At 28.7% G+C, this 57,671-nt stretch carries 52 protein-coding genes, 1 pseudogene and 2 other annotated features (1 of these 55 only partly in view); of the genes and pseudogenes, 43 read left to right on the top strand and 10 right to left on the bottom strand.

The window, feature by feature from the left end:
• From NQ543_RS07940 to NQ543_RS07925, 4 genes and pseudogenes are all read left to right on the top strand, one after another.
• Positions 1 to 1,006, top strand: the final stretch of a protein-coding gene (locus NQ543_RS07940; protein WP_004608741.1) for a glycoside hydrolase family 3 N-terminal domain-containing protein. The gene continues 2,057 nt to the left of window position 1, outside the view; 1,006 of the gene's 3,063 nt are visible here — the last part of the coding sequence; the start codon falls outside the window, past its left edge; its stop codon occupies positions 1,004 to 1,006.
• Positions 1,007 to 1,259: 253 nt separating this feature from the next.
• Complete coding sequence (locus NQ543_RS07935; protein WP_004608740.1) at positions 1,260 to 1,634, top strand: YybH family protein; 375 nt, start codon at positions 1,260 to 1,262, stop codon at positions 1,632 to 1,634.
• 190 nt (positions 1,635 to 1,824) lie between these two features.
• Positions 1,825 to 3,022 (top strand): annotated as a pseudogene (locus NQ543_RS07930) (IS256 family transposase).
• Positions 3,023 to 3,838: 816 nt separating this feature from the next.
• On the top strand, positions 3,839 to 3,979 hold the full coding sequence (locus tag NQ543_RS07925) for a hypothetical protein (RefSeq protein WP_154645955.1): 141 nt from the start codon (positions 3,839 to 3,841) through the stop codon (positions 3,977 to 3,979).
• Between the two features lie 267 nt (positions 3,980 to 4,246).
• On the opposite strand, the gene NQ543_RS07920 is transcribed toward NQ543_RS07925, so the two are convergent.
• Positions 4,247 to 5,245 carry a GGGtGRT protein gene (locus tag NQ543_RS07920; protein ID WP_004608734.1) on the bottom strand — a complete coding sequence of 333 codons (999 nt, stop codon included), beginning with the start codon at positions 5,243 to 5,245 and terminating at the stop codon, positions 4,247 to 4,249.
• Positions 5,246 to 5,260: 15 nt separating this feature from the next.
• On the bottom strand, positions 5,261 to 5,953 hold the full coding sequence (locus NQ543_RS07915) for an iron-sulfur cluster assembly scaffold protein (protein WP_004608733.1): 693 nt from the start codon (positions 5,951 to 5,953) through the stop codon (positions 5,261 to 5,263).
• 316 nt (positions 5,954 to 6,269) lie between these two features.
• Here NQ543_RS07915 and eno point away from each other — a divergent pair, with 316 nt between their 5' ends.
• Positions 6,270 to 7,559: a phosphopyruvate hydratase gene (eno, locus tag NQ543_RS07910; protein ID WP_004608732.1), complete on the top strand. Its 1,290-nt coding sequence runs from the start codon at positions 6,270 to 6,272 to the stop codon at positions 7,557 to 7,559.
• A gap of 278 nt (positions 7,560 to 7,837) precedes the next feature.
• Positions 7,838 to 8,200 (top strand): metal-dependent transcriptional regulator, encoded by a 363-nt coding sequence (locus NQ543_RS07905; RefSeq protein ID WP_004608731.1) that lies wholly within the window; start codon positions 7,838 to 7,840, stop codon positions 8,198 to 8,200.
• Positions 8,201 to 8,208: 8 nt separating this feature from the next.
• Here NQ543_RS07905 and NQ543_RS07900 read toward each other — a convergent pair whose 3' ends face one another.
• Positions 8,209 to 9,516 carry an oligosaccharide flippase family protein gene (locus tag NQ543_RS07900; protein ID WP_004608730.1) on the bottom strand — a complete coding sequence of 436 codons (1,308 nt, stop codon included), beginning with the start codon at positions 9,514 to 9,516 and terminating at the stop codon, positions 8,209 to 8,211.
• Between the two features lie 66 nt (positions 9,517 to 9,582).
• Here NQ543_RS07900 and NQ543_RS07895 point away from each other — a divergent pair, with 66 nt between their 5' ends.
• The 13 genes from NQ543_RS07895 to NQ543_RS07835 all read left to right on the top strand — a co-directional run bounded on the left by NQ543_RS07895 (position 9,583) and on the right by NQ543_RS07835 (position 23,275).
• Positions 9,583 to 9,873 (top strand): post-transcriptional regulator, encoded by a 291-nt coding sequence (locus NQ543_RS07895; RefSeq protein WP_039903435.1) that lies wholly within the window; start codon positions 9,583 to 9,585, stop codon positions 9,871 to 9,873.
• A 42-nt stretch (positions 9,874 to 9,915) separates the two neighbouring features.
• A complete protein-coding gene (gene recJ / locus NQ543_RS07890; RefSeq protein ID WP_039903434.1) occupies positions 9,916 to 11,553 on the top strand; it encodes a single-stranded-DNA-specific exonuclease RecJ in 1,638 nt (545 codons plus the stop codon).
• Between the two features lie 61 nt (positions 11,554 to 11,614).
• Positions 11,615 to 12,133, top strand: coding sequence for an adenine phosphoribosyltransferase (locus NQ543_RS07885; RefSeq protein WP_004608727.1), 519 nt, complete (start codon positions 11,615 to 11,617; stop codon positions 12,131 to 12,133).
• Between the two features lie 34 nt (positions 12,134 to 12,167).
• The gene (locus NQ543_RS07880) at positions 12,168 to 14,390 is read left to right on the top strand and encodes a RelA/SpoT family protein (protein WP_004608726.1); all 2,223 of its coding nucleotides are present in this window, start codon (positions 12,168 to 12,170) and stop codon (positions 14,388 to 14,390) included.
• 46 nt (positions 14,391 to 14,436) lie between these two features.
• Positions 14,437 to 14,636: a binding site (T-box leader), on the top strand.
• Between the two features lie 34 nt (positions 14,637 to 14,670).
• Positions 14,671 to 15,948, top strand: a complete 1,278-nt coding sequence (gene hisS, locus NQ543_RS07875) for a histidine--tRNA ligase (RefSeq protein ID WP_004608725.1) — start codon at positions 14,671 to 14,673, stop codon at positions 15,946 to 15,948.
• The gene (aspS, locus tag NQ543_RS07870) at positions 15,941 to 17,692 is read left to right on the top strand and encodes an aspartate--tRNA ligase (protein WP_004608724.1); all 1,752 of its coding nucleotides are present in this window, start codon (positions 15,941 to 15,943) and stop codon (positions 17,690 to 17,692) included. Before hisS ends, aspS begins: the two co-directional genes overlap by 8 nt.
• Positions 17,685 to 18,758, top strand: coding sequence for a M24 family metallopeptidase (locus NQ543_RS07865; protein ID WP_004608723.1), 1,074 nt, complete (start codon positions 17,685 to 17,687; stop codon positions 18,756 to 18,758). The genes aspS and NQ543_RS07865 overlap by 8 nt, the downstream gene beginning before the upstream one ends.
• A 33-nt stretch (positions 18,759 to 18,791) precedes the next feature.
• The gene (locus tag NQ543_RS07860; RefSeq protein ID WP_004608722.1) at positions 18,792 to 20,102 is read left to right on the top strand and encodes a UDP-N-acetylmuramate--L-alanine ligase; all 1,311 of its coding nucleotides are present in this window, start codon (positions 18,792 to 18,794) and stop codon (positions 20,100 to 20,102) included.
• Positions 20,103 to 20,150: 48 nt separating this feature from the next.
• On the top strand, positions 20,151 to 20,441 hold the full coding sequence (locus NQ543_RS07855) for a DUF948 domain-containing protein (protein ID WP_004608721.1): 291 nt from the start codon (positions 20,151 to 20,153) through the stop codon (positions 20,439 to 20,441).
• A 15-nt stretch (positions 20,442 to 20,456) separates the two neighbouring features.
• A complete protein-coding gene (locus NQ543_RS07850; RefSeq protein WP_004608720.1) occupies positions 20,457 to 20,933 on the top strand; it encodes a YtxH domain-containing protein in 477 nt (158 codons plus the stop codon).
• Positions 20,933 to 21,937 carry a LacI family DNA-binding transcriptional regulator gene (locus NQ543_RS07845; RefSeq protein ID WP_004608719.1) on the top strand — a complete coding sequence of 335 codons (1,005 nt, stop codon included), beginning with the start codon at positions 20,933 to 20,935 and terminating at the stop codon, positions 21,935 to 21,937. The genes NQ543_RS07850 and NQ543_RS07845 overlap by 1 nt, the downstream gene beginning before the upstream one ends.
• A 118-nt stretch (positions 21,938 to 22,055) precedes the next feature.
• On the top strand, positions 22,056 to 22,727 hold the full coding sequence (locus NQ543_RS12075; protein ID WP_418080401.1) for a CatB-related O-acetyltransferase: 672 nt from the start codon (positions 22,056 to 22,058) through the stop codon (positions 22,725 to 22,727).
• Positions 22,728 to 22,819: 92 nt separating this feature from the next.
• Positions 22,820 to 23,275 (top strand): GNAT family N-acetyltransferase, encoded by a 456-nt coding sequence (locus tag NQ543_RS07835; protein ID WP_004608717.1) that lies wholly within the window; start codon positions 22,820 to 22,822, stop codon positions 23,273 to 23,275.
• Between the two features lie 153 nt (positions 23,276 to 23,428).
• On the opposite strand, the gene NQ543_RS07830 is transcribed toward NQ543_RS07835, so the two are convergent.
• Entirely contained in the window at positions 23,429 to 25,162 is a 1,734-nt protein-coding gene (locus tag NQ543_RS07830; RefSeq protein ID WP_004608716.1) for an IS1634 family transposase, read from the bottom strand.
• A 125-nt stretch (positions 25,163 to 25,287) separates the two neighbouring features.
• On the opposite strand from NQ543_RS07830, the gene NQ543_RS07825 reads away from it, so the two are divergent.
• Together NQ543_RS07825 and tyrS are read left to right on the top strand one after the other, a co-directional pair.
• On the top strand, positions 25,288 to 25,581 hold the full coding sequence (locus NQ543_RS07825) for a GNAT family N-acetyltransferase (RefSeq protein ID WP_259935748.1): 294 nt from the start codon (positions 25,288 to 25,290) through the stop codon (positions 25,579 to 25,581).
• Positions 25,582 to 25,641: 60 nt separating this feature from the next.
• Positions 25,642 to 25,839 (top strand) — a binding site (T-box leader).
• A gap of 35 nt (positions 25,840 to 25,874) precedes the next feature.
• A complete protein-coding gene (gene tyrS / locus NQ543_RS07820; RefSeq protein ID WP_004608714.1) occupies positions 25,875 to 27,101 on the top strand; it encodes a tyrosine--tRNA ligase in 1,227 nt (408 codons plus the stop codon).
• A gap of 625 nt (positions 27,102 to 27,726) precedes the next feature.
• On the opposite strand, the gene NQ543_RS07815 is transcribed toward tyrS, so the two are convergent.
• Complete coding sequence (locus tag NQ543_RS07815; protein ID WP_039903430.1) at positions 27,727 to 28,467, bottom strand: PP-loop family protein; 741 nt, start codon at positions 28,465 to 28,467, stop codon at positions 27,727 to 27,729.
• A 95-nt stretch (positions 28,468 to 28,562) separates the two neighbouring features.
• On the opposite strand from NQ543_RS07815, the gene truB reads away from it, so the two are divergent.
• From truB to NQ543_RS07800, 3 genes are read left to right on the top strand one after another with little or no spacing between them, the layout of a single operon-like run.
• Positions 28,563 to 29,405 (top strand): tRNA pseudouridine(55) synthase TruB, encoded by an 843-nt coding sequence (truB, locus tag NQ543_RS07810; protein ID WP_039903428.1) that lies wholly within the window; start codon positions 28,563 to 28,565, stop codon positions 29,403 to 29,405.
• A complete protein-coding gene (gene ribF, locus NQ543_RS07805; protein ID WP_039903427.1) occupies positions 29,405 to 30,331 on the top strand; it encodes a riboflavin biosynthesis protein RibF in 927 nt (308 codons plus the stop codon). The genes truB and ribF overlap by 1 nt, the downstream gene beginning before the upstream one ends.
• A 29-nt stretch (positions 30,332 to 30,360) precedes the next feature.
• The gene (locus NQ543_RS07800) at positions 30,361 to 31,212 is read left to right on the top strand and encodes a DMT family transporter (RefSeq protein ID WP_004608710.1); all 852 of its coding nucleotides are present in this window, start codon (positions 30,361 to 30,363) and stop codon (positions 31,210 to 31,212) included.
• Here NQ543_RS07800 and NQ543_RS07795 read toward each other — a convergent pair.
• Together NQ543_RS07795 and NQ543_RS07790 are read right to left on the bottom strand one after the other, a co-directional pair.
• Complete coding sequence (locus tag NQ543_RS07795; RefSeq protein ID WP_004608709.1) at positions 31,209 to 32,072, bottom strand: NAD(P)-dependent oxidoreductase; 864 nt, start codon at positions 32,070 to 32,072, stop codon at positions 31,209 to 31,211. The two genes, NQ543_RS07800 and NQ543_RS07795, sit on opposite strands and share 4 nt — an antisense overlap.
• Positions 32,069 to 32,728 (bottom strand): gamma-glutamyl-gamma-aminobutyrate hydrolase family protein, encoded by a 660-nt coding sequence (locus NQ543_RS07790; RefSeq protein WP_004608708.1) that lies wholly within the window; start codon positions 32,726 to 32,728, stop codon positions 32,069 to 32,071. Before NQ543_RS07790 ends, NQ543_RS07795 begins: the two co-directional genes overlap by 4 nt.
• A 132-nt stretch (positions 32,729 to 32,860) precedes the next feature.
• On the opposite strand from NQ543_RS07790, the gene NQ543_RS07785 reads away from it, so the two are divergent.
• From NQ543_RS07785 to NQ543_RS07765, 5 genes are all read left to right on the top strand, one after another.
• Entirely contained in the window at positions 32,861 to 34,600 is a 1,740-nt protein-coding gene (locus NQ543_RS07785) for a septation ring formation regulator EzrA (RefSeq protein WP_004608707.1), read from the top strand.
• A gap of 42 nt (positions 34,601 to 34,642) precedes the next feature.
• On the top strand, positions 34,643 to 35,779 hold the full coding sequence (locus NQ543_RS07780; RefSeq protein WP_004608706.1) for a cysteine desulfurase family protein: 1,137 nt from the start codon (positions 34,643 to 34,645) through the stop codon (positions 35,777 to 35,779).
• 3 nt (positions 35,780 to 35,782) lie between these two features.
• The gene (thiI, locus tag NQ543_RS07775; protein ID WP_004608705.1) at positions 35,783 to 36,979 is read left to right on the top strand and encodes a tRNA uracil 4-sulfurtransferase ThiI; all 1,197 of its coding nucleotides are present in this window, start codon (positions 35,783 to 35,785) and stop codon (positions 36,977 to 36,979) included.
• A 60-nt stretch (positions 36,980 to 37,039) separates the two neighbouring features.
• Complete coding sequence (locus NQ543_RS07770; protein ID WP_004608704.1) at positions 37,040 to 37,258, top strand: alpha/beta-type small acid-soluble spore protein; 219 nt, start codon at positions 37,040 to 37,042, stop codon at positions 37,256 to 37,258.
• A 119-nt stretch (positions 37,259 to 37,377) separates the two neighbouring features.
• Positions 37,378 to 37,593, top strand: a complete 216-nt coding sequence (locus NQ543_RS07765; protein ID WP_004608703.1) for an alpha/beta-type small acid-soluble spore protein — start codon at positions 37,378 to 37,380, stop codon at positions 37,591 to 37,593.
• Between the two features lie 55 nt (positions 37,594 to 37,648).
• On the opposite strand, the gene NQ543_RS07760 is transcribed toward NQ543_RS07765, so the two are convergent.
• Positions 37,649 to 38,158 (bottom strand): GNAT family N-acetyltransferase, encoded by a 510-nt coding sequence (locus NQ543_RS07760; protein WP_004608702.1) that lies wholly within the window; start codon positions 38,156 to 38,158, stop codon positions 37,649 to 37,651.
• A 200-nt stretch (positions 38,159 to 38,358) separates the two neighbouring features.
• Between NQ543_RS07760 and NQ543_RS07755 the strand changes: the two genes are divergently transcribed.
• The 11 genes from NQ543_RS07755 (at position 38,359) to NQ543_RS07705 (ending at position 52,013) form a co-directional block, all read left to right on the top strand.
• A complete protein-coding gene (locus NQ543_RS07755) occupies positions 38,359 to 39,552 on the top strand; it encodes an acetate/propionate family kinase (protein WP_004608701.1) in 1,194 nt (397 codons plus the stop codon).
• A gap of 102 nt (positions 39,553 to 39,654) precedes the next feature.
• Positions 39,655 to 40,602, top strand: a complete 948-nt coding sequence (locus tag NQ543_RS07750) for a DHH family phosphoesterase (RefSeq protein WP_004608700.1) — start codon at positions 39,655 to 39,657, stop codon at positions 40,600 to 40,602.
• Positions 40,586 to 42,244 (top strand): hypothetical protein, encoded by a 1,659-nt coding sequence (locus NQ543_RS07745; RefSeq protein WP_004608699.1) that lies wholly within the window; start codon positions 40,586 to 40,588, stop codon positions 42,242 to 42,244. Before NQ543_RS07750 ends, NQ543_RS07745 begins: the two co-directional genes overlap by 17 nt.
• A 95-nt stretch (positions 42,245 to 42,339) precedes the next feature.
• Entirely contained in the window at positions 42,340 to 43,011 is a 672-nt protein-coding gene (locus tag NQ543_RS07740) for a response regulator transcription factor (protein WP_004608698.1), read from the top strand.
• Positions 43,008 to 44,402 carry a HAMP domain-containing sensor histidine kinase gene (locus NQ543_RS07735; protein ID WP_004608697.1) on the top strand — a complete coding sequence of 465 codons (1,395 nt, stop codon included), beginning with the start codon at positions 43,008 to 43,010 and terminating at the stop codon, positions 44,400 to 44,402. Before NQ543_RS07740 ends, NQ543_RS07735 begins: the two co-directional genes overlap by 4 nt.
• A gap of 3 nt (positions 44,403 to 44,405) precedes the next feature.
• Positions 44,406 to 44,978: a xanthine phosphoribosyltransferase gene (locus tag NQ543_RS07730; protein ID WP_004608696.1), complete on the top strand. Its 573-nt coding sequence runs from the start codon at positions 44,406 to 44,408 to the stop codon at positions 44,976 to 44,978.
• Positions 44,979 to 44,994: 16 nt separating this feature from the next.
• Positions 44,995 to 47,940, top strand: coding sequence for a chromosome segregation protein SMC (locus NQ543_RS07725; RefSeq protein ID WP_004608695.1), 2,946 nt, complete (start codon positions 44,995 to 44,997; stop codon positions 47,938 to 47,940).
• A gap of 11 nt (positions 47,941 to 47,951) precedes the next feature.
• Positions 47,952 to 48,935: a signal recognition particle-docking protein FtsY gene (ftsY, locus tag NQ543_RS07720; protein ID WP_004608694.1), complete on the top strand. Its 984-nt coding sequence runs from the start codon at positions 47,952 to 47,954 to the stop codon at positions 48,933 to 48,935.
• Between the two features lies 1 nt (position 48,936).
• On the top strand, positions 48,937 to 49,266 hold the full coding sequence (gene ylxM / locus NQ543_RS07715; RefSeq protein ID WP_004608693.1) for a YlxM family DNA-binding protein: 330 nt from the start codon (positions 48,937 to 48,939) through the stop codon (positions 49,264 to 49,266).
• Between the two features lie 12 nt (positions 49,267 to 49,278).
• Entirely contained in the window at positions 49,279 to 50,676 is a 1,398-nt protein-coding gene (gene ffh, locus NQ543_RS07710; RefSeq protein ID WP_004608692.1) for a signal recognition particle protein, read from the top strand.
• A 278-nt stretch (positions 50,677 to 50,954) separates the two neighbouring features.
• Positions 50,955 to 52,013: a competence/damage-inducible protein A gene (locus NQ543_RS07705; RefSeq protein WP_004608691.1), complete on the top strand. Its 1,059-nt coding sequence runs from the start codon at positions 50,955 to 50,957 to the stop codon at positions 52,011 to 52,013.
• A gap of 197 nt (positions 52,014 to 52,210) precedes the next feature.
• On the opposite strand, the gene NQ543_RS07700 is transcribed toward NQ543_RS07705, so the two are convergent.
• Positions 52,211 to 52,783, bottom strand: coding sequence for a GNAT family N-acetyltransferase (locus NQ543_RS07700; RefSeq protein WP_004608690.1), 573 nt, complete (start codon positions 52,781 to 52,783; stop codon positions 52,211 to 52,213).
• 74 nt (positions 52,784 to 52,857) lie between these two features.
• Positions 52,858 to 53,733 carry a LysR family transcriptional regulator gene (locus NQ543_RS07695; protein ID WP_004608689.1) on the bottom strand — a complete coding sequence of 292 codons (876 nt, stop codon included), beginning with the start codon at positions 53,731 to 53,733 and terminating at the stop codon, positions 52,858 to 52,860.
• Positions 53,734 to 54,027: 294 nt separating this feature from the next.
• On the opposite strand from NQ543_RS07695, the gene NQ543_RS07690 reads away from it, so the two are divergent.
• The 3 genes from NQ543_RS07690 (at position 54,028) to NQ543_RS07680 (ending at position 57,627) form a co-directional block, all read left to right on the top strand.
• A complete protein-coding gene (locus NQ543_RS07690) occupies positions 54,028 to 56,628 on the top strand; it encodes a cation-translocating P-type ATPase (protein ID WP_004608688.1) in 2,601 nt (866 codons plus the stop codon).
• A gap of 94 nt (positions 56,629 to 56,722) precedes the next feature.
• Entirely contained in the window at positions 56,723 to 57,199 is a 477-nt protein-coding gene (locus tag NQ543_RS07685; protein WP_039903422.1) for an RNA polymerase sigma factor, read from the top strand.
• A 2-nt stretch (positions 57,200 to 57,201) separates the two neighbouring features.
• Positions 57,202 to 57,627, top strand: coding sequence for a hypothetical protein (locus NQ543_RS07680; RefSeq protein WP_004608686.1), 426 nt, complete (start codon positions 57,202 to 57,204; stop codon positions 57,625 to 57,627).
• Positions 57,628 to 57,671: the final 44 nt, after the last annotated feature.

The raw sequence follows: 57,671 nt of genomic DNA, 5'->3' as shown, positions 1-57,671 counted from the left end.
TCCTGATAGAACTGCTTTAGTAGAAGCAATTAATAAAGTTGAGACATTAAATAAAAATAATTATACTGAAGAATCATGGCAAAGTGCCAAAAATGAATTAGAAACATTAAATGATATTTTAAAAGTTGCTAAAAACGTTAATTTAACTCATAAATTAGCACAAGCAAAAGTTGATGAAAATACACAAGAGTTAAAAAATCAATATGATAAAGTTTTAGAATTATTAGTACCTATTAGTATTGATAAAACAGCATTAAAGATTGCGCTAGATTTAGCTAATGTAATTACTGATGAAGATTTAGCTAATGTTGTACCAGTAGTAGTAGAAGAATTTAAAGTGGCAAGAGATAAGGCTAATGAAGTATATAATGATGCAAGTGCTAGTCAAGATAAAGTAGATGCAGTATTTGATCGACTTGCTAGTATCATGCAAAAATTAGAATTCTTCAAAGGAGATAAAACTGCTTTAAAAGCATTTATTGATAAAGTGAGTGGTTTAGAAGCTGCTAAATACACAGAAGCTACATGGACACCATTCAATGATGCCTTAACAGCAGCAGCTAGTGTATATGAAGATGAAAATGCAATGCAAGAAGAAGTAAATAATGCATACAATGAATTAGTCACAGCGTTCTTGAAGTTAAGATTAATTCCAGATAAGAGTTTATTAGAAGACTTAATTAATCAGGCTAATGAATTAAATAGTGCAAATTATACCAAAGCAACATTTGATGGATTAACAAAAGCCTTAAATGAAGCCAAAGCAGTATTTAATAATCCAAATGCAACGCAAGTTGAAGTAGATAATGCAAAAGATGTTCTTACAAAAGCAATCGCAAACTTACAAACAGTAACTGTAGATAATACAATAAAAGCACCAGTAAATAATGGTGATACAACTGTAAGTGTAAAAACAGGTGATGAAAGCTTAGTAGGAATGTTTGCAGGAATTGCTTTATTAAGTGTCGCTGGATATGCATTATTAAGAAGAAAAGAAAATGATTAAAAATAGTTAATTTAAAGTAATTTGAAGTTTTAAGTTATAACGGGGAAAATATTCCCCGTTTTTATGTGAAGATTAGAGGATTGTTAAATATGTAAATAATTAAATAATAGAAGACATGATAAGAATTAGATACAATGAAATTTAATTTAATTTTCTTTTTTACTTAATGAATTATATTGTTTTTATATAGTATTAAATGGTTATTTATGCTATAAATAGGAATTTATGAAATTATGGAGGGAATTTAATATGAATGAAGAAATTAATAGATGCTGCTGACAGGGCAATCAAAGAAGAAAGATTTGACGATTTAATGGAGTTTTATACTGAAGATGCAGTATTAGTTGTAAAACCTGGGCTGGAGGCAAAAGGAAAGGAAGAAATTAAGAATGCATTTATAAAAATAGCAGCTTATTTTAATAACAGTGTTGTTCCAACACAAGGGAAAATGTTGATGATTGAAGCAGGAGATACTGTACTTGTTTTATCACAAACTTTATTAGATGCAAATAAAAAAGAAGATTCAGAATATAGTATGGATCGTAGAGCTACTTATGTTTATAGAAATGTTAATGGAAAATGGTTATGTGCTATAGATAACTCATATGGTACAACATTGCTCGACTAGAAGTAATAACAAAACAAAAGCGGGGTTATCTATATTAAATGATATTTTTAAAATGTTAGATTGTTAATCCAGTGATATATTGATAACGAATTATTAGATAAAAAAGTTCTGATCGAGAGTGTAAATAATTTTGTGTAAACTAATCCACCAATGGTAGAATTAAATCAACTGCCAAAGGAGGATTTTTATTATGAGTAAAAAAGATATAGTTAAATATATAATTGATGAGTATGGTGTTACATCACCTACTGACATAACTAATGCATTAAAAGACTTATTAGGTGAAACATTACAAGATATGTTGAACTCTGAATTTGATGAATATATGGGATATGACAAGTATGATCAAAAAACAGATAAAACTAATTATCGTAATGGAGTTTACAAAAAAAACAGTTAAAACATCTCAAGGGAATATGGATTTAAATATTCCAAGAGATAGAAACTCATCATTTGATCCAGTTATTATAGAAAAACACAATCGTGATATTAGTGATGTTGATAACAAAGTTATCAACTTATATGCCCGTGGTATGTCTGCAAGAGATATCAGTGATACTATTAAAGATATTTATGGTGTAGAAGTTAGTGCAGCTATGATAAGTAAAATAACAGATAAAATTATACCTAAAGCTTTAGAATGGCAAAATAGACCATTAGATACTGTATATCCAATAGTCTTTATTGACTGTGTTCATTTTAATGTTAAAACAGATAATATGGTTACCAAAAAAGCTGCATATGTTGTCTTAGGGGTTAATGAGAATGGATATAAGGAAATACTTGGTATTTGGATTGGCGAAAACGAAACAGCTAAATTCTGGCTATCAGTACTAACTGATTTAAAGAATAGAGGAGTTAAGGATATATTAATTATTTGTAGTGATGGTCTTCCAGGCATTAAACAGGCAATTGAATCAGCATTCCCAAATACAGTACAACAAAGATGTATAGTTCATCTAATTAGAAATTCATGTAAATACTTGAGTTATAAAGATAGAAAAGAATTCTGTAAAGATCTAAGAACAGTATATACAGCATCTACAGGTGATAAAGCATTAGAAGCACTAGATAAGTGTAAAGGTAAATGGGGAGATAAATATCCGTATGCATTTAAGCCATGGGAAGATAATTGGAATGAAGTTTGTAATATGTTTAATTATGTTCCAGAACTAAGAAAAATCATGTACACAACGAATGCAATTGAAAGTCTAAATAGTGCATTTAGAAAGTTTACTAAAATAAGAACAGTATTCCCAACAGATGAAAGTTTATTTAAATCTTTGTACTTAGCTCAGGATAAAATAACAAGTAAATGGAATGTCCCATATGGTAATTGGGGGATTATATATTCTAGTCTTCAAATCATCTTTGAAGGGAGGCTTTAACGAGAACGTTTACAATTAAATATATTATGATATGATATAAAAAAGTAACTGTATGATTACTCAATACAGTTACCCATCAAATTCTATCATTGGAAATAGACTTTACACAAAATAATTTACAGGCTCTTCTGATCAAATAAAATTGGAACTTTTTTAAATCATATTTATGCTTATTTATCAGCTTTTTTGAATGATATGGTTTATTTGTTTTCTAGATGAATTTATAAGTTTTTTAAGACTATTTAAGATTTGTGAAATCTGATAAATTTTCTAATATTTTAATTATTTATGCTACATAATAAGTGTGTAACCACGGACCTCAAATGATTAGTAGATATTTCAAAAAATTTTAAAAACAAGATAATTGATATAGAAAAAATGATAAAATGTTATTGGAAGATAGATGTGTATATATTATTTATCCGGACATATCATATAAATGAGCAAAGATGTTCAAATATTATTTGCTATGTATTAAAATATGATATTACTGATAAAAATTAGATAGTATTAAGGTTGAAAAACTACGCCATAAGACATCATTTATATAGGAAGAAATAAAAAAATTATGGCAGTTAGAAGAAGAAAATTTTCCTTTTACAGATATGATACTATTTACAATATATTCAGGTTTTAGATCGATTGAAATAACAATGATTAAAACTAAAGATGTGTATTTAGATAAAGGATATATTATTGGTGGAACAAAAACAGCAGCTGGAAAAATAGGATGGTTTCCATTCATTTTAAAATTAAAAAAATGTTGAAAATAGATATGATATAAATAATGAATTTTTATTTATGGATTATAATATGATGGAAAGAAAAGTAAGTAAATTAACATATGATAAATATCGAGGAAGATTTGAAGAGGTTATGCTAATGTTAAAAACAAATCATACTCCTCATGAAACAAGACATAGTTTTATTATATATACGAAAAAAATCAGATATTAATGAGTATATGTCAAAGCTAATAATTGGTCATGAAATAAGGAATATTACAGGGAAAGTTTATATCCATCAAATTATCGAAGAACTTTGTTTAGAAATGGAATTAATTATTAGACAAGTATAATTTATTGTTTGTTAGCAATTTATCACCCATTGTAAAATTCTGTGAAAATTTTAAGAAGTTTCTTTAGAAAATTACGAAAAAACAAATAGTAATAAAAAAAGCCTTGATAAAATCAAGACTTTTTTAGTTTTTTAGAAAAATTCAAATTATTTGCAAGCTTCTTCAATAGCTACAGCAACAGCAACAGTTGCACCAACCATAGGGTTGTTACCCATACCGATTAATCCCATCATTTCTACGTGAGCAGGAACTGATGAAGAACCAGCAAATTGAGCATCACTGTGCATACGTCCCATAGTATCAGTCATACCATAAGAAGCAGGACCAGCAGCCATATTATCAGGATGTAATGTACGTCCAGTTCCTCCACCAGAAGCAACTGAGAAGTATTTCTTACCTTGTTCAATACATTCTTTTTTATATGTTCCAGCAACAGGATGTTGGAAACGAGTTGGGTTAGTAGAGTTACCAGTGATTGATACATCTACACCTTCTTTATGCATGATTGCAACACCTTCTCTAACGTCATCAGCACCATAGCAGTTAACTTTAGCACGAGGACCGTTTGAGTAAGCTGTTTTTGATAATTCTTTTACTTCACCTGTAAAATAATCGAATTGAGTTTCCACGTAAGTGAATCCGTTAATTCTTGAGATGATTTTTGCAGCATCTTTACCTAAACCGTTTAAGATAACTCTTAATGGTTTTGTTCTAACTTTGTTAGCTTTTTCAGCAATTTTGATTGCTCCTTCAGCAGCAGCAAAAGATTCATGTCCTGCTAAGAAAGCAAAACATTCAGTTCCTTCATCTAATAACATAGAACCTAAGTTACCATGTCCTAAACCAACTTTACGATCATCAGCAACTGATCCTGGAATACAGAATGATTGTAAACCAACACCAATTGTTTTAGCAGCATCTACAGCTTTAGTATCTCCGTTTTTGATTGCCATTGCAGCACCTACAGTGTAAGCCCAGCAAGCATTTTCAAAACAGATTGGTTGAGTTGATTTTACGATGTTATATACATCAATTCCTTTTTCATCGCAAATAGCTTTTGCTTCTTCGATTGATTTAATATCAAATTTAGCTAATGCAGCGTTAATTTGATCAATTCTTCTTTCATAACTTTCAAATAATGCCATTTTCGTACCCTCCTATTATTCCTTTCTTGGATCGATGTACTTAGCAGCATCATCGAATCTACCATAAGTTCCTGTAGCTTCTTTGATTGCTTCATTAGCATCTTTTCCAGCTTTAACCATGTCCATCATTCTACCTAAGTTAGTGAATTCATAACCAATAATTTCATTATTTTCATCTAATGCGATTCTGTTGATATATCCTTCAGTTAATTCTAAGTAACGAGGACCTTTAGCTTTAGTAGAATAAGCAGTACCAGTCATACTTCTTAATCCTTTACCTAAATCTTCTAATCCAGCACCGATAGGTAAACCACCTTCAGAGAATGCAGATTGAGTACGTCCATAAACAATTTGTAAGAATAATTCTCTCATTGCAGTATTGATAGCATCACATACTAAGTCAGTATTTAAACCTTCTAATAAAGTTTTACCAACTAATGCTTCTGAAGCCATAGCTGCAGAGTGAGTCATTCCTGAACATCCAATAGTTTCGATTAATGCTTCTTCAATGATACCTTCTTTAACATTTAATGTTAATTTACAAGCACCTTGTTGAGGAGCACACCAACCAATACCGTGTGTTAAACCAGAGATATCTTTAATTTCTCTAGAATATACCCATTTTCCTTCTTCAGGAATTGGAGCACAACCATGTGAAGCACCTTGTTTGACACAACACATTTCTTCTACTTCGTGTGAATAAATCATTTTTTCTAACTCCCTTCGTGTTTTTCGATTATAAATAGCTAGTCACACTATTATAAGGCGAACTAAAATCACCTGAGTAAAGTATAGAATAAAGATGCTTCAAAGTCAATGAAACTTCAACTAGAAAACTAAGAAAATCGACAATTTTTTTATTATAAAAATCAAAAAATAAAAATATTTTTGTAAATTGCTTGAAACGTAAGTTAGATTATGCTAACCTGTAATTAGTTAGAAACAACTAACTTTGTGTGAATAAATGATTTTTTTTAAATCAGCTTAGTCACCTGATTTAAAAAATCAAAAGGAGGAAAAATTAATGAGTAAAATTAAAAGTATATATGCTCGAGAAGTATTAGATTCAAGAGGAAATCCTACTGTTGAAGTAGAGGTAAGTAGTGAATGTGGTGCATTTGCAAGAGCGATTGTTCCTAGCGGGGCATCAACAGGAATTTATGAAGCAGTAGAGCTTCGTGATGGTGATAAAAATCGTTATTTAGGTCTAGGAGTTAGTAAAGCTGTAAATAACGTAAATGAAATTATTGCACCAGCATTATTAGATATGGAAGTAACTGCTCAAAGACAAATCGATACTAAAATGATTGAACTAGATGGCACAAAAAATAAAGGTAAATTAGGTGCTAATGCTATTTTAGGAGTATCTTTGGCAGTAGCTAAGTGTGCTGCTAAAAGTTTAAATATGCCACTATATCGTTATATTGGTGGTGTTAATAGTCATGTTTTACCAACTCCAATGATGAATATTATTAATGGTGGAGCCCATGCTGATAACAATGTTGATTTTCAAGAATTTATGATTATGCCTGTTAGTGCACCAACATTTAAAGAAGCAATTAGAATGGGAGCAGAAGTATTCCATGCATTAAAAGCAGTTTTAAAAACAAAAGGATTGAATACTGCTGTTGGTGATGAAGGTGGTTTTGCACCTAATCTTGCTTCAAATGAAGATGCTATTAAAACAATTTTAGAAGCAATTAAAAAAGCCGGATACAAACCTGGTAAAGATATAAAACTAGCAATGGATGTTGCAAGTAGTGAATTTTATCATGATGGTAAATATGTTTTACCAGGAGAAGGTAATAGGGAATTTACATCTAAAGAATTAGTTGATTTTTATGATGAATTATGTAGTAAGTATCCAATTATTTCAATTGAAGATGGTCTAGATCAAGATGATTGGGATGGTTGGGATTATTTAACTAAAAAATTAGGAAATAAAGTTCAATTAGTTGGTGATGATTTCTTTGTAACTAACACATCACGTTTAAAACAAGGAATTGAAAAAGGTGTTGCTAATTCTATCTTGATCAAAGTTAATCAAATTGGAACACTAACAGAAACATTAGAAGCTATCGAAATGGCACAAAAAGCTAATTACACAGCAGTTATTTCTCATCGCTCAGGAGAAAGCGAAGACACAACTATTGCAGATATTGCAGTAGCAACAAACTCCGGTCAAATCAAAACAGGTTCAGCTTCAAGAACAGATCGTATCGCTAAATACAATCAATTACTTAGAATTGAAGATGAATTAAACATACAAGCTGTTTATTTAGGTGATAAAAGTTTTTATCAATTGTTAAAATAGTCTTGATTAAAATGTTATAATGTGCTAACATATACTTGGTTAGCAAATGATAACTATATAAAATCAAAATATCCTTTCAAACATACCCAAAACTTTTGGTTTTATATCCAACAAAATAAATCAAAAAAACCTTCAAATTATCGATTTATTAAAAAAATGGGAATATTTAATCATACTAATTAGCCATTATAATTATTATTCCTAGTGCTTAAAAACCAGAGTATTCTGGTTTTCTTTTTTTTAAATTATTGTTATACTAATAGTGGAGGTTTTTTATTATGCAAGAATCTGGAGAAATGTATTTAGAAACAATTTTAGTCTTAAAAAATAATAATGAATTCGTTCGTTCGATTGATGTTGCTAAACATTTAGGATTTAGTAAACCTAGTGTTAGTCGCGGAGTTGGGATTTTAAAAGCAGAAGGTTATATTGTAATCGATGATAATGGACAGATAAATTTAACTGACAAAGGAAATCAAAAAGCTAAATATATTTATGAAAAACATCGTATTTTAACTGAGTTTTTAATAAAAATTACTAATGTATCTAAAGAAATTGCCGAAGCAGATGCCTGTAAAATTGAACATGTTATTAGTGATGAGGTATTTGCAGGAATTAAAAATTATTTAAATGAAGCGTAAGATTTTTCTTACGTTTTTAGTTTGTTTAAAAATAAATAACGATAACATGAAGCTGCACTAATTAATAAGGTAGATAATAAACCAGCAAGTAAACTAATTGCAATACTAAATACCCCAATATAATGACTTAATCCATAAATAAGTACGATTTCTAAACTACATTCAATAATGCTAATGATAAACATCAGCTTATTTTTATTTAATGCCTGTAATAAGGCGCTAAGAGGAGTTTGTAAATAAAATAAAGTAAAAGGAATAGCCATGTAACGAAGATAATTAGCACCGTCAGTTGTATTATATAAAAACTTTAAACAAAACTCAGGGAAAAAATAAAAGATCAAAGTAAAGGGAACGCTAATCAATAAACAAATAAACAATGCAAATAACATATGTTTTCTAGCGCTTTTTATTTTACAATAAACAACATCATCAGTAATTATCGGTAAAAATAGGCGATAAACAACATTATTAAAAAAAGTCGGGGTTACTAATAAGGAAATAACATAACCGCTAATAATTGCATATTGTTGATGAATCATACTTTCACTATAATTAAACTTTACTAAAACATAAACTAAAATAATTGGTTCAAGAAACGATACTAAACAATGATATAACCTTGAACCAGTTAAGGGCATCGCAATATTTAAAACATCTTTTAATACTAAATTATCAAAAATCTTAGAACGCTTAAAATTATCAATCTGATGATTACCTAAACGAAATAACATATATATAATAGAACAAAGTTCACCTACTGACATTGCTAATGTTGCAAAACTAACTAAATATTGATCTGTTAAAAATGAAAACTGTCTAATCATCAAATAACTAAAACCCAAGCGTGCAACTTCTTCAATAAAACCTGCTTTAGCTACTAAAAAAACATTTTGTTTGGCTAAAAAATAATTTTTGATGATTCCACTAATACCTACTAAAGGAATAAATAAGACTAATGATAATAAAGGATAAAATGCATTTTCATTCCTTAATAAATTATGACTAATAAATTTAGAAGCAAATAAAAGAGAACTAGAAACAATTACACAAGTAAAAAAACAAATTGCAAAAGCTGAAATAATAATCTTTTTATTATTATATTTAGGATTGGCAACTAATCTAAATACAGCTGAAGGAATTCCTAATTGTCCTAATGTAATACATAAAGATACTGTAGGCATAACTAATATATATAAAGCCATTGCTTCGCTGCTTAACTGACGAGATAAAATAATTCTATTTAAAATACTGAATATTTTAGCTAGAGTTGAACTAATTGAAAGAATAATAAAAGAATTTATTAGTTTTCTTTTCATAAAGCACTTCCTTTCTGATGAAATTTGTCATATAATGTTTAGGTGATTTTGAAATGGAGGGCTAATATGGAATCGATAAATGATTTTAAATTTAATAAACGTGATCTTAATTTTTTAATTAAATTAAAAGCCCGTGATTTTAAACAACAAAATATTCATAATATTTCTGAACAACAAATAAAGAATTATTTATTTGAACGTAAATGGAAACAAAGAGATGCTATTCCGATGTGTGAAATTATTGATGATATCATGAATCTTGATTTTTCAGAAATATTTGATTATTTAAGTTTACAAGTTATTAAAGAAGCATCTCGATTGAGTATCAATGATTTTTCTGATTTAATTTCAAAGTAGTTGCTTAAGCAACTATTTTTATTTGAAAACAAAGGAGTATTTATGAGGTGGCAAATTTTAAATGATTTAGACTACAAACACTATATGCAAGAATATAAGATAAATTCACTATTAGCTAAAATTTTTGCATATAAAAATTATAGTAAACCCCAAGTAGATTCATTACTTTCAAATCGTTTGATCTATCATGATTTTTCATTATTTTCAGAAGCTCAAATGACATTAGAAAGAATTCATGAAGCAATTGAAAACAATGAAAAAATCTGTATTTATGGTGACTATGATTGTGATGGAATATTAGCAACATCCATCTTAGTTGAAGCTTTTAGACAATTAGGGATAGAAGTAGGTTATCATATCCCTAGTCGCTTGCAAGATGGTTATGGCTTAAATGTTACGCGTGTTGAACAAATGGCAGCTAAGGGATATAGTTTGATTATTACAGTTGATAATGGAATTAAAGCTAATGAAGCAATTGATCTAGCTAATGAACTAGGAATTGATGTTATTGTAACGGATCATCATAGCCATGATGATAATTTACCAAATGCTTTTTCAATCATTCATACAGCAATTTCTCCTGATTATCCATATAAACCAATTTCAGGGGGTTTTGTCGCTTATAAATTAGCTAGTGCCCTATTAAATAGACACGATAAATATTTATTTTGTTTAGCGGCGATTACTACAATATCGGATATGATGCCATTACTTGATGAAAATCGTTCATTAGTTAAAAGGGCTCTTGAATTTATGAAAGAAAATAAATTTCCCCAATTAGAATTATTGTTAGGAAATAATCAAAAATATAATGTGACAAGTATCGGCTTTATCATTGCTCCTAAAATCAATTCATTTGGACGTCTTGGTGAAATAGTTAATCCTAATCATCTTGTTAAATATTTTCTACAAAATGCCTCAATAGGCATTTTACAAGCAGTAAGTAGCAAAGCAATTGAAATCAATAGTAAAAGACAAACGATGACTAACCAACAATATCAAACAGTGTTAGCTTCATTAGATGCTAATGATAAGTTTTTATATTGTTATGAAAATGAGGTTCATGAAGGATTAATTGGTTTAGTAGCAGGAAAGTATACACGTCAATATAACCGACCAAGTTTTGTTATGAGTTTTGATCAAGATAAAAAGATATATAAGGGAAGTGCTAGGGCAATTGAAGGATTATCTTTAAATAATATTTTTAAAGAAGTAGAAGATGTGCTTGATAGTTATGGTGGTCATGAATTAGCTGGAGGTTTTAGTGTCAGTAAAGAAAATGTTGAGAATTTAAAATCGCGTTTAAAGGTATATTTAGATGAAAAATTAGAAAATTATCAACCGCCTTTGATTGATGCAATTGAAGTCTTTGGTGATGAAATAAGTAAAAATAGTGTAAAACAATTGGAGCTGCTTGAACCGTTAGGTAATGGCAATGAAGAAACATATTTTTATGTTAAAGATTTAGTAGTAAATAAAGTTATTCAATTATCTAACGGTAAACATTTACGTTTTGATCTTGATTTGGCTAAAGCAAAAGTACAAGCATTGTATTTTAATCAAGGAAAACTATATGAACAATATAAAGATGCAAAAACTATAAGTTTAGTTGGTAAATTTAATATTAATGTATTTAATAATGTTGAAACGATTAATATTATTATTGAAGAAATTAAATAGTTTTATTTAAAAAATAAAAATGATATAATTATATATCATAATAAAGGAGAAAAAATTAAACATGGATTTAACTAAATATGTAGCTGATATAAAGGATTTTCCTGAAGAAGGAATTATTTTTAGAGATGTAACACCATTAATGCAAGATAAAGAAGCATTTAAAGAAACAATTGATCAATTTGTTTTATGGGCAAATAACTTAGAGGCAAAGGTTGATATTGTAGCAGGTCCGGAAGCACGAGGTTTTTTATTTGGTTGTCCAGTTGCCTACAATATTAATGCTGGATTTGTTCCCGTTAGAAAACCTGGCAAATTACCACGTGAGACGATTAATGAATCATATGATTTAGAATATGGAAAAAATGAGGTACATATTCATAAAGATAGTATTAAATCAGGAGAAAATGTAATTATTGTTGATGATTTACTAGCAACTGGAGGAACAGTTGAGGCCACAGTTAAATTAGTTGAAAGATTAGGTGGCAAAGTAATTGGAATTGCTTTTTTAATTGAACTTGAGGCTTTAAAAGGAAGAGATAGATTACAAGGATATAATGTTTATTCATTGTTAAAGTATTAAAAGTAGTGATAAAAATGATTAGGGGGTGTTGTTTATGGCAGAGTATAAAGGTGCTAATGATGTTGTTTCAATTGATGATATTTTAGATGTGTGTGGTAAGTATATTACTAATAAAGATAGTCTAACTTTAATTAAACAAGCATATGATTTTATTATGGATAAACATAAAGATCAAAAAAGAAAAAGCGGCGAACCGTATACTAATCATTTAATTTGGGTAGCTTATATTTTAGCAACATTACAAACTGGTCCAGCAACAATTACAGCCGGATTGCTTCATGATGTTATGGAAGATTGTAATGTTAGTCATGACGAAATGGTTGAGCGTTTTGGTTTAGAAATTACGACATTAGTAGAAGGGGTTACTAAAATCGGTAAAATGCCTTTTAAAGATGAAGCTGATGTTTATGCAGAAAATCATCGTAAGATCTATATCGCTATGGCTAAAGATATTCGTGTTATCTTGATTAAATTTGCTGATCGTTTGCATAATATGCGAACTTTACAATACATGCCTCCTCATAAACAAAAAAGAATAGCAAGAGAAACATTAGAAGTTTATACACCGATTGCTCATCGTTTAGGGATCAATGATATTAAAACAGAACTTGAAGATTTGAGTTTATATTATCTAGATCCCGTAGCATTTAAAGAAATTTCGAATCTTTTAGCAGTTAAGCAAGAAGAAAGAAAAGAATCAGTAGCTAAGATGATGGCAAAGGTAAAGAAAATGCTTGATGAAAATAATTATGAATATCGAATTTTAGGAAGGGCAAAATCAATTTATAGTATTTATAAAAAGATGTTTGTTAAAAAGAAAAGATTTGATGAGTTATATGATTTATATGCACTAAGAATCATTACTAAAGATAAGATGGATTGTTATAGTATTTTAGGAGTAATTCATGATCATTATCGACCAATTCCAGGACGATTTAAAGATTATATCGCAATGCCTAAACCAAATATGTATCAATCATTGCATACTTCAGTAATTGGTGAAGATGGTAATACTTTTGAAATTCAAATTAGAACTGAAGAAATGGATGAACTTGCTGAACTAGGGGTTGCGGCTCATTGGCGTTATAAAGAAAATAAAGGCTATTCATCTAAAAAAGAACAACAAGAAATTGGTGAAAAATTACAATGGTTAAGAGAATTTATTTCTTTAAGTGATGATATTAAAGATGGCGATGCTAAAGAATATTATGATTCATTAAAAAGAGATATTTTTGAAGCTAATGTATATGTTTTAACTCCACAAGGTAAGATAGTGGAATTGCCTAATGGTTCAACACCAATTGATTTTGCTTATCGAATTCATACTGAAGTTGGACATAAAGCCGTTGGAGCAATTGTTAATAATGTTATGGTTCCAATTGATACTAAGTTAAAGACGGGTGATGTAGTTGAAATAAAAACTAATAAACAATCACAAGGACCAAGTGAAGATTGGTTAAAATTTGTTCGTACGGCTGGGGCTCGTAATAAAATTAGACAATTTATTGCGTCAAAAGAAGCTGAAACTAAAAAAGACTTAATCGAAGATGGTCGTAAAATTTTAAGAGAAGAGCTTAGAAAACGTCAATTAGATGAAAAGAAATATATGGATCCTGATACTTATAAAAGTTTTTTAGGATCATTTGGAGCTCGTAGTTTTGATGATATTTTGTATTTTATTGGTAAAAAGAGTTTACCAATCATGACTTTGATTGATCGTGTTGTTCCTAAAAAAAGAGGTTTCTTTGATAATCTTTCAAAGATGTTACAAAGAAATAATCAAATTAATGAAAAACAAAGTAGTAGGGGTAATTCTGGTGTTGTTGTAAAGGGAATTGATGGTTTGAAAATACAATTATCTAAGTGTTGTAACCCGATTCCTGGTGATGAAATACTAGGTTTTGTTTCTCAAGGACAAGGAATCAAAGTTCATCGTAAAGATTGTCCAAATATTAAAGTGCCAGAAATTCAAGCTCGATTAATTGACGTGTATTGGGATTTTGCTTCAATTTCAACGATGAAGTTTCAAGCTGATTTAGAAATTACTGGTTTGGATCGAACTAATTTATTGAATGATGTAATTACGGTATTAGGTCAATTAAAAATAAATATCTTAAATATTCGAGCTGATGTTGTTGATATGAAAGCAATTATTAAATTAAAGATATCAGTTGAAGATGCTTATCGTTTGCAACAGGCAATGGATAATGTTGTTAAAATCCAAGGAATTTTTGAAGTTAAAAGAGTTATTCATTAAAACATTAAATAAACTTGCATTTTTAAAAAATATTATATATAATCAACTTAATCCAATGAACAGGATTAAACAGCTAAGTCTTTTTCTAGAGAAAATACGGTTGGTGAAAGTATTTAAAAGAGGGCTGTGGGACACTTGGGAGGAGTTACTTTGAAATTAGTAGGAGTAAACGTATGTCGCGTTAAGACAAAAGAGCATGTTTGATAACATGAATTAAGGTGGTACCGCGTGAATAACGTCCTTATTTAAGGACGTTTTTATATTTAAAAGGAGGAAAACGATGATGTATAAAGCACCACGAGGAACAGTAGATATTTTGCCTGATAAAACAATAAAATGGCAGATGTTAGAACAATTAATTAGAACAATTTGTGCTAATTATAATGTTAAAGAAATAAGAACACCAATTTTTGAACATACTGAATTATTTAATCGTGCAGTTGGTGATACAACTGATGTTGTTAGTAAAGAAATGTATACTTTCAATGATAAAAAGGGACGCTCAATCACTTTAAGACCTGAAGGAACAGCAGGCGTAGCTAGAGCATATGTAGAAAACAAAATGTTTTCTAACCCAGATAAAATAACAAAATTATATTATATTGGACCAATGTTTAGATATGAACGTCCTCAAAATGGTAGACAACGTCAATTTCATCAATTTGGAGTAGAGATGATCGGTTATGAATCACCGTATTTAGATGTAGAATGTATGACTATGGCAGTTACTCTAGTTGAAGCATTAGGATTAAAAGGAGTAAAATTACATATTAATACATTAGGTGATGAACAAAGTAGAGAAGCTTATCGTAATGCATTAAAAGAACATTTTGCACCATATTTAGATGAATTATGCAGTGATTGTAAAAATCGTTTTGAAACAAACCCTTTACGTATTTTAGACTGTAAAGTAGACTGTGATCATCCATCAATGAAAAATGCACCAAAGACAATTGATTATTTAAGTGAAACAGCTAAAGAACATTTTAATAAAGTATGCGAATTATTGGATGATTTAGAAATTGAATATGAATTAGATACAAATTTAGTAAGAGGATTAGATTATTATTGTCACACTGTCTTTGAAGTTATTTCTGATGATCCTCGTTTAGGAGCTGGTTCAACAGTTGGTGGCGGTGGTCGCTATAATGGTTTAATTAGTGAATTAAATGGTCCAGAAGCTCCAGGGGTTGGTTTTGCTTTTGGAATGGAACGTTTATTAATTGCAATGGATGAAGAATTGAGTGAAGATGAAGGATTAGATGTTTATGTAATGCCTCTAGGAAGTAAGGCTAAAGATCTTGCTATGCAAATTACAACAATGCTAAGAGCAAATGGTTTTAGTGTTGATATGGATTATCAAGACCGTTCGTTAAAAGCCCAATTTAAAACAGTAGATCGTATGCATAGTCACTTTGCTTTGATTATCGGTGATCAAGAAGTCGAAGATGAAGTAGTAAATATTAAATGCACACATTCAAAAACACAAGATGTAGTACCGATTGAAAATATTGTAGCATATATTGAAAATCATATGGAGGGACATGATCATGAATAGAACACATAATAACGGGGAACTAAGAATAAGTGATGTAAATAAAATTGTAGAATTAAAAGGATGGGTAGCTAAGAAAAGAAATCTTGGTTCGTTAGTATTTATTGATTTACGTGATCGTCATGGCATTACGCAAATCGTTTTAAATGAAGAAATGGAAGCTTTAGCTAAAGATATTAAAAATGAATATGTAATTCATGTAGTTGGTAAAGTAATCGAACGTAGTTCAAAAAATCCAAATATGCCTACTGGTGATATTGAAATTGAAGCTAGTCAAATTGATATCATTAATACTGCAAAAGTAACGCCAATTTATACAAGTGATGATACTGATGCAAGCGAAGATGCAAGAATGCAATATCGTTATTTAGATCTTAGAAGACCAGTAATGCAAAATAAAATTATTACACGTCATAAAATAACTCGTAGTATTCGTGATTTTTTAGATAATCATGATTTTATTGATATTGAAACACCATATTTAAATCGTTCTACTCCTGAAGGTGCTAGAGACTTTTTAGTTCCTTCAAGGGTACATAATGGTTCATTTTATGCTTTACCACAATCACCTCAATTATTTAAACAATTGTTAATGGTTTCTGGATTTGAGCGTTATTATCAAATTGCACGTTGTTTTAGAGATGAAGATTTACGTTTAGATCGTCAGCCAGAATTTACTCAAGTAGACGTGGAAATGAGTTTCATGACAACAGATGAAATTATTACTCTTGGCGAACAATTAATTGCTAAAGTGATGAATGATGTAAAAGGAATTGATTTAAAATTACCACTTCCTCGAATGACATGGCATGAAGCAATGGAAAAATATGGGATTGATAAACCAGATATTCGTTTTGGTTTAGAACTAGTTAATTTAAACGAAGTTGTCAAAGATGTAGATTTCATGGTATTTAAAAGTGCTTTGGAAGCAAATGGACATGTTAAAGGAATAAATGTTAAAGGAGAAGCCAATAATTTTTCTCGTAAAGCAATTGATAAATTAACAGATATTGTTAAAACATATAAAGCTAAAGGATTAGCATGGTTAAAAGTTAAAGATGGAAAAGCTGAAGGACCAATTGCTAAATTCTTTAGTGATGAACAAATGATACGTTTACTAACAGCAATGGATGCTAGTGATGGTGATTTATTATTATTTGTAAGTGATGCTAAATATAATGTTGTTTGTGATGCTTTAGCAGCACTTAGAAATCATTTAGGTAAAGAATTAAAATTATATCGTCAAGATGAATATGCATTTTTATGGGTCGTTGATTTCCCAATGTTTGAATATGATGAAGAAACAAAACGCTATTATGCAGTTCATCACCCATTTACTCGTCCAAAAGATAGCGATCTTGATAAAATTGAAAATGATCCTGCTAACTGTTTAGCAGATGCCTATGACATTGTTTTAAACGGATTTGAGTTAGGTGGCGGTTCACAACGTATTTATGAACAAGAATTACAAGAAAGGGCTTTTAGAGCATTAGGTTTCACACAAGAAAGAATCAATAGTCAATTTGGTTGGTTTGTTGAAGCATTCCAATATGGAACACCACCACATGGAGGATTTGCTTTAGGATTAGATCGTCTGGCAATGATTTTAACTAATAGTGAAAATATTCGTGAAGTAATTGCATTTCCTAAAAATGCTAGTGCTGTATGTCCAATGTCTAAAGCTCCAGGTAAAGTTGATAAAGAACAATTAGATGAACTTAAAATTGCGGTGATTGAAGATGAATAAAGAAAGAATTGATGGTGTTATAGCTAATATGAAGGAAGCTGGTCTTGATTATTTATTGATCAGCGAACCTTCATCAATTGATTATTTAATTGATTATATTAATAATCCTGGTGAAAGAATGTATGTTTTAATGCTAGGAACTAAAGGTGATCATAAGTTATTTTTTAATAAATTGTTTTTTGTCGATAAAGATTTAGGGATAGATATTGTTTGGCATAGTGATGTAGATGATGCTACACAAACAATTGTTGATAATTTAAAAGATGCTAAAAAAATAGGTGTAGATAAGCATTGGAGTGCTAACTTCTTACTTGATTTAATGGAAAAATTGCCAGATGTTAAATTTATTAATGGTTCAAAATGTGTTGATTATAAAAGAATGGTCAAAGATGATCATGAGCAACAATTAATGATTGAAGCTAGTCGTATTAATGATCAAGCCATTCATGAAGTGATTCATCAAGTATCTTTGGGACTTTCAGAACTTGAAGTAGCTGCAAAATTAGGCGATATTTATAGTAAATTTGGTGGAGAAGGTAATAGTTTTGATGCTATTATTGCCTACGGTGCCAATGGTGCTAATCCCCATCATGAAAATGATGCTAGTCGCTTAAAACCTGGAGATAGTATCATTATTGATATGGGATGTAAGTATCAAGGATATTGTTCAGATATGACAAGAACAGTATTTTATAAAGAAGTCAGTCAAGAAGCTAAAGAAGTTTATGAATTAGTTAAAGCTGCTAATGAAGCAGCTGAAGCTATGATTAAACCAGGTGTAAGACTTTGTGATATTGATAAAACTGCTCGTGATTTGATTACTAAAGCTGGTTATGGAAAAGAATTTAATCATCGTTTAGGACATTTTATTGGGAAAGATGTTCATGAATATGGCGATGTTTCTGTAAACTTTGATTTAGAAGTTCAAGAGGGAATGGTTTTTTCAATTGAACCAGGGGTATATTTACCAGGTAAATTCGGTGTAAGAATTGAGGATTTAGTTTTAGTTACTAAAGATGGATGTAAGGTTTTAAATAGTTATACTAAAGATTTGATTGTAATTTAGTTTTTGTGATAAAATGATGGCGAGGTGACATAAATGTATTATTTTATAGGAATAAAAGGTTCAGGAATGGCACCACTTGCAGAAATTCTTCATGAACTTGGAAATGATGTTTGTGGTAGTGATATTGATAAATATATTTTTATCGAAGAAGAGTTGAAAAAGAGAAATATTCCGATTTATTCTTTTGATGCTGATAATATTAAAGATGGTTATACTGTTATTATTGGAAATGCTTTTAGTGATGATCACGTAGAAGTAAAAGCGGCATTAGCTAATCCGACAGTTAAATGTTATCGTTATTTTGAGTTTTTAGGAAAATTTATGGAAAACTTTATTTCAATTAGTATTGCAGGAACTCATGGTAAAACAACAACAACTGGAATGGCTTATCATTTGTTTGAAGATTTTGATAAAACTACAGTATTAATTGGCGATGGAACTGGTCATGCATGTAAAGACAGTAAATATTTTATTGCTGAATCATGTGAGTTTCAGGATCATTTTTTACATTATTATCCTAATTATGCAATCATTAATAATATTGAATTAGATCATGTTGATTATTTTGGTAATTTAGAGCGTTATATCGAGTCATTTGAAAAATTTGCTAATCAAGTAAAAGATACCGTAATTGTTTGGGGTGATGATCCAAATATTAAAAAAATAAATTTTGAAAAAAGAGTTATGAGATTTGGTTTAAATGACTATAATGACGTTAGAGCGGTAAATGTAATTGAGAATAATTTAGGTTTTTCCTTTGATGTATATATTCATAATGAATTATTTGGGCACTTTAATTTACCGTTCTTTGGTAATCATATGCTTTATAACTCACTTGCAATTATTACACTTGGCTATTTAGAAAATATGGATAGTGAATACATTCAAGATAAATTATCAACTTTCCAAGGAACAAAACGTCGTTATAGTGTAACCGAAGTTGGTAATAATATTTATGTAGATGATTATGCTCATCATCCAACTGCAATTAAATATGTGATTGAAGCTACTAGAGTTAGATATCCTGGTAAAAAAATCGTTGCAGTTTTTAAACCAGATCGTTTTTCACGCGGAGCAAGGTTTGCAGTAGAATTTGCACGTGCTATGGATTTAGCTGATTATCCATATTTTTGTCCATTTCCAGAAAATGCTGTTAAAGAAGAGGGGATTGACATTGATATTTATGACATAGCTAAAAATTTACCAAGGGCAAAGGTTATCAATGAAGATCAAGAAGCAGCTAAAGAGTTAGCTCAATATGATGATGTCGTATTCTTGTTTATGTCGAGCAAAGATATTTATAAACTGGAAGAAAAAGTTATCGCAATAAAAAATTCTATATAAGTATTTAAGATTGTGGTATAATATGAATTAGAAAGTCGAGGTAAAGTTATGACTGCTTTAGATATTTGTTACTGTGTTTTGATTTTGTCAGGGGCTTTTGCTTTAGTTTGTTTAGGTATTTTATTACTTCGTAGTTCAATTACAGTCAAACAAATTGGTAATACCGTAGAAATGGCTCAAAATACAATTAATAAAGCTGAAAAGATCATGGATGATATTTCTTATAAGTTAAGATTATTGAATGCTCCAGTAGAATCAATTGCACGTTTTTTTGACCCTAAACGTCCTAGATTTAGTTTGATTGGAACAATTATTAGTTTTTTTAAAAAGAAATTTTAGAAAGGTGAGATTATTATGAAAATTGGAAAATTTATTGCAGGTGTAGGTATTGGAACAGTAATCGGTATGTTATTAGCACCAAAAAAAGGTAGTGAATTGAGACAAAATCTTAAAGATAAATCTCAAGAGTTGTATGATAAAGCTCAAAATATGACAAAAGAAGATATCGAAACATTAGTTAATAATACAATTGAAGAAATCAAACAATCAATCGAAGAATTTGATTTAGAAGAATTTAAGGAAACAACAGGAGCTAAATTATCTAATTTAAAAGATAAATTAGAACAATTAGCTAACTCAATTAAATCAAGTGATGAATATGCAAATTTTAAAGAAGCGGTTAATAAAGTTAGTACAGATTTAACTAGTACGATAAGTGAAATCAAGACAAAAATTCAAGACAAAGATTTTGATGCAGTAAAAAAACTAGATGATGCAATGGATGATATCGAAGATGAATTAGATATTATCATTGAGGATTTAAAAGATTAATGAAAAAGGTTACGATTTATGATGTTGCAAGAGAAGCCGGCGTTTCTCTTGCGACTGTTTCTCGAGTAATTAATGGTTCTAGTGTTGTTCGAGATAAAACAAAACAAAAAGTCTTGGAAGTTATTGAGCGCTTAGATTTTAAACCTAACGATATTGCACGAGGACTAGCCACAAGTAAAACAACAACAATTGCGATTGTTTTTCCTCAATCATTATTTGCTCATGTAAAAAATATGATTGGTGGTATTGGTGATACTGGAAGACATTTAGATTATAATATCAATATGTACACTACTGATGATATTGGTGATGAAAATACAGTTGCTGATATTACAGAACGTTTGGTTAAATCTAGAGTAGATGGTGTTATTTTATTTAATAATGAAAATATTGATGAAATGATTGAATCAATTGTTAAATATAAATTACCAATTGTAGTAATTGGTAAAAAGATATCTGATGATAATATTGGATCTATTTATATCGATGTAAAAAAAGCAGCTGAAGAAATAGTTGATCGTTATTTAGCTAAAGGAAAAGATGATATTGTTTATATTTTACCAAAGCAGAATTTAATCAAGAGTGATGAAATTATTGAAGGAATAAAAGAAACATATAAAAAATATGATAAGGTTTTTACAACAAACCAAATTCTTACTAGTTCAAGTCATTATGAAAATACATATCCCTACTTTGTAGAATACTTTAAGAATCATAAACATGATTTGGTATTTTGTGGGTATGACAAAGATGGTGTAGCAGTAATTAATGCAGCTCAGGAAAATGGAATTAAAATTCCTGAAGAAATGGAAGTTGTAGGGATGTTGAATACTAGTTATTCAATTATGTGTAAACCTACTTTATCGTCTTTAAATGTGCCTGTATATGATATGGGGGCACTTGCAGTTCGTTTGTTGACTAAATTTTTACATGATGAAAAAATTGAGTCAAAAGAAATTGCTGTAAGACACATGTTTATTAAACGTAATTCTACCAATGAATAGAAAAGTTTCTATTCATTTTTTTTTGAGGTAAATACTTATGAAAGAAATAAGAAAAATAAAAGCAGTAGCTGTGGGATATGAAGAAAGAAAGGGCGTGATAATTTAAAAATAACGGAGGATAAAAATAATGAATGATTATATACAAAACCCAAATGAAATTTTTTTAAATGACTGTAAAACATCATGTTTTATAAAAAATGTTGTAAAAGCATCAAATATTATCATCGGTGACTATACATATTATGATGATATTGAGGATCCAATTAAATTTGAACAAAATAATGTTCTTTTCAATTATCCCGAATTTGGTGATAAATTAATTATTGATAAATTTTGCTCAATTGCATCTAAAACAAAATTTATTATGGGGCTAGCTAATCATCGAATTAGTAGTGTAACAACATACCCATTTAATGTTTTTGGAGGTTTATGGAATAAAAATACACCTGAACATTTATCACAGTTGCCATTTAAAGGAGACATTGTTATTGGTAATGATGTCTGGATTGGAAGAGAAAGTGTGATTATGCCAGGTGTTAAAATTGGTGATGGAGCAATAATTGGTGCTTATTCAGTAGTAACAAAAAATGTTGAACCATATAGTGTTGTTGGTGGAAATCCAGCTAAACTTATTAAAAAACGTTTTGATGATGAATTAATTGAAATATTATTGAAAGTAAAATGGTGGGATTTTGAACCTGAAAAATTAGTAGAATTTTTACCATTATTGTGTGACCCTGATTTAAAAAAAGTGAAAAAAGTATTTAAGGAATATTTAAATAATAAATAATTATTTATCTAAGATGTAAAGGTGATAAAAATATTGACTTAAATAAAATTTTTTGAAATAAATATTATGATACTATAATATAAGGTGATAGGATGAAAATTATTAATGGAGATTTATATATAGATCAAGTAGAAGAATTAATCTATGAATATACAGAATATTTGAATCGTGATTTATTATTTCAAAATCTTGATGAGGAATTGGCTGATCTTGCAAAAAAGTATACTGATCCTAATGGTAGACTACTTGTATGTATTGAAAATAATAAAGTAGTAGGGATGGTTGCTTATCATCGTTATGATAATAATTGTTGTGAAATGAAAAGATTGTATGTAAAAAATAAATATCGAGGTCAAAAAATTGGAGAAAAGATGGTAAGAGAATTATTAAAACTTGCTAAAAATGATGGCTACAAGGAAATGGTTTTAGATACGATCAAACCATTACAAGAAGCAATTCATTTATATAAAAAGCTAGGTTTTCAAGAATGTGATGCCTATTATTATAATCCAATGGAAGATGTAATTTATATGAAAAAAGAATTATAATTTTTGAGTTGACCATTAAAGATGGATTATTGACTTATTTTTGGTTTTAGAATATAATCCCGTCTTTGACAGTTGTAAATATAAAAAAATCCATAAAGTATTGAATATATCAGCACTTTTTGGATTTTTTCTTTTGTATTGAATATGCGTAAATTATCTGATTTTCGTATTTTTTATTATATTTCTCATTTTTTTCTTTCCAATTATCTCATAATCCGTTCTAAAACCGAACAGCTGATGAAGTTCATCCGTTATCTGTGTTCTTTTATATGCTGGTATATAACCGTTATACTGGGTATCTATCACTTCCATTTCTCTTAGTGTTTTCAATATTTCATTTACTGTGTATTTATTTTCCAGTTTATCTGCCAATAGCCTATAAATGATCAATGAAATAAAACATGTGAGAAAATGCGCCTTGATTCTTTCTTTGTTCTGTAAATATACCGGTCTTGCTTTGAAATCTGTTTTCATGATTCTGAAGCATTCCTCTATCTGCCATCTTCTTTCTGAAACCTTGATGATCTCATTTACATTGTCATCTTCAAGATTTGTAGTAATGGCATAAAATCCATCATACATCTCTTCTTCATGAATTTTTTCGTGATTTAATGCAAAATATTCTTCTATGATTTCACCGTTTTTGTCAGTTGTATGTTTTTCAATAAATCTTGCAGGATCATTTGGATTCTTTCTGTTCTTTTTCAATTTTCCTTTTTTATTTATCATCCTGCTTGCGCGTTCGATCTGCCTGTTTCTTATTTTCTTTTGATAGCTTGCATATTTAGGTGAATATGTAATGATAAGTCTTTCCTCTAAAGGACTTTCCAAGGGCATTTCCTTATAGAATATCCTGTTTTGGTTTTTCTCGTCGCTGAAATCGATCTCATCAATATTGATCCTATGACTGTTTTCAACACCGATTTCATAGAAACCGCTATGTTTTAATGCAACTTCCCTGTCATCCTTTTTGAGTTTCTTCAGTGACTGAGTGATGATATATGCTCTATCCTGTATGCTGTTGAATTTCTTGTTGGTTTTAGAGGCAAGACCGGCATCACTGCAGTAAATGAATTTTGAAAGTTCAAAATCCTTGATAATTCTTTCTTCAAGAGGCTTCAAGGTTGTCTGTTCGTTCCTGTTTCCTTCATATAGATCAAAAGCCAATGGAATACCATCTCCATCCATCATAAGTCCCATACCTACAACTGGATTAGGTCTATTTTCTTTGCTTTTACCATATTTTCTGAAATCATCATCATCTTCAATTTCAAAATAGTAATTAGTGCAGTCATAATATAATGCACCGGTATTTCTTGTTTTTATAAAATGGCTGTTTTTATAGAGTTCAGACTGAATATAGTCAGATTCTTCTGCCAGTACAGACAGAGCCCGATAAACATCGTGAAGCTCATATTTAGTTTTTTCTAACAGAGTCGAAGAAAACTCATAAGAAGAACGCTTGCTTGAAGGACATAGAATCCTTGAATAAATCAGATCAGAAAGAACAGCATTGATATCATAGCTGAACTGGTGCCGGTTTTTTATATTCCTGCAGATATTATCGAGGCGGAGCTGATAATAAATATACTGAAGAAAAAGGTAGCCGCAGTTAAATTTTCTTTGAACGTCCTTATCGATGATTCTGGTAGGGACAAAGGGGATGATAGTATCCTGATTGATGTCATTGTCTTTGACAGTCAGTTCCTTAGCATAATTCTTTGCCCAGGTAATGACTTCATCTCTGGACATGTTTTTTTCAGAACAGAGATCTTCGATCTTACCAAGCTTTTGATAAATTTTAGTAGTACGGGAACCATTATTATAAATATCCCTGATAATATAGATAAATTCATGATTTTTAGATTTGGAAATATTGATACGCATAAAAGACCTCCAAAATATATAAATATTATAACACAAGATACGAAAAAATACGATATAAAATAACAAAAAAGTTGACAAAAAAATAAAGCATCTATCAATGCTTTTTGAATTTTTTTCAATTATGACTGTCAAACTCCCGAGTAGTAGGGATGGTTGCTTATCATCGTTATGATAATAATTGTTGTGAAATGAAAAGATTGTATGTAAAAAATAAATATCGAGGTCAAAAAATTGGAGAAAAGATGGTAAGAGAATTATTAAAACTTGCTAAAAATGATGGCTACAAGGAAATGGTTTTAGATACGATCAAACCATTACAAGAAGCAATTCATTTATATAAAAAGCTAGGTTTTCAAGAATGTGATGCCTATTATTATAATCCAATGGAAGATGTAATTTATATGAAAAAAGAATTATAATTTTTGAGTTGACCATTAAAGATGGATTATTGACTTATTTTTGGTTTTAGAATATAATCAATTATGACGTTGAAGGAAAATAGTAGTCAAAATAGGCATTTAAGAGACCTTGTGGTTGGTGTAAACAAGGATGTACTACTGATGAATACACTCTGGAGTTTCTAGATGAAAAGTCTAGACGGGTAATACCGTTATCTATTTTGAAAGTGCATGTTATAAACATGAATAAAGGTGGTACCGCGAGATTTCGTCCTTTAAGATGAAGTCTTTTTTATTTATATGGAGGATAGGAAATGAAGATTTATGATGAATTAGTATGGCGTGGGCTAATTAAGGACGTTAGTTCACCAGATTTAGAAGAGAAATTAAATAATGGGGGAATGACTTTTTATATTGGAACTGATCCTACTGGAGATAGTTTACATATTGGACATTTTTCATCTTTTTTAATTTCTAAACGTTTAAAAGATGCTGGACATAATCCAATTTTATTAGTTGGTGGTGCAACAGGTTTAATTGGTGATCCAAAGCCAGATACTGAAAGACCGATGATTACTAAAGAAACAGTAGAACATAATTTTAATTGTCTAAAAAAACAAGCACAAGATATTTTTGGATTTGAAGTTGTAAATAACTTTGATTGGTCAAAAGATCTTAATTTTATTGATTTTTTAAGAGACTATGGTAAATATTTCAATGTTAATTATATGCTTAACAAAGATATTGTAAAACGTCGTTTAGATGCAGGAATCACATATACAGAATTTTCATATATGATCATGCAAGCTATGGATTTTGAATGGCTTTATAATAACAAAAATTGTGTAATGCAAGTTGCTGGTCAAGATCAATGGGGTAATATTACGGCAGGAATTGAATTAATTAGAAAAAAAGATGGTAAAGAAGCTTATGGTTTCACAATGCCATTATTAACTAAGAGTGATGGAACTAAATTTGGTAAAACAAATGGTAAAGCTATTTGGTTAGACAAAGAAAAAACATCACCATATGAGATGTATCAATTCTTTATTAACTCAGAAGATGAGAAAGTAATTGATTACTTAAAATTCTTAACATTTTTAACGCCAGAAGAAATCATGGAATTAGAAGAAAAAAATAAAACACAACCACATTTAAGAGAAGCTCATCAAGCATTAGCTCGTGAAGTAATTACTTTCTTACATGGTAAAGAAGCATACGAAGAAGCACAAAATATTTCTAAAATGTTATTTTCAGGACAAATTCAATCACTTACATTAGATCAAGTAAAAGTATGTTTTGAAGGAGTAGCAAGTGTTGATGTAAATGAAGATTTAAATATTTTAGATGCTTTAATCACTTGTGGTGGAGCAAAAAGTAAACGCGAAGCTAGAGAATTTGTAAACGGTGGTTCTGTTTTAATTAATGGTGAAAGAATCAAAGATGTTGACTTTGTTGTAAAAAAAGAAAATGCTTTTGGAAATGAAGCTACTGTAATACGTCGTGGTAAAAAGAATTATTTTGTAATTAAACATGTTTAAAAATAAATTAGTTAAAATATAATTATTGAAAAAAGGGTATTTCATATAAGAAAGTACCCTTTTTACATATATAAATATGATGAAAAAATTATACTATTTGTTGCTATAAATTAAAGATGTATGCTAAGTCTTAAAATCGTTTCATCTTTTATTTGAATCTATTTAATGAATTCAATATTAGAAAGCAGATATATATTTAGTTTATACCTAACTACCTATATCTTTGTTATTTAATATGTGAAGGTCTGGAAAATATAAAAATAGTTTTTAACCTTGTAAACATACATTCTATTTTATGCTAAATTTCAGTTGCTTTGTTCGTTTATTATTAGGAATTTTTTACTATTGTCAATTATTGTTATTTTTGTGAATTTTTTAATTTTATTATAGATATACTAATTTGTTTACATTCTATATCACTCATGTTGTTTATCAGCCGTTTACAGTTGACTAATATTTTTTATATTTGGATAGATTAATAGAAGTTGTATTTTATCTTATTTTAAAGTATGTTTTTGCAAAGATTTAAAATGGCAATTAAAAAAAACAAAATAATACGATTCTTAAAAATAAGTAATTACTAAAAGAATCGTATTTTATAAAGAAGTTATTAAATTGATAATTGTTATTTTTTACGAGGAGTCTTTTTCCATAACATCGTATTTTTTTCATTAGTTAAACTAGTAAGCAAGTTATTTTTAGCTTGAGGGTATTTTTTATACAAATCATTTAATAATTGTTTAAACTCCTCACGTTTAGTATGTTTATCAGCTGGACAAGTTGATTCAACGATAGGAATATTTGCTTCTTTTACTGCTGCAACGATGTCAGATTCGTAAGCATATACTAAAGGACGAATAAAATTCATATCAGTTCTACTTAAATACATCTTTGGTGTAAATGTTGCAATTTTACCACCATAAACCATATTCATAAATAAAGTTTCTACAGCATCATCACCATGATGAGCAAAAGCAACTTTATTACAACCATATTTCTTTGCTCCATCAATAACTAAAGCTTTTTTAAATTTTGAACATAGTGAACATTGTAATCTACCATCATCGGTTTTATTTAATTTAAGGATTTCATAAACATCACTAGGTTCATGATAAAGTTCAATTTCATTCTTTCTACAAAAAGCATCAACTTCACTAAAATCCATATTAGGAAATCCCATTTCAACATGAACACCAACAACATCAAATTTAACATCAGCAAATTTTTTATAAAGAGATAAACAGTATAATAATAGTACTGAATCTTTTCCTCCAGAAACACCCACACAAATTTTATCATTATCTTGGATCATATCAAATTCCTGATCAGCTTTACGAATACATCCTAATACTTTTTTCATTGTCATATTAATCACCTCCATCATTCTACAAAATTCTTTTATTAAAGTAAAGATGTTTGCAATTTATTATAATCCTATGTAAAATGTTTAAAGGTGATAATATGGATGGAATAATATTAATAAATAAACCTAGTGGCATGACTAGTCATGATGTTGTTAATAAATTAAGAAAGATTTTAAAAACAAAAAAAGTTGGACATTGTGGTACTTTAGATCCTGATGCTACAGGAGTATTAGTTGTTTGTGTAAATAAAGCAACAAAAGTTTTACAGTTTTTAACAAGTGATAGTAAAGAATATATTGCAACTCTATCTTTAGGAACAAGTACTGATACTTATGATGCTAGTGGTAAAGTTTTAGAAAAGAAAGAATATAGTGGTTTAGATAAACAAGTAATTATTGATTGTTTTAATAATTTTGTAGGTAAGCAAATACAAAAACCACCTATTTATTCAGCAATTAAAGTTAATGGTAAAAAATTGTATGAATATGCAAGAAATGGTGAAGAAGTAGAAATTCCTACAAGAGAAGTTGAAATTAATTATCTTGAAATTATGGATATAAAAGATAATTTAATTAAGTTTAAAGTTGGTTGTTCTAAAGGAACGTATATTCGTTCGTTATGTTTTGATTTGGCTAAAGCATTAGGTTATCCTGGTCATATGCAAGATTTAATAAGAACTAAATCAGGTAATTTTAGTATTGAAAAATGTTATACATTAGAGCAGATTGAAAATGGTGATTTTGAATATCTTAGTTTAGAAGAAGCATTAAATAGTTATAGAAAAATTGTTATTGAAAATGAAAAAATTGTTTATCATGGTAAAAAGATTAAATCTGATATCGATGAACAAGTAGTTATTTGTAATAAAAACAACCAAGTATTGGCTATGTATGGACCTGATGGTAATGGGTATTTGAAAAATATTAGAGGACTATGGTAATGGAAATAATTTATTTAAATAAAGAATGTAATGATGATTTAAAGGATAGTTGTGTTGCATTAGGTTTTTTTGATGGGATGCACTTAGGACATCAAAAATTAGTAGAGAAAGTTATTGAAGTCGCTAATAAAAAAAATTTAAAAAAAGCATTATTGACATTTGATCAACATCCTAAGTCTTATCTTGCAAATGTTTCGTTTAAAGAATTAATGAGTTTAGATGATAAAGCGATGTTTTTAGAAGAATATGGCTTTGATTATTTGTTTGTATTAAAATTTGATTTTGAACTAGCAAGTATGAGAGCACTTGATTTTATTAATGAATTTATTGTTAAAACGAATATTAAACATATAATTTGTGGTTTTGATTTTCATTTTGGAAAAAATGGAGAAGGTAATTTTGAAACATTAATACAAAATGAAAAAAATAATTATGAAGTATCTGTAATCAAAAAACAAGAATATAATCATCATAAAATCTCTTCATCATATTTAAAAGAAGCATTAACAAATGGTAATGTTGAATTAGTTGAAAAATTATTGGGAAGATATTATTGTGTTAGTGGAAAAGTTGTTCATGGTTTGAAAAATGGACGTAAGATAGGTTTTCCAACTGTTAATATTGATGCAAATAATTATTTTTTACCTAAAAATGGGGTATACGGCGTTATTATTGTAATTGATGGTAAAAGATATTTAGGAATGGCTAATCTTGGTTATAATCCAACTTTTAATGTTTTAACAAAAGTATCTTTAGAAGTTAATATTTTTGATTTTGATCAAGATGTTTATGGTAAATATGTAACAGTGTTCTTTATTAAAAAAATTCGTTATGAAAAAAGATTTAATTCAATTGATGAATTAATTAATCAATTGAATCAAGATCGTAAGCAAATAAAAAATGAAATCCAGCTTATAAATGAATAATAAATGTTCATAATATAAGTGGTGATTTAATGATTTATATATGGCTTGTTTTTGCTAGTTTTATTTGGGGGATAAATGTTTTAGTAATGCGTTATATGCTTGTTTATACGTCTTCTATTTTTTTAGCAGCATTAAAGGTTTTATTATCATTGATCGTTATTTTTGTGATTATGAAAATTAAACATATTTCATTTAAACATGATCAATGGCCATTAGCATTAAAAGTTTCAATAGTATCGATTAGTCTTAATTTTATTTTAACTTTTAGTGGCTTAAATTTAATTGCTGGTAGTTCAAATGCCATAATCAATGCTTTGGCACCAATTGTAACAGTAGCACTTGGAATGCTTGTTTATCATTTAAAAATAAATAAACATCAAAAAATTGCTTTAATACTTGGATTAAGTGCTTTTATCATTTCATTAGAATTTAATTTTAATTTATTGAATATTGGCTATTTAATGGTGTTTTTTGGTGTAGTTTTATATTGTTATGGTAATTTATTGATGCAACATGAATGTAATAAAGAAGATAATTTAGCGTTTAATTTCCAATATTTATTACTGGGATTTATTGAATTATTTATAGTAAATTTATTTACTTTAAAGACTAATAATCTAAATGATATTTCATTAGTGTTATGGATTTTATTTATATTGTTTTCTGGTGTTGGTTTTGCTTTGATTCAATTAATTTATTTTAAAGCCGTACATGAAATAGGTAGTGTAAAAACAAGTTTTTTATTAGGTTTGAATCCCGTATTTACATATATAGGAGCTTTGTTTTTAGGTGAAAAGTTTAATTTATATAAGTTTATCGCTATGGTAATTATGGTAATAGCAATGATTAAAGCAAATAAAAAAGATAGTTTAGAAAACTAACTATCTTGATAATATTTAATTAATGCTTGAGTACCTAAATTATCATAGCCTTTTTCTTGTAATGTTTTAAACATTTTTAAAACATCATTTAAAACTGGTAAATCAAGGTTATTATGATTAGCTTCATTTTTAGCGATATCCATATCTTTGATAAAATGCTTAATATAAAATCCTGGTTCAAAATCATCTTTTAACATTTTATAACCATTATTGCTCATTTGCCAAGAACCAGCTGCTCCATTAGAAATACAATCAAGGACTAATTGACAATCTAAATTAGCTTTTTTAGCATAACTAATGGCTTCACAAACACTAGCTAATGTTCCGGCAATAGCAATTTGATTAGCCATTTTAGCATGTTGACCACTGCCAGCATTTCCAACATAATTAATATTTGTTCCTAAAACATTTAATACAGGTTTGATTTTTTCAAAAATTTTTTTATCACCACCAACCATAATTGATAAAGTTCCCTTTAATGCACCAATATCTCCCCCAGAAACTGGAGCATCTAAACTAAATATTTGTTTATCTTTACATATTTTATAAATTTTTTGACTTAGACAAGGTGTAGATGTTGTAAAATCAATTAAAATACTATTAGGATTAACATTTTCAATAATTCCGTCACTTTCAAAATATATTTCTTCAACATCTTTAGGAAATCCTACCATAGTCATGATAATATCTTTATCTTTAACGCATTCTTTAATACTATCACACCATGTAACTTGATCAAGGATATCTAAAACTTTATCTTTTGTTCTGGTATAAATTGAAACATCATAGTTAGCTTTACATAAATTTTTAACCATTCCTTTACCCATTACACCAACACCGATAAATCCAATTTTCATCATCTTTTTTCCTCCAATAAATCATCAAATAATTTTATAATTCCTTGTTGTATTGTATCATTAATCTTTTCGGGATGCCACTGGATTCCAATAATATTGTCTTTTTCAATTGCTTCAATAACATTATCATCACTAATTGCGCTAATAGTAAAACCATCTGCTAATTTATTGATAGCTTGATGATGAAATGAATTGGTCATAAACTTTTTACCCAAATACTTTTCTAGTAAAGTATTTTTTTTAGTTTTTACTAAATGATGATAACCTGTGATATTTTCTTGAACATGATGATCAATATCTTGATATAATGTACCATTAAAAGCAACATTGATAGTTTGAATTCCCCGACAAATTCCTAAAATTGGTTTATTTTGGAGACTAAATGATTTAATTAAATCAAACTCTAATTGTTCTAAAAATGTTAATTCTTTTTTTGTTTTAGGATGTAAATTTTCATGATAGTAGCTAGGGTCAATATCTACACCTCCGGTTAGTAAAAGACCATCACAATTATCGGTTAAAAAAGATAGTGTATTTTTACAAATTGATGCAACCATGATAATATCAAGATGAACAAACATTTTAAGATAATTATGATAAATATATAAGACATTTTTATCACTATATGAACGAAGTGGAGCTAGTATTTTTTTTGACATTAAATAATTCCTCCTATCTAACTATATGAAATAATACAAAAATAATGTAAAGTATTGTAAATTCTCTTTAGACATGCTAGTTATGTTGTGGTATACTCTATTAGTAAGGTTAGTGTAAAGAGGGATGTTTAGATGAAAATTTTAGATGATTTACTAGCGAAGTTTGGTAGTCAAACAGTAATAATAGTGTGTATTTGTATTTTATTAGTTATTTTTGTAACGATAGTATATCGAATGTTTAAGTTAAAAGTGTATCGTAAAGAAATTATAGAATTAGAAAATCAAATGAATGCTGTTAAATCTTTACCGATTCAATATCGTTTAGGACGAGTAAAAGGAATTGGTAAAAATATGCCTGAAGTACTTGAAAAATATAATTTATATGTAAAAGAATTTGATGATTTAAATAGTTTTCAGACTAATGATATCGTTCCTTTGATCAATGAAATAGATGAGCAGTTATATTATCGTAAGTTAGCAGGAGCTAAAAGTAAATTATATAAATTAAAAGAAGAAATTTCAAATTATGAAACAAAATCACAAGATTTATTAAAAAGAATTGAAGTAATTACTGAAGTTGAAAATGAACAACGTCTAGAAATAATTAAAATAAAAGAAAAATATCGTGCTGCAAGTGATAATTTTGCTAATGTCCGTTTTAAAATAGAAGATTTTGTTCCAAGTATTCCTGGAATATTCAATGAAATAGATGAACGTTTTGTGGTACTTGAAGAGATGATGAATAATCAGCGTTTTGATGAAGCTAAAACATATGCAGGTAAAATTGAAAAAGATGTAGATATTTTAACAGCTAATTTACGTGATTTACCGACATATATTTCTATTGTTCGAAAATATATTCCTAAACGTTTAGAAGAAATATATGCAATTATTGAAGAGATGAAGGAAAAAGATTTTTCTATTGAAAAGTTATCTGCAGCATCAAGATATAATCAAATTGGTGATGCTTTAGAACAAACAATTCAAAATATTAAGGATTTAAAATTAGAAAATGTTGGGGCTTCAATCGAAAAAATGACTGAAGATTTGAATGATTTAACTAGTGATTTGGAGAAAGAACAGACTGCTTTTCATCAATATGAAGAAGCTCGTAATAATTGCTATCGTCATATTGAACGTTTAGATGATGGTTTGAAAAAGACAGTTAGTTCATTAGCTGAATTGCAAGAAAATTATTTATTAGCTGATTATAAGATTACTATTGCCGGAGAGTATAACAAATTTAAGCCAATCGTAGATGACTTAGCTCGATTAACTGAAATAATTGAATCAAAGAATTTTTCTTATAGTGCTTTAATTGATGAATTCAATGATTTAATTACACGTTGTCAACCTTTTGATGATGCTTTGATTAAATACAATGAACTAGAAAGTTCACTTCGCTTAGAAGAAAAAAGAGCATTAGATGAATTAGATAATATTAATATTGTTTTGTTGGAAATAAAATCCGAAATTAAAAATAAACATTTACCAATGATTAGTGAGTCATATAAAGATTATATCGATGATTCTTATCAAAAGGCAGATGAAATAATGAAATTTATTCGTCATCGACCAATCGATTTAAAAAGATTATCAGAACAAGTGGATGCTGCTAGAGATGTTATTTATAAATTATATGATAATGTACATAATTTAATTGTAACTGCAGAAATGGTTGAAGAAGCGATTATTTATGGAAATCGTTATCGTAGTTCGTTTTTAGAAGTAAATACTGAATTAACTAAAGCTGAGTTACTATTTAGAAATGGTGAGTATACTAAAGCTTTATCTACTGCTGTTGATATTATTGAAAAAATCGACCCAGGGTCATATGAGATGTTAATTAATAAAAACACAAAGTCAGAGTAGGACTTTGTGTTTTAATTGCATATAATAAAAAGGAGGGGTTTTATGATATATTTGGATTATGTTGCAACAACACCGCTTAGACCAGAAGTTTTAACAACATATAATAATTTATTAGAGAAGTATTTTTTTAATGCTTATTCAATATATGATAAAGGAATTGAAGTTAATCGTTTAATGGAACATTCACGTAAATTGATTAGTGAGATGCTTAAAGTTAAAGAAGATGAATTGATTTTTACTAGTTGTGGTAGTGAATCTAATAATTTAGCGATTAAAGGTGTTGCTTTTCAGTATCAAAACCGTGGTAAACATATTATTACAACAGCAATTGAACATTCCTCAGTTTATGAAACATGTAAGGAATTAGAAAAGACTTTTGGATTTGAAGTTACTTATTTAAAAGTTGATCAAAAAGGGCGTATTTCTTTACAAGAATTACAGGATAGTATTCGTGATGATACAATTTTGGTATCAATTATGTATGTAAATAATGAAATTGGAGTAATTAATCCAATTGAAGAAATTAAACAAATTGTTAAAAAATATGATAAAATAAAATTACATTTTGATATGGTACAAGCATTAGGAAAATTGCCAATAAATTTAACTGATGTTGATCTAGCTTCATTTTCTGCTCATAAAATATATGGTTTAAAAGGAAGTGGGTTATTATTTAAAAGAAGATCGACAACAATTGTGCCACTAATCAATGGAGGTCAACAAGAATTTGGTTTACGTGGTGGAACATCAAATGCTTGCAGTAATATTGTTTTTGCAAAAACTTTACGTCTAGCATTAGAAGATTTTGATAATAAAGCAAAACATATCAAGATGATCAATAGCTATGCAAGAAAATGTTTAAATCAAATTGAGGGAGTTATCATCAATAGTGATGAAACATGTTGTATTAGTTCAATATTGAATTTTTCTTGTCCGGGGTACAAACCAGAAGTTATTTTGCATGATTTGGAAAGTGAAGAGATATATCTTTCAACACGTAGCGCATGTTCTTCTAAAAGTGAGAATATTTCTAGAATAATGGCACAACTTAATCTTGATAAAGAAATTGCTTCAAGTGCGTTAAGAATTAGTTTTGGAGAACATACGACTATCGAAGATATTGATAAATTCTGTTATTATTTACAAGAGAGTTTAAGAAAATTAAAGAAACAGAGGTAAAAAATGGAAGCAAATTATATATTAGTTCGTTTTGGTGAGCTTACAACTAAAGGAAAAAATCGTAAATTATTTACTAATCGTCTTTTAAAAAATACAAAAGAAATATTATGTGAGTTTAAACAATTAAAATATGATTTACAGCATGATCGTATGTATGTAATTTTAAATGGAGAAGATTATGAAGCAGTTTGTAATAAATTAAAAACGGTATTTGGAATTTATTCATTTTCTGTTGCTTATAAGATAAATAAAGATTTAGATCAAGCAAAACAAGCAACATTAAAAATAATTGAAAGTAATCCAGGAACTACTTTTAAAATTAATACTAAACGTTCTGATAAAAATTTTCCTGGTAAATCTCAAGAAATCAATCGTGAAATTGCAACATATATTTTTCATCACAGTAAAAAACAATTAAAAGTAGATGTTCATCATCCGGATATTTTAGTAACAGTTGAAATTCGCTATGATGCAATTTATGTTATGGATAATATCGTTAAAGGTGCTGGTGGTTATCCAGTTGGTGTTGGTGGAAAAGCTTTATTGATGATGTCTGGAGGAATTGATTCACCAGTAGCTGGATATTTAACTTTAAAACGTGGTGTAGATATTGAATGTATTCATTTTGCTGCACCACCATATACAAATGAATTGGCTCGTGAAAAAGTTTTGGATCTAGTTGATAAACTACGTCATTATACACATGGTCAAATAAAAGTGCATATTGTTAATTTTACTAAATTACAGTTAGCAGTATATGATCATTGTGATGAAAGTTATGCAATGACAGTAATGCGTAGAATGATGTATCGAATTAGTGAAATAGTTGCTAATAAAAATCACTGTTTAGCTTTAGTAAATGGTGAAAGTATTGGTCAAGTTGCTTCGCAAACTTTAGATAGTATGCAAGTTATTAATGAGGTTGTAAAAATTCCAGTACTTCGACCAGTTTTATGTTTGGATAAGTTAGAGATTATTGATATTGCTAATGCAATTGATACTTATGAAATATCAATTCGTCCACATGAAGATTGTTGTACGATTTTCACCCCAAAAGCACCAGCAACTAAGCCAAAAAGTTATAAAGCTGAAGCGTTTGAAAAAGAATTTGATTTTGAAAAATTAATCGATGAATGTGTTGAGACAATTGAAGAAATTGTCATAAATAATAATTATAAACAAAATAATGATATTTTTTAAAAAATGATGTATAGATTTTTAATCCTGACACAAGATATATGTGTCAGGAGGTGAAGATATATGTCACAAAATTCTAATAGAAACAAATTAGTTGTTCCTGGAGCAAAAAATGCAATTGATCAAATGAAATACGAAATTGCTAATGAATTAGGTGTTAATTTAGGTCCTGATGCATCTGCGCGTAGTAATGGTTCTGTTGGTGGAGAAATTACTAAGCGATTAGTTGAAATGGGACAAAAACAAATGAGTGCATCTAGTAATTATAATCAATCTAAATAGTATTTTGAAAGCTTGATAGATATTTTATATCTATTAAGCTTTTTTAATAAAAAAATTTAAATTAAATGCATAATTTAAAAATATCAACACAAAATAAAGGTGTCAGGAGGTGAAAATATATGTCACAATACTCTAGTAAAAACAAATTAGTTGTTCCTGGAGCTCAAAATGCAATTGATCAAATGAAATATGAAATTGCAAACGAATTTGGCGTTAATTTAGGTCCTGATACAACTGCTCGTGAAAACGGTTCTGTCGGTGGCGAAATTACTAAACGATTAGTAGCTATGGGACAGTCACAAATGAGTTCATCTAAATACAATCAATCAAAATAATTTAAAAGTTTATAAATAAAAATAGTGCTTAAGCTAAATAAGTTTAAGCACTATTTTACATTCCAAATTCTTTTGCGTAAATAAGTTTTCCTTTAATTGGTTTAACAGTTTCTTGTAATTTTATTGCCATAAAATTTTTTGAAGGGATTCCCTCAGGCACTTCAATTCCTAAATCTTTTGCTTCAATATAACCAACCTTAGGATAATATGTCTCACTTCCTAGTACCATTGAATATTGATAACCTAAATTTTTAGCAATTTTATGTCCTTCATTGATTAATGCCATTCCAATTCCTTGTCGTTGATATTTTGGCTTTATTGCAAGTGGTGCCAAAACTAGTACTTCATTATCATTTACTTTAGCTTTTGTAAATAAAATATGTCCAGCTAATTCAGTGTCTATTTTAGCCACTAATGATAATTCAGGAATAAAGGCATCACTTTTTCTTAGTTCAACAACTAAATCTTGTTCATTACCATCTGCGTGTTTACTACTAGCAAAAGCTTCTTTAATAAGTTTATATACTTCGTTATAATCATTTGATGTTTCTTGTTGTATGATCATTATTTTACTCCTTAAATTTTATTTTTTCTTATTATAACATAGTTAAATTAGCTTTAGAGATATTTATGTTTTATTATTGATGATTGAGGGGCATAATTTTATTAGTTTGATTTTTAAGACAGTTTTTAAAAATTGTTGAGTTTAATTGTCATTTTATGTACAATTAGTATGTATGAGATAATTTAAGGAGGAAGTTATATATGGTAAAAGTAATGGCAATAAATGCTGGAAGTTCATCGTTGAAATTTCAGTTGATTAATATGCCAAGTGAAGAGGTTATTACTTCGGGAATAGTAGAAAGAATTGGATTAGAAGAAGGTAACTTCGAAATGAAATATAATGGTGAAAAATTCACAAAACAATGTCCAATTAGTGATCATAGTGTGGCAGTACAATTATTATTAGATGCTTTAGTCGATCATCATGTAGTAGAAAATTTACATGAAATTGATGCATGTGGACATCGAATTGTTCATGGTGGAGAATATTTTAACGATTCAATAAAAGTTGATGAAGATGTTGTGGCTAAAGTTGAAGAACTAGCAGAATTAGCTCCACTACATAATCCTGCTCATATTATTGGTTATAATGCGTTTAAAAATGCTTTACCAGGAGTAGAACATGTATTTGTTTTTGATACTGCATTCCATCAAACGTTGGATCAAGAAAGATATTTATATCCTTTACCAATGGAATATTATAAAGATTTAAAAGTACGTAAATATGGTGCTCATGGAACAAGTCATAAATATGTTTCACAAGTTGCAAATGAAATGTTAGGAAAACCAGAAAATTCTAAAATCATTGTTTGTCATTTAGGAAATGGAGCAAGTATTTCTGCTGTTCAAAATGGTGTATGTATCGATACCTCAATGGGATTTACACCATTAGCAGGTGTAATGATGGGAACTCGTTGTGGTGATGTTGATCCATCAATTATGCCTTATTTATGTAATAAATTAAATAAAACAGCTGATGAAATGTTAGAAATTTATAATAAAAAATCAGGAATGTTAGGTGTTTCAGGAATTTCTTCAGATTCTCGTGATATTGAAGATGCGTTTTATAAAGGAGATGAGCGTGCAAGATTAACAAGTTCGTTATATGCAAGAATTGCATCTAAATTTATTGGAAGCTATTTTGTTGAAATGGGTGGACTTGATGCAATTGCCTTTACTGCTGGTGTTGGTGAAAATGCTTCTTATTTGCGCCGTTTGATTGTTGATGATATTGCAGATGCTTTAGGAGTAGTTTTAGATGATAAAGCTAATGAAACTAGAAGTAAAGAAAATCGTTTTATTTCTAGTGAATCTTCTAAGGTGAAAGTAATGGTTATTCCAACTAATGAAGAAGTAATGATTGCAAGAGATACAATTAGAGTTTTAGATTTATAATTGATATAGGTTATTGATGAATTTCAATAACCTTTTATTATATCATTTTTATTTATATTTTTTTTAAAGTATGATATAGTCTAGTAAATAAGGAGTGATGATATGGATCAAGAAATTATAAAAAAAATCAGTGAATATGACTATATTGCTATTTATCGTCATGTAAATCCTGATTTTGATGCATTTGGTAGTCAATTAGGAATGTATGATATACTAAAAACAACATATCCAAATAAAAAGGTATATGTGTGTGGGGATTTTAGTAGTGATTTAGTTGACAAATATATTGTTGGTATAGATTATAGTAAGGTTGATTATAGTAATGATGTATTAGCAATTATATTGGATACAGCAAATAGAGAACGAATCGATGATGATGGTTATTTAAAATGCAAAGAAATTATTAAAATCGATCATCATGTAGTTGTCGATAGTTATGGTGATATAAATTATGAAGATAGTAGTGCTAGTTCAGCGAGCCAATTGGTTGCTAGACTCTATAAAGACAATGATGAATTAAAGATTTCTAAGGATGGAGCTGCTGCTTTGTATTTAGGAATTGTTGGTGATACTTCAAGATTTTTGTATCGAAATACTGATGAAAGAACTTTTGATGCTTGTATTGCCTTATTAAAAACTGGAATTGATATTGTTGAAATATATAATCGAATTTATTTAAGAAGCGCTAGTGAGTTGGAAGTTAATAAGTTTATTTTAAATAATTATCAAGTTGAAGGTGGCGTGGCTTATTATATTTTAACTAATGATGATTTAAAAAAGTTAAATATTAGTCGTGAAAGAGGTTCTGATTTTGTTAATATCTTATCAGGAATCAAAGAATACAAAGTATGGATGGCTATTACAGAAAATGTTGTTGATAATAATTGGCGAGTAAGTATTCGTTCACGTGATGTAGCAATCAATCAAGTAGCTGCAAAATATAATGGTGGCGGTCATGTTCTTGCAAGTGGAGCTAAATTAGAAAAAATTGAGATGTTACCAAATTTAATTAATGATTTAAAGGAGCTTATTGATGAAAAATTTAAATGATATATTTTCAAGTTTTATTGAAGGGTTTTCAATGCGTGGTAATGTAGCCCATGAAAGTGATAAGTATGCGTTTATTAAAGCTTTTATTATTACTGTGATAGTTGCTTTGATTAGTGAATATGTACTATTAATTCCTCTTAATCCTCGTTCACCTCAGTTTATTTTGTATTTTAGTTTCTTGTTGTTGATTTTTAATGGATTTTATTTTATCTTTAATCGAGGATTTAATAAAATTATGAAATATAGTTTGATTTTAGTAGGGATTTTAATTGTTTTAATACCAGCAGGGACTTTTATTAGCTCACCGATCTTTAATGCTAAAAGTTATCAAAAACAGTTAGTTCTTGATAAAAAAGCTGATTTTTACAAAGATAATAAGACAATTTCATATGAATCAATTCCAGTAGTTGATCGTGAAAGTGCGATTAGACTGGGAGACCGTAGAATGGGAGAAATGGTTGATTATGTTTCTCAGTTTGAAGTAGATCAATCTTATGAACAAATCAATTATAAAGATAATCCTTATCGTGTAACACCTTTAGAATATAGTGATTTAATTAAATGGTTTACTAATCATGGAGATGGCTTGCCTGCTTATATTAGAGTAAATATGGTTAGTCAAGAATCAGAAGTAGTTAAGTTAAAAGAAGGGATGAAGTATTCTAAATCTGATCATTTTGGTAGAAAGATTGAACGTCATTTAAGAGCTAGTTATCCATCTTTGATGTTTGATACACTAGCTTTTGAAATTAATGATGATGGTATTCCTTATTGGATAGCACCTGTTTATGAGTACAAAATTGGTCTTTTTGGTGGAAAGGATATTGTTGGGGCAGTTTTGGTTAATGCGATTAACGGAGATCACGATTATTATGATATTAAAAAAGTACCTGAATGGGTTGATCGTGTGTATCCTTCTAATTTGATTTTAACGCAATTAGAAAATTATGGAAAATATACTAATGGATATTTAAATACACTACTTTCTCAAAAAGGTGTATTACGTCCTACTGATGGTTATAACTATATTGCGATTAATGATGATGTTTATTTGTATACTGGCTTAACATCGGTATCTAAAGATGCATCAAATGTAGGTTTTGCGATGATTAATCTTAGAACAAAGGATGGTAAGTTTTATAATATTTCTGGGGCTGAGGAATATTCTGCAATGTCTTCAGCTGAAGGAGAAGTACAAAACCTTAAATATAAAGCAACATTCCCAATTTTAATAAATGCAGGTGGTCAACCAACATATTTTCTATCGCTAAAAGATGATGCTAATCTAGTTAAAAAATATGCTTTTGTAAGTGTTGAAAACTATCAATTAGTTGCCACAGGTGATAGTGTTGCTCAAGCAGAACAGGCATATTATGCTTTATTGGAATCAAATGGTAAAAAAACTAATGCCGGTGATTTTAAAACAAATAAATTGACGGGAATAATTAGTGAAATTAATGAAGCTGTTGTTGATGGCAATAGTACTTACTATTTTAAAATTGAAGGAAATGATACGATTTTTATTGGTGATATTAGTTTAAGCGATTATTTTCCACTTGCTAAAGTGGGGGATAATGTTACTGTCGAGTTTGTAAATAGTAAGGATAATAGTGAAGTTATTAGTTCGATTAAATTTAATTAGCAAAAAACTGTAGTTTTTTGCTTTTTTTACTTGAGCTGATACTATATTTACAAAATAAATTATGTTATAATCTTACAATGAATTGAGGTGTTTATATGAAGCCAAGAGTATTGGTAGTCGATGATGAAAAAGATATTCGTGAATTAATCGGCTTTTATTTAAATAAAGAAGGTTTCGAAATGTTGGAAGCAAGTAATGGTGAAGAAGCTTTAGACATTTTTGAAAATGAATATGTCGACTTAGGGATCATTGATGTAATGATGCCAGTTATGGATGGTTTTGAATTAGTTGAAAATTTAAAAGAGTTTAAAGATATTCCCGTAATTATGTTAACTGCAAAGGGTGAAAGTAAGGATAAACTTCGCGGTTTTTCAGTAGGGGTAGACGATTATGTTGTTAAACCATTTGATCCAACTGAATTAATGGCGAGAGTTAAAGCGGTATTAAAAAGGTATAGTGTCAATACATCAAATATTATTAAATTAAATGATGTAGAGTTTGATGGCGAAAAATATGAAATTAGATATCATGATGAAATTATTCATTTACCGCTAAAGCAATTTGAATTAGTTTTTGAATTAGCTAAACATCCTGATCAAATATTTAGTCGGGAACAATTGATTGAAAAAATATGGGGAATGGACTATGATGGATTTGATCGTACAGTTGATGTACATATTAAACGAATTCGTGAAAATTTAGGACATTTACCAGGTTTTAAAGTTGTTACAGTAAGAGGACTAGGATATAAGGTAGAAGTTGAATGATGAAATCGATTTATGGCAAGTTGATCTGTGGCTTTTTAATAACGATTGTTTTTAGCTTTTCGGTTGCTGGGTACGTTGCGTTAAGAAGTAATTATGATCAAATTGAAGATATGGCTAAAAATGAATTAAATGCTACTAGTGAATATGTAGCCGGAATATTAAATATTTTAGAAGATGCAAATGTAAGTAATACAATGAATCAATATGCAATTAGTTCGGAAGTTAATATTACGCTTTTTTCACCTGATTATGGCTATTATCAATATGGTGATGGTTCAACCATACCATCAAAAGAAACAATGCAAAAATATTATTATGATGAGCGTAAAGATGGGTATTATCATCAAGAAAATAGTGTTCAATCATATGGAAAAAAAGTTAATATCAAAGATAAAGATGTCTATATGTACGTTCAAAAAGATACTAGTTATGAAAAAGGTATTTTCGCAAATTCAGCAGTATTGATCTTAGGATGTGTATTTTTATCAGGGAATCTAGTTTTTATTGCTATTGCTGATATTATTGTTAAACCGATTACTAGATTAACTAATGCAACTAAAGAATTATCTAAGGGTAATTATAATGTTAGAGTAAATTATGTTGGTGATGATGAAATATCGAAATTAAATCAAGGATTTAATCAGATGGCACAACAATTAGCCAAGCAAGAAGAAACACGTCAAAAATTTATTTCAGATATTTCTCATGAATTTCAAACACCATTAACTGCAATTCAAGGATTTGCAAATATTTTAAAAGATGAAGACTTACCAAAAAGTCAACGTCAAAAATATGCTGATATTATTTTATTTCATTCTAAACGTCTATCAACGTTATCTAAAAATATGTTACAGTTAACGTTACTAGAGCGTGAGGAAGTGGAATTAGAATATACTACTTTTTCGATTGTAGAACAATTATCAAGAGTTATTTCAACCCAAGAAAATCAAGCTATTTTAAAAGATATTGAAATTGTATTTGAAAAACCTCGTAAAGATATTACCGTAAATGGTGATGAACAGCGCTTAGAACAAGTTTGGATCAATATCATTTCTAATGCAATTAAATATACTGATAATGGTGGATTAATTACAATCAAAGTAAAAAAGACTTCAAAAGAAGTTGAAGTGTCAATTGAAGATACTGGTCGAGGAATGTCTAAAGAAGTTATTTCTCATATTTTTGAACGTTTTTATCGTGAAGATAAAGCACGAAGTGTTGAAGGTAATGGTTTAGGGTTATCGATCGTTAAATCAATTATTGATTTACATCATGGTAATATTGATGTAATATCACAAGTTGATGTGGGATCTACTTTTATAATTAAATTACCAAATGAAAGAAAAACTTTTGATTTAAAAGAAAAATTATCATTGAATAGGAAGGATTAATACATGGAATTATTGAAGGAAAGAATTTTAAAAGATGGAATAGTAATTATGCCTAATGTTTTACGAGTAGACAGTTTTTTGAATCATCAAATTGACTGTACATTATATCGTCAAATTGCAAAAGAATTTAAAGAACGTTATAAAGATACTAAAATTAATAAAATTTTAACGATTGAAGCTTCTGGAATTGGAATTGCTTTAGCAACAGCGTTTGAATTAGGCGATGTACCAGTTGTTTTTGCTAAAAAAGGAACAGCAAAAACTACAAGTACCCATCTATATACAGCAAAAGTTCATTCTTTTACAAAAGGAATTGATTATGATGCAATTGTTAGTAAAAAATATTTAAGTGAAGATGATAATATTTTAATCATTGATGATTTTTTAGCTAACGGACAAGCTGTTTTGGGTCTGATTAATATTATTAATCAAGCTAATGCTAACGTTGCTGGAGTTGGAATTGTAATTGAAAAAGGATTCCAAGATGGTCGTAAATTAATTGAGGAAAAAGGATATCGTGTTGAATCATTAGCAATCGTAGATGATTTTAAAGATGGAAAAGTGATCTTAAGATAATGAAAAGGGGATACAAATGTATTTAAAAAGAATTGAATTACATGGTTTTAAATCATTTGCCGATAAAGTTAATATTGAGTTTCAACCAGGAATCACTGGAATTGTAGGGCCAAATGGCTGTGGAAAATCTAATGTTGCTGATGCAATTAGATGGGTTCTTGGTGAACAGTCTGTTAAATCATTACGCGGTTCGAGCATGTCTGATGTTATTTTTGCTGGGAGTGAAGATCGTCGTGCTCAAAATCTAGCGGAAGTTACTTTGGTTTTTGATAATACGGATCGATATATGAAATATGATTATAATGAAGTAGAAATTACTAGAAGGCTTTATCGTCAAAATAATGAAGCAGAATATTTGATTAATAAACAACAATGTCGTTTAAAAGATATTGTTGATTTAATCATGGATACTGGTTTAGGTAGAGATTCTTTATCGATTATTTCGCAAGGAAATATTTCTAGTTTTGCTGATAGTAAACCAGAAGAGCGACGTGGTATTTTTGAAGAAGCAGCAGGAGTTTCTAAGTATAAAAAACGTAAATTAGAATCGATTCGTAAGTTAGAAAGAACTACTGAAAATTTAGATAGAATTGGTGATATTGTAGTTGAACTTGAAAAACAAGTTGGTCCTTTAAAACGTCAAAAAGAAAAAGCAGAGAAGTTTTTAGCGTTAAAAGAAAAACTAACTTCTATTGAGGTTAATGTTTTAATTAATGAAATTAGTGAGGCTAAAAAATCATTAGATGAGTTTAGTGTAATGATCAAAGATTTAAATGAACGTCAAGTTTCTTTAGAAACTGACATTCATTTAAAGGAAAATAGTAATGATGAAATTAAAAAGAAAATGTTTACTTTAGATCAAGAAATAAATGTACTTCAAACTAAGTTATTAGAAGCAGTATCTAATGTTTCTAAATTAGAAACAACAAAAGTTGAAATTGATCAAAAAAGAAAACATGCTTTAGAAACACTAAGTAAAGAAAACTTACAAGAAAGTATAGCCAATATGAAGGCTATCTTAGGAGATGTTGTAAGTGAATATAATGATCGTGTGGAACGTTTAGAAACTACTGAAAAAGAGCTAAACGAATTAGTTGAAAAACAAGATCAACGTAATAAAAATCTAAATGATTTAAAAGATGAAATTGAAAATTTAAATAATGAAATTAATAAAAATAAATCACGTAAAGAAATTTTAGTAGATGTTGTTGAAAATAAGTCTAATTATAATAATGGCATTAAAACAGTATTATCTTTAAGTAAAAACAATAAAAATATTATTGGAATTTTAGGCGATTTAATTAATGCAAAAGAGGGCTATGAATTGGCAGTTTCTTCATCGTTAGCTGGAGCAATTGAATTTATTGTTACCGAAGATGATTTAACAGCCCGTGAGACAATTAAGTTTTTAAGGGCTAATAAAGCTGGTCGAGCAACATTTTTACCAATCAATACAATGAAATCTCGTAGTGTTCGCCAAGAACATTTAATCGTTAGTAAAACTATGGAAGGTTATCTTGGAGTTGCTAGTGATTTTGTCGAGTTTGATGAAAAGATTGCAAATGTTGTCTTGAGTCAATTAGGAAATATTATTGTAGCTAAAGATATTGATTGTGCTAATGAGATTAGTAAAGCAACATTCGAACGTTATAAAGTTGTATCTTTAGATGGAGATATTGTTAATGTTGGTGGTTCTTTGACAGGTGGTAGTTTTAATCGTCATAAATCATCATTACTACAAAAAAAGGAATTAGAAGAAGTTACAGCTTTACTTGAAAAGCAAGAAAAGGAATATGTTAATAAGCGTAATCAACATAGTGCTTTGGATAATGAAATTAAAGAAGTTTCACATACATTATTACAAAAGCAAATGGCTTATGCTAAATTAGAAGTTGTTGTTCAAGCTAAAAGAGAAGAATTAATTAAAGCTAAATCAGAGTATGAAGCATTAGCTGATCAAAGTGTAGAATTAGAGGATTTTGCTAGTGGTAAAACAGAAAATAAATTAATTGATCAGTTAAATGAAGCAATTAAGTATCGCGATGATTTAACTGAAGAAATAAAATCTAAACGTGAACTTAGAATGTCTTATGTTAATCAAAATGAAAGTTTAGAAGTTGAATTAAGACAGTATCGTAAAGATTTAAAAGAAATTCAAAGTCAAATAAATACTAGTGCAATAAATGCAACTAAATTAGAAACAATGCTTAATAATCATTTGATGCGTTTAAATGATGAATATCAAATGACTTATGAATATGCTCTTGAGCATTATCATGAAAATATTGATGTTGAACAAGCAAAATTAGATGTTTATGAATTAAGGACTAAAATTTCAAGACTTGGTAATGTTAATATTGATGCAATTGAAGAGTATAAAAAAATAAGTGAACGATATGAAAATATGAATCGTCAACGAATTGATTTAATGCAAGCTCAAGATAGTATTTTAGAAGCTATTAAAGAGATGGATGAGATTATGATTGATCGCTTTAGTAGTACTTTTGAGAAAATAAATATTGAATTTAATCATGTTTTTAGAAGTTTATTTGGTGGTGGCGTAGCTAAAATTAAATATAGTGATCCAACTAATATTTTAGAAACAGGAATTGATATTGATGTTCAGCCACCAGGTAAAGCAGTTCAAAATATTACATTGTTTTCAGGTGGAGAAAAGGCTTTGATTGCAATTTCATGTTTATTTGCAATTTTAAAAGTTCGACCTGTACCAATGTGTATTTTAGATGAAGTTGAAGCAGCATTAGATATTGCTAATGTTGAAAGATTTGCTAAGTATTTAAAAGAATTTTCAAATACTACGCAATTTATTGTTGTTACACATCGTGAAGGAACGATGGAAGAATGTGATCTTTTATATGGAGCAACGATGCAACAAAAAGGAGTTACTAAATTAGTAAGTGTTAAATTAGAAGAGGCAATTGAAATATCTGATCCAAGTTAGGAGGGAATTAAATGGGATTTTTTAATAAGATTAAAGAGAAGTTTGTTGGTAAATCAGCTAAGCAAAATGAAAAATATGTTGCTGGTTTAGATCGTTCTAATGTTACTTTTTCTGATCGAATCAATGAACTTGCAGCACGCTTTCGTGAAATCAATGAAGATTATTTTGAGGAATTAGAAAATATTTTGATTATGTCTGATGTTGGAGTTTCGATGGTTATGAAAATCGTTGATGAAATTAAAAATGAAGTACGTATTCAAAATATTACGGATCCAAAACAAATAAATGATATTATTGTTGATAAGATGTTTGTTATTTATGCTAATGATAGTGTTATGACAACAAAGATCAATTATGCTAGTGAAGGCTTAACAGTTATTTTAATGGTTGGAGTCAATGGTGCTGGTAAAACAACAACAATTGGTAAATTAGCTAATCGAATTGTTCAAGATGAAGGTAAAAAAGTGATGGTAGCAGCTGGTGATACATTTAGAGCTGGTGCTATTGATCAATTGGCTGTATGGGCTGATCGTGTTGGGGTTGAAATTGTTAAAGGACGTGAAGGTGGCGATCCTTCAGCAGTTGTTTTTGATGCATTAAAACAAGCAAAAGAAAAAAATGTTGATGTTTTGATTTGTGATACAGCAGGACGTCTTCAAAATAAAGTTAATTTGATGAAAGAATTAGAAAAAATGAATCGTATTATTAAACGTGAAGTGCCAGATGCACCACATGAAACTTTATTAGTTATTGATGCAACAACTGGTCAAAATGGTGTAAGTCAAGCTGTTGAATTTTCTAAAATTACCGATATTACTGGGCTTGTTTTAACGAAGATGGATGGTACAGCTAAAGGTGGAATTGTTTTATCGATTAAAGATCAATTAAATATTCCAGTTAAATTTATTGGTTTAGGTGAAGGTGTTGATGATTTACAAGAGTTTGATTTAGATCAATATATTTATGGATTGTGTAAAAATTTAGTTGAGGGATAAGATGGAATCTAGCTTAGAAAAAAAACAGCGTGTTAATTTGTTGATGGATTGCTATGGAGATTTATTGACAGAAAAGCAACAAATGTATTTAGATTATTATTATCATGATGATTATTCGCTTTCGGAAATTGCAGAGATTTTAGATGTTAGTCGAAATGCGGTATTTGATAATTTAAAAAAAGCTGTTCATTTATTAGAAAATTATGAAGAAAAGCTTCAGTTGATGAAAAAACATCAAGAAAGACTTGACTTAATTAAAAGAATTGAAGATGATATGTCTTTAGAGCATAAAGAAATAGTAGAATATTTAGAGATGCTAAGGAAAATATAGAAAGGGGTATTTATGGCTTTTGATTCATTATCAGAACGTCTGCAGGGAACATTAAAAAAAGTTTCCGGACAAGGACGTTTAACAGAAAAAAATATGGAAGAAATGCTAAGCGAAATTCGTTTAGCGTTATTGGAAGCGGATGTTAACTTCCAAGTTGTTAAAGAGTTTATTGCAGCAACTAAAGAAAAGGCATTAGGACAAGATGTTTTAGGTTCTTTGAAACCAGGACAAGTTGTTGTTAAAATTGTTCATGATGAGTTAGTTGAATTATTAGGAACAACTGTAGCTACAATTGATTATAATAAAAAACCAACAGTAATTATGATGGTTGGGTTACAAGGTTCTGGGAAAACTACAACTGCTGGTAAGATTGCAAATTTAATCAGTAAGAAAAATGGTAAAAAACCATTATTAGTTGCTGCCGATATTTATCGTCCAGCAGCAGTTGATCAGTTAAAAACATTAGGGGAACAATTAAATATTCCCGTATATGAAAAAGGAACATCACAATCAGCTGAATCAATTGTTGAAGAAGCAATGCGTTTTGCTCGAGAAAACAACAATGATGTAATTATTATCGATACAGCTGGGCGTTTACATATTGATGAACCATTAATGCAAGAGTTATCAAATATTAAAGAAATTGCTCATCCTCATGAAATTTTATTAGTAGTTGATGCTCTTACTGGACAAGATATTGTCAATGTTGCTAGTTCATTTAATGAACAATTAAGCATTACTGGTGCAGTACTTACAAAATTAGATGGGGACTCTCGTGGTGGGGGTGCTTTATCAATCAGACATATTACCCATGTACCAATTAAATTTATCGGTACTGGTGAAAAATTAGATGCAATTGACTTATTCTATCCAGATCGTATGGCAGATCGTATTTTAGGAATGGGAGATGTTGTATCATTAGTTGAAAAAGTCCAAGATGTTTATGATGAAAAAGATACAATGAAAGTATATAAACGTATGCAATCAGGTCAGTTTGGTCTTGATGATATGCTTTCACAAATGCAGCAATTAAGAAAATTAGGTCCACTTTCAGGTATTTTAAAAATGATACCTGGAATGCCAAAATTACCTAAATTAAATGATGAAGATTCAGACCGTAAATTAAAAGAAACTGAATCAATCATTTTTTCAATGACTAAACAAGAACGTCGTAATCCTAGTATCATTACACTTTCTCGTAAAGAAAGAATTGCTAAAGGATGCGGTAAAGATATTGCAGCTGTTAATCGTTTATTAAAACAATTTGAAGAATCAAAGAAAATGATGAGCATGTTAGGTAATTTTGATCCTAATACTGGAATGCCTACACATGGAATAAAATCAAAAAATCCACATGTGGGTAATGCTAATCGTAAAAAAGTACGTCATAAAAAGAAAAAGAAAAAATAAGATCTATGTAATTTTACATAGATTTTTTATTTACATATGATTTTTACAAAATATAGTTGCAATCTCTAATTTAAAAACAGTAATTTAATCAATCATCCTATCAAAAAAATTAAAATATTGATCAGTGTTATGATACATAATATATTGTAATGTATATTTTTATTCTTTTAATTATCTTTTATATAATAATGACATAAAATAGCTTTAGGTAAAATAAAGTTTCTCTTGGAAAAATAATGATGAATACTTATAATATAACTAGAAAGTAGGGAAAATAAATGAATGTTGAGATTATAAATGTTGGAACAGAATTATTATTAGGTGAAATTGTTAATACCAATGCTACCTATATTCAAAAAATGTGTAAAGATTTAGGTTTTAATGTATATCATCAAACTACAGTAGGTGATAATCCTAAACGTTTTAAAGAATGTTTAAAAATAGCTTTTGATCGTGGCTGTGATTGTGTTATTACCACAGGTGGTTTGGGGCCAACTCAAGATGATCTTACCAAAGAGCTTTCAGCTCAATTTTTAGGCTTAGAAATGGTATATTTAGATGATGAAGCTAAAAAGGTGGATGAAAAGTGTCGCTTTGTTACTGGAGTTGAAAAAATTCCCGATAATAATTTTAAGCAGGCATATTTTCCTAAAGATTGCTTTGTTTTAGAAAATGAGGTAGGAACAGCTAATGGTTGTGTCATGTCTAAGGATGAAAAAATGATCATTAATTTACCTGGTCCACCAAAGGAAATGAAATATGTAGTAGATCATGTTTTAAAAGATTATTTAATGCAGTATAAAAAAGATGTTATTTATACATATGATATTTTAACAATTGGAATTGGTGAAAGTAAAATCGATGAATTATTGGAAGATATGATATATCATCAAGATGAAATTAGTATTGCTTTATATGCTTCAGAAGAAACAGTTAGAATTCGTTTAGGTTGTAAAGCTTCTAATCAACAAGTTGCTGATGATAAAGTTAAAACAATCAAAGAAAAAATTGAATTACTAGTAGGTGATTATATTATAAAAGAAGTACATCTAAAAGATGCACTAGCAAAAATTATGCCATCATATGTAATTCAATACGAATGTGATGATTTTAGATTAAGAGATGATTTTAATTTAGGAAATAATTGTACAAAAGACATATTAACAATAGAAGTTGATTGTATAAAACATCGTTTAGGAGCAATTATTAAAATTAAATTTGATTATTTAGGCAATGAAGATAGTTTTGAAGTACCTTTATTAAAAGATCCAACTCTATCATATAGTAAATTAGAATCAAAAATTATTAGTAAATTATACCAATTTTTAACCAAATAATTACTTTATTTAATTATGACTAAAAATAAGAAAGGATTAAAGTTATTGGATACCAATAAAATTAATTCTTTCTTTTTTTCATAATTATATAATTTAGTAAATATATTTCATTTATAACATATGATTAGATAATAAGATGTTTAATAAAAAGCTATTTTAATTAAATTGATGTCGATAAAATATATAATAGATAAAATCTAGATGTTTTCCTCTATAAAATGAGTATCATATAAATTCCAGTATTTTTGATATACTCTATCTTTTTGTTTATCAAGATTTAATTGATACATTCTAAATGTAACAAAAAAATTTTTTGGTCGCCAATATTCTTTATAAGAATAACAATATTTCATTCCTATTTGTTGCATTACTTTTCCACTTCTTGGATTATTTTTATCATGAGTTGCTGTAATGTATGGTATACCATCTTTTTTCAATTGATTAATAAGAGCCTTACTTGCTTCACATGCAATTCCTTTATGCCAAAATTCTTTATGAAGGGCATAGCCTAAATCATGACTATCATCCATGTCTACTTTAATATAGCCAATAAGCTTATCGTTTTCTTTTAAACAAATTGCAAAACAATATTCTTTATTTACAAAACGTTTTTTATAAAAGTCTTCGGTATCTTTTATATTTTTTATAGGATACCATGGCAAAAAGGTATTTACTTCTTCATCTTTTAAAAGTAAATATAAAGCTTGGATATCTTTTTTTTTAAATTTTCTTAATATAAGTCTATTAGTTTCGATTTTTGAAATAGCCATTTTATTTTCTCCTCAATGAATCATAATTTATAAAAATTACTGGAATATTATTTTATAAAGGGGTTAAATAGCATTTAAATTTCTTCTTCGATTAATTCAATAAATTTATTAGCGGCAGCAGATTTAGTTCGGCGTTTTGGATAAGCATAGCCAATACTGCGTACAGGAAGAGCTTCTTTTAATTTGATTTCATAAAGTTCATTTGAATTTAATGAATTTTTAGAAAATTCTCTAATAACACAAGATATTCCAAGATTAGCACGAGCAAAATCTAATAGTAGATTATGAGCTCCAAGTTCAATAGTTGGTTTGAGTAATAGGCCTTTTTTTGCAAAGAAATTATCAAGATAATTTCTAGTATTTGATGATTTTTCTAATAATATTAATGGCTTTTTAACAATTTCTTCAAATGTATAGTAATATTCATCTTTATTTTTAGAAACAAAGATATCATGAACTTGAAAACATTCTTTTATGATTAAAGAATCATCTTTAATTGGTAAATTCAAAAAACCGATATCTATTTGATCAGATTTCAACAATTCTCTAGTTTCTAAACTAGTGCGATTAATTACTTTTATCTTAACTCCAGGATACAATTGTTTAAATTTAACAATATAATCTGTTAGAAAATATTCACTAAAACTATCACCTGCCCCGATTACTAATTGTCCATCTTTTAAATCATGATAATTCGATAACTGATTTTCTGCTTCTGTAATTAAAAATAGGGCTTGGTCGATTTGTTGATGTAATAATTTTCCTTCTTTAGTTAAACTAACTCCTTTAGAATTACGTACAAATAGTTGTGTTTGTAATTCTTTTTCGATACTACTGATTGTTTGTGAAACTGCAGATTGAGAAATAAATAAATTTCTAGCGGCAGTAGAAAAAGAAAGTGTTGTTGCAGCTTCATTAAATATTTTATATTGTTCAAGTTTGATATTCATATAAGTACTCCATATAATAAAATCGATGTGTTAGTTATTCTAATAACTAAAGCTATAATATAATTATCTAATGCTCAAGTCAAATTAAGTAATAAATTGGTTGAATTTTTTATGAAAAAAGGGTATAATACTATACATAAATAAAAGGGAGTAGCTGGCACGTATAAGTGTTTACGCTTTCGTCAATACGATGATTATTCATCCGGAACGTAATGGAACAGCGAGACTTTTATTGCATCATAAACATGCAATAGGGGTCTCTTTTATTGTGTGTAAAAAAATGGAGGAAAAAATATGAGCGCATTTTACAACAAAGATATTGACTCTGTTCGTCAAGAAGTCAATGGTTCATTAGAACCGTTAAGTAATCAACAAGTTAAAATTAATCAAGAAAAATATGGTTTAAATGAACTAGTTGAAACTAAAGCAAAAAGTATTCCAATGATTTTTTTGGAGCAATATAAGGATTTTCTAGTTATAATTCTTATCGTTGCAGCATTGATATCTGGTTTTTTAGGTGATATAGAAAGTGCAATAGTAATTTTAATTGTTATTACAATCAATGCTATTTTAGGTACTGTTCAAACAGTTAAGGCTGAGCAGTCATTGAATAGTTTAAAAGAATTATCATCGCCAAGTGCTAAAGTTTTAAGAGATGGAAAAATTATTGAAATTCCAAGTAAAGAAGTGACAATTGGTGATGAGGTTCATTTAGAAGCTGGAGATTACATTCCTGCAGATGGAAGAATTATTGAAAATGCGAGTATGAAAGTTGATGAAAGTGCATTAACTGGAGAAAGCTTAGCTGTTGAAAAACAAACTGATATTATCGATGGTCAAGTAGCTTTAGGTGATCGTACGAACATGGTTTATTCTGGTAGCTTTGTTACTTATGGACGTGGAAAATTTTTAGTAACTGCAATTGGAATGGAAACAGAAGTTGGTAAAATTGCCCAATTATTAAAGTCTACTGAAGAAAAAAAGACACCATTACAAGTTAATTTAGATAATTTTGGTAAAAAGTTATCAATTATAATTATCGTATTTTGTGCAATTTTATTTGGATTAAATATTTATCAAGGTGGAAATATTGGCGATGCCTTTATGTTTGCGGTTGCTTTAGCTGTAGCTGCAATTCCTGAAGCTTTAAGTTCAATTGTAACAATTGTATTATCTTTTGGTACACAAAAGATGGCTAAAGAAGGTGCCATTATTCGTAAATTACAAGCTGTTGAAGGATTGGGTAGTGTTTCAATTATTTGTTCAGACAAAACAGGAACTTTAACTCAAAACAAAATGACAGTTGAAGATTATTATATTGATGAAAAAAGAATCATGGCTAAAGATATCGATCCATCTAATCCAGTTCATAAAGATTTGATGAGATTAAGTATTTTGTGTAATGATTCAACTAATATCGATGGAGAAGAAATTGGAGATCCTACAGAAACAGCATTAATTAATTTAGCAGATAAATTAGGAATTCCACCACAACGAGTTAGAAAAGCATATCCAAGATTAAGCGAATTACCTTTTGATAGTGATCGTAAAATGATGTCTACATTCCATCTTTTAAAAGATGGTTATACAATGGTTACTAAAGGTGCCGTTGATGTTTTAATTAAAAGAACAAAATATATTAGAAAAAATGGTGAAGTATTACCAATTAATGAAAATGATATTAAAAATATCAATGAAATGAATCTAGAATTTTCAAGAAATGGGTTACGTGTATTAGCAGTTGTTTATCGAAAATTTGATCAAGAAAAAACATTAGTGCCTGAAGATGAAAATGATTTAATTTTCTTAGGTTTAATTTCAATGATGGATCCTCCAAGAGTTGAAAGTGCTGCCGCGGTAGAAGAATGTATCAAAGCTGGTATTATACCAATTATGATTACTGGTGACCACAAAATTACAGCTTCAGCTATCGCTAAAAGAATTGGTATTTTAACTGATGAATCACAAGCGGTTGAAGGTAGTGAAATCGATAATTTAACTGATGAGCAGTTAAAAGATTTTGTTGAAGATAAACGTGTTTATGCAAGGGTTTCTCCAGAACATAAAATTAGAATCGTACGTGCATGGCAAGAAAAAGGAAATATTGTTTCGATGACTGGTGATGGTGTTAATGATGCGCCGGCTTTAAAACAAGCTAATATTGGTGTTGCAATGGGAATTACTGGTAGCGAGGTTTCTAAAGATGCAGCATCAATGGTTTTAACAGATGATAACTTTGCGACAATTGTTAAAGCAATTGAAAATGGACGAAATGTTTATGCTCACATTAAAGATGCTATTCAATTTTTATTGTCTGGTAACTTTGGAGGTATCTTAGCAGTTTTATATGCTTCAGTTATGGCATTACCGGTTCCATTTGCACCAGTGCATTTATTGTTTATTAACTTGCTTACTGATAGTTTACCGGCAATTGCACTTGGATTAGAACCACATAGTAAGAAAGTAATGGAAGAAAAACCACGACCAATGAATGAATCAATTTTAACTAAACCATTTTTAACTAGTGTAGGAATTGAAGGATTTGTAATTGCAGTAATGACAATGATTGCATTTACAATTGGATATCAAGATAAAAATGCTACTTTAGCTAGTACAATGGCTTTTGCAACATTATGTTTATCTAGATTAGTTCATGGATATAACTGTAAATCAAAAAGTCCTATTTTATTTAAAAAGGGATTCTTCAATAATAAGTTTTTACAAGGTGCATTTTTAATTGGGTTTGTGTTAATTACATTAGTAGTTACAATGCCATTTTTACAAACAATGTTTAAAGTACAAACTTTAACAATGCCACAATTATTTACTGTTTATGGTTTAGCGTTAGCAAATTTACCAATAATCCAATTACTTAAATGGATTAGAAATAGATAAGAATTTAGAGGATAGAGTAAAATCTATCCTTTTTTGTAACCATTATGACTTATTTATTGTCTATATAGTGAATCGATTCAAAGGAGGTATCAATTTGAAAAACAATGTTGAACTAAACATTGATTTAATCATAGAAGAATATAGTCCTTACATATTTAAAATTATTCATAATCTAGCAGGAAATATCTTATCTTATCAAGATATCGAAGAAGTTATGGCTGATACATTTTATCTTTTTTGGAAAAATCAAGATAAGATCAAAACAAATATAAAATCATATTTAGCTTCTATTGCTAAAAATTGTACTTATAATAAATTAAGACAAATAAATCAATATCTAGAATATGATGATCAACTTTTAAATAAACAAGGATACAAAGAAGATGAATTTGATTATATGTTGATTATAGAAGAAAAAATGAAACAATTAACTGATCAAGAAAAAGAAATATTTCATCTTTATTATATTGAAGGATATAAAATCAAGGAAATTGCTAAAATGAAAAATCAAAAAACTAATTATATGAAAGTAAAACTACATAGAATCAGAAAAAAATTAAGGAGAGAATAAAGATGCAACAAATTGATACTAATAAAATAAAAACTATGACTAGTGATAGAATTGCTTATACTCTTTATGAAAGGAATAGAATCATGAAAAAAAAGAAATTAAAAAAAGCATTATTTAGTGCAGTTACATGTATTTTATTATTAGGAGGAATCACTACTGTTGATGCTTTAAGTCAAGGCAAAATTAGCAATACACTTAAAAATACAGTTAAAGTTATTTTAATTGGTGATGATAATCAAAAACGTGAAATGGAAGGTGAACAATACGTTGATGAAAATGGAGATATTTGGATTAAATATAAAGATGATACAAGTCAAAATGAAATAGATGTAAATAAAAGTGAATTAGAAAAAGAAGGGTTAAAAACTGATATTGAAATAAATAATGACAATGGTCAAGGAAATATTGAAATAAACGAAAATAAATAAACATATAAAATCTCACATCTTGATAATGTGAGATTTTAATGTTT

It is taken from the genome of Thomasclavelia spiroformis DSM 1552 (genome assembly GCF_025149465.1).
GTDB lineage: Bacteria > Bacillota_I > Bacilli_A > Erysipelotrichales > Coprobacillaceae > Thomasclavelia > Thomasclavelia spiroformis.
The sequence above is the reverse complement of the archived record's forward strand: the minus strand, read 5'-3'. Positions and strand labels throughout refer to the sequence as shown.

Excerpts from the sequence above, each read along its gene's own strand:
- NQ543_RS07935 (WP_004608740.1), top strand. The coding sequence starts at position 1,260 with ATGAAGAAATTAATAGATGCTGCTGACAGGGCAATCAAAGAAGAAAGA.
- NQ543_RS07925 (WP_154645955.1), top strand. The coding sequence starts at position 3,839 with ATGGAAAGAAAAGTAAGTAAATTAACATATGATAAATATCGAGGAAGA.
- NQ543_RS07920 (WP_004608734.1), bottom strand. The coding sequence starts at position 5,245 with ATGGCATTATTTGAAAGTTATGAAAGAAGAATTGATCAAATTAACGCT.
- NQ543_RS07915 (WP_004608733.1), bottom strand. The coding sequence starts at position 5,953 with ATGATTTATTCACACGAAGTAGAAGAAATGTGTTGTGTCAAACAAGGT.
- eno (WP_004608732.1), top strand. The coding sequence starts at position 6,270 with ATGAGTAAAATTAAAAGTATATATGCTCGAGAAGTATTAGATTCAAGA.
- NQ543_RS07905 (WP_004608731.1), top strand. The coding sequence starts at position 7,838 with ATGCAAGAATCTGGAGAAATGTATTTAGAAACAATTTTAGTCTTAAAA.
- NQ543_RS07900 (WP_004608730.1), bottom strand. The coding sequence starts at position 9,516 with ATGAAAAGAAAACTAATAAATTCTTTTATTATTCTTTCAATTAGTTCA.
- NQ543_RS07895 (WP_039903435.1), top strand. The coding sequence starts at position 9,583 with ATGGAATCGATAAATGATTTTAAATTTAATAAACGTGATCTTAATTTT.
- recJ (WP_039903434.1), top strand. The coding sequence starts at position 9,916 with ATGAGGTGGCAAATTTTAAATGATTTAGACTACAAACACTATATGCAA.
- NQ543_RS07885 (WP_004608727.1), top strand. The coding sequence starts at position 11,615 with ATGGATTTAACTAAATATGTAGCTGATATAAAGGATTTTCCTGAAGAA.
- NQ543_RS07880 (WP_004608726.1), top strand. The coding sequence starts at position 12,168 with ATGGCAGAGTATAAAGGTGCTAATGATGTTGTTTCAATTGATGATATT.
- hisS (WP_004608725.1), top strand. The coding sequence starts at position 14,671 with ATGATGTATAAAGCACCACGAGGAACAGTAGATATTTTGCCTGATAAA.
- aspS (WP_004608724.1), top strand. The coding sequence starts at position 15,941 with ATGAATAGAACACATAATAACGGGGAACTAAGAATAAGTGATGTAAAT.
- NQ543_RS07865 (WP_004608723.1), top strand. The coding sequence starts at position 17,685 with ATGAATAAAGAAAGAATTGATGGTGTTATAGCTAATATGAAGGAAGCT.
- NQ543_RS07860 (WP_004608722.1), top strand. The coding sequence starts at position 18,792 with ATGTATTATTTTATAGGAATAAAAGGTTCAGGAATGGCACCACTTGCA.
- NQ543_RS07855 (WP_004608721.1), top strand. The coding sequence starts at position 20,151 with ATGACTGCTTTAGATATTTGTTACTGTGTTTTGATTTTGTCAGGGGCT.
- NQ543_RS07850 (WP_004608720.1), top strand. The coding sequence starts at position 20,457 with ATGAAAATTGGAAAATTTATTGCAGGTGTAGGTATTGGAACAGTAATC.
- NQ543_RS07845 (WP_004608719.1), top strand. The coding sequence starts at position 20,933 with ATGAAAAAGGTTACGATTTATGATGTTGCAAGAGAAGCCGGCGTTTCT.
- NQ543_RS07835 (WP_004608717.1), top strand. The coding sequence starts at position 22,820 with ATGAAAATTATTAATGGAGATTTATATATAGATCAAGTAGAAGAATTA.
- NQ543_RS07830 (WP_004608716.1), bottom strand. The coding sequence starts at position 25,162 with ATGCGTATCAATATTTCCAAATCTAAAAATCATGAATTTATCTATATT.
- tyrS (WP_004608714.1), top strand. The coding sequence starts at position 25,875 with ATGAAGATTTATGATGAATTAGTATGGCGTGGGCTAATTAAGGACGTT.
- NQ543_RS07815 (WP_039903430.1), bottom strand. The coding sequence starts at position 28,467 with ATGACAATGAAAAAAGTATTAGGATGTATTCGTAAAGCTGATCAGGAA.
- truB (WP_039903428.1), top strand. The coding sequence starts at position 28,563 with ATGGATGGAATAATATTAATAAATAAACCTAGTGGCATGACTAGTCAT.
- ribF (WP_039903427.1), top strand. The coding sequence starts at position 29,405 with ATGGAAATAATTTATTTAAATAAAGAATGTAATGATGATTTAAAGGAT.
- NQ543_RS07800 (WP_004608710.1), top strand. The coding sequence starts at position 30,361 with ATGATTTATATATGGCTTGTTTTTGCTAGTTTTATTTGGGGGATAAAT.
- NQ543_RS07795 (WP_004608709.1), bottom strand. The coding sequence starts at position 32,072 with ATGATGAAAATTGGATTTATCGGTGTTGGTGTAATGGGTAAAGGAATG.
- NQ543_RS07790 (WP_004608708.1), bottom strand. The coding sequence starts at position 32,728 with ATGTCAAAAAAAATACTAGCTCCACTTCGTTCATATAGTGATAAAAAT.
- NQ543_RS07785 (WP_004608707.1), top strand. The coding sequence starts at position 32,861 with ATGAAAATTTTAGATGATTTACTAGCGAAGTTTGGTAGTCAAACAGTA.
- NQ543_RS07780 (WP_004608706.1), top strand. The coding sequence starts at position 34,643 with ATGATATATTTGGATTATGTTGCAACAACACCGCTTAGACCAGAAGTT.
- thiI (WP_004608705.1), top strand. The coding sequence starts at position 35,783 with ATGGAAGCAAATTATATATTAGTTCGTTTTGGTGAGCTTACAACTAAA.
- NQ543_RS07770 (WP_004608704.1), top strand. The coding sequence starts at position 37,040 with ATGTCACAAAATTCTAATAGAAACAAATTAGTTGTTCCTGGAGCAAAA.
- NQ543_RS07765 (WP_004608703.1), top strand. The coding sequence starts at position 37,378 with ATGTCACAATACTCTAGTAAAAACAAATTAGTTGTTCCTGGAGCTCAA.
- NQ543_RS07760 (WP_004608702.1), bottom strand. The coding sequence starts at position 38,158 with ATGATCATACAACAAGAAACATCAAATGATTATAACGAAGTATATAAA.
- NQ543_RS07755 (WP_004608701.1), top strand. The coding sequence starts at position 38,359 with ATGGTAAAAGTAATGGCAATAAATGCTGGAAGTTCATCGTTGAAATTT.
- NQ543_RS07750 (WP_004608700.1), top strand. The coding sequence starts at position 39,655 with ATGGATCAAGAAATTATAAAAAAAATCAGTGAATATGACTATATTGCT.
- NQ543_RS07745 (WP_004608699.1), top strand. The coding sequence starts at position 40,586 with ATGAAAAATTTAAATGATATATTTTCAAGTTTTATTGAAGGGTTTTCA.
- NQ543_RS07740 (WP_004608698.1), top strand. The coding sequence starts at position 42,340 with ATGAAGCCAAGAGTATTGGTAGTCGATGATGAAAAAGATATTCGTGAA.
- NQ543_RS07735 (WP_004608697.1), top strand. The coding sequence starts at position 43,008 with ATGATGAAATCGATTTATGGCAAGTTGATCTGTGGCTTTTTAATAACG.
- NQ543_RS07730 (WP_004608696.1), top strand. The coding sequence starts at position 44,406 with ATGGAATTATTGAAGGAAAGAATTTTAAAAGATGGAATAGTAATTATG.
- NQ543_RS07725 (WP_004608695.1), top strand. The coding sequence starts at position 44,995 with ATGTATTTAAAAAGAATTGAATTACATGGTTTTAAATCATTTGCCGAT.
- ftsY (WP_004608694.1), top strand. The coding sequence starts at position 47,952 with ATGGGATTTTTTAATAAGATTAAAGAGAAGTTTGTTGGTAAATCAGCT.
- ylxM (WP_004608693.1), top strand. The coding sequence starts at position 48,937 with ATGGAATCTAGCTTAGAAAAAAAACAGCGTGTTAATTTGTTGATGGAT.
- ffh (WP_004608692.1), top strand. The coding sequence starts at position 49,279 with ATGGCTTTTGATTCATTATCAGAACGTCTGCAGGGAACATTAAAAAAA.
- NQ543_RS07705 (WP_004608691.1), top strand. The coding sequence starts at position 50,955 with ATGAATGTTGAGATTATAAATGTTGGAACAGAATTATTATTAGGTGAA.
- NQ543_RS07700 (WP_004608690.1), bottom strand. The coding sequence starts at position 52,783 with ATGGCTATTTCAAAAATCGAAACTAATAGACTTATATTAAGAAAATTT.
- NQ543_RS07695 (WP_004608689.1), bottom strand. The coding sequence starts at position 53,733 with ATGAATATCAAACTTGAACAATATAAAATATTTAATGAAGCTGCAACA.
- NQ543_RS07690 (WP_004608688.1), top strand. The coding sequence starts at position 54,028 with ATGAGCGCATTTTACAACAAAGATATTGACTCTGTTCGTCAAGAAGTC.
- NQ543_RS07680 (WP_004608686.1), top strand. The coding sequence starts at position 57,202 with ATGCAACAAATTGATACTAATAAAATAAAAACTATGACTAGTGATAGA.